The sequence below is a fragment of the Paraburkholderia sp. genome (genome assembly GCF_028283785.1).
GTDB lineage: Bacteria > Pseudomonadota > Gammaproteobacteria > Burkholderiales > Burkholderiaceae > Paraburkholderia.
In genome coordinates this window covers 345,861-403,531 of record NZ_JAPWKB010000018.1, presented here as the reverse complement: position 1 = coordinate 403,531, position 57,671 = coordinate 345,861, and the positions used below count along the sequence as shown (strand labels likewise).

The window sequence follows — 57,671 nt, the reverse complement described above, 5'->3', positions numbered from 1 at the left end:
CGCCGTATTACCCGGAATGGCGGATCGCGCCGGGTTTTTCGGCGTGGCGTTACCGGCACGACACGTTGCAGGGCGTACGCGTGTGGCGCGCGCCGCTGTGGGTGCCGGCGTTTCCGGGCGGCATCAAGCGGATGCTGCATCTGGCGAGCTTCGCGCTGTCGTCGTTGCCGCTGCTGATGCGTCAGCTGTTCTGGCGTCCCGACGTGGTGCTGACGATCGCGCCGACCATGCTGTGCGCGCCGGCCGCGTTGACGCTCGCCCGCTGCACACGTGCCAAGGCGTGGCTGCATATCCAGGACTACGAGATCGATGCTGCGTTCGACCTCGGCCTGCTGAAAAGCCCGCGCGTCTCGCGATTCGCGCACTGGCTCGAACGTGGCTTGCTGTCGCGGTTCGACGTGGTGTCGTCGATTTCCGACCGGATGGTCGAGCGTGCGATCAGCAAGGGCGTCGATAAGGCGCAGACGGTCTGCGTGCCGAACTGGGTCGATCTGCACGCAATCTACCCGCTGACGCAACCGAGCATCTATCGCAGTCTGCTCGGCATCCCGAAAGACCATACCGTGGTGCTGTATTCCGGCAACATGGGCGCGAAGCAGGGCATCGAAACGCTGGCCGCCGCAGCGGCCGCGCTCGCCGAACGAACCGACATCAGCTTCGTGTTCTGTGGCGCGGGCGTTGCCAAAGCCGATCTCGCCGCGCGCTGCGCCGGTCTGTCGAACTGCCATATGCTGCCGCTGCAACCGGTCGCGTTGCTCAACGAACTGCTCAACGTCGCGGACATTCACGTCTTGCCGCAACGCGGCGATGTCGCGGATCTGGTGATGCCGTCGAAGCTGACCGGCATGCTCGCCAGTGGCCGCGCGGTAATCGCGATGGCGCAGCCCGGCACGAGCCTGTACGAAGTCACGTCGGACACCGGTGTCGCGGTGCCGCCGGACGATGTCGATGCGCTGGTCGCCGCGATCGCCGCGCTATCGGCCGACGAAGCGCGCCGGGCAATTCTCGGCCGCGCGGCGCGGCGCTATGCCGAACAGCGGCTGTCGCCCGCGATGGCGATCGGCGTGCTGGACGCGCGGCTGTCGGTGCTGGTTCACGGCGAGGCAGCCGTGCGGCCCGCCGACGCCGACGCGAACGGTGCGCGTCGCACGCCCGGCGAAGCGACCAAGGCGCAGGTCGCGCAATCCGCGACGGAGTGAACCGATCCACGGCCGATGCCGCGTATCTGGTGCGCGGCGGCCGGTAACTGTCGGCTATCGCGCCTCGTTCAGGCGCGCGCCATCAATACGGCGACTTGTAGACCTGCGTGTCCGGCGTGCCCGAACGCTTGTAGGGATCGCGAAACACCGCAGTCGCGGCGCTATCCGGGTCGCTGGCGGTGAGCGTCGACGGACGGCGTGTGGTTGTCCCCGGACGCTTCTTCGGACGGATCGGGCCCGGATCGCTCGACGCATCCGACGCGCTCGACCCGGTATCGGCGGAATCGCCCGCTGCGCCGAGGCTCGATCCGTACGGATCCGGCGCGCCGAGCAACTGCTGCTCGACGATGCCGTTGTTGCGCCGCGTCGCGGCGGCTTTGTCCTTCGCGTTGGTGCTCTTCGAACCGCCTGGGCTCGCATACGGCACGGCTGAATAAGACGGCGCGGTCGAACTTTCCGTCGGCGTGTCGTCCTGCTGCGCGAGCGCGATCTGCGCGCAGGCAAGGCCGCCGAGCCCGCCGAGCAACAGCCACGCCGATCGCACGATCGGACGTATCGAAATCGTCATTCCGGTCTCCCGTCAGGCTCACGCCCGTGTTGCGAAAGCGCGCGCGCCATCACGCGCGACGCCACACCTTGCATGGTCGTACAGGCGCTTCGCATCCAGACGCCAAAAGTCTTTCCGACGCGGCCATGCACGGTTCGCGACGCGCGCGGCGCGAAGCGCGGCCAGATAATCGGACGATGCGCGCCGCCGCGTGCGAGCGCGGTGCAACAGCATGCAACGGAGAATTCATGGGCAATGCAATCGATGACGTGGCGCTCGGCGAGCCGGCCGGACAGGCGTGCGCGCAGGCCACGCCGTCCGTCGAGCCGGGCCACGCGAGCCACGCTGCTCACGCCGCTCATGCCGCTCATGCCACCCGCGACAGCGGCCGCGTGATCGACCTCAGCCGCGCGGGCAAGGGCAATTACGTGTCGACGCGCGGCGTCGCGATCCGCGCGCTGTGGTTCGTCGTCGAGACCTGCGTGATGAACAACAGCCTGATGCCGGTCTCCGCGATCCGCGTCGGCCTGCTGCGGCTGTTCGGCGCGAAGATCGGCGTGGGCTGCCGCTTCGTGCATCCGGTGCGCGTCAAATATCCGTGGCATCTGGAGGTCGGCGATCACTGCTGGTTCGGCGTCGATGCGTGGATCTACAACCAGGCGCCGGTGCGGATCGGTTCGCACGTATGCATCTCGCAAGGCACGTTTATCAGCGCCGGTTCGCACGATATGGCCACGAACATGGATCTGCGCGTCGCGCCGGTCGTGATCGAGGACGGCGTGTGGATTTCATCGAAATGCGTGGTGCAGATGGGCGTGACGATCGGCCGCTCGGCGGTGGTGACGCCGCTGTCGGTGGTGCATCGGTCGCTGGATGCGGAAGGCGTGTACGGCGGCAATCCGTGCCGCTTTATCAGGAAGCGTTTCGACCCGAGCCGGGAGCCATCGCCGTCTCCGTCGATACCGCCGGGATGAGCGGCTTGTCGGTCGGTCCGTTGACGTGCCGCGCCTGCAATAGCGCCGTCAGCGACTCGACCATGCCCATGATGCCGAAGCGCGCGTCGAACGTGCGTCGCGCCTGCCGACGCATCTGAAGCCGGGATTCGTCGTCGAGCGAGCGCCAGCCTTCCAGCAGTTGCAGCGTGCCCGCGACGCTGTCGTCGGCGACGAAACCCGCACCGTCCTGCGAGACTTCCCGCCACACGTTGACCTTGTCCGAGATCAACACCGGCAAGCCGCAACCGAGCGCTTCGGCCACCGCGACGCCGAAATTCTCCTGATGCGACGGCAGCGCGAACACGTCGGCCGCGTAGAAGGCGCCCCATTTCAGCTCGCCCTCGAGCATGCCCGGCCAGCTCACCTGATGGCCGACGCCGCACGCCTGCGCGAGCGTCATCAACGACGCCTGCCAGCCGACCGAGTCCGGACCAGCGATCATCAGATGCGCGTCCGGACACCGCGTCGCGTAATCGGCGAATGCGCGGATCAGCAGATCGCAGCCTTTCTTTTTGTGAATCCGGCCGAGAAACAGCACGATCCGCTTGCCGCGCAGCGCGGGCCATTCGGCAAAGAACGCGTCGCGCATCGCGTCGGCGTTCGGCGGCGGCGGACGCGCGCCGAACGGCACCACGCGTTCTTCGACGCGATACAGCCAGAACGACTGGCGCGCGAGCAGACGTTCCTCTTCTGTCGTGAAGATCACGGCGGCGGCGTCGCGCAGCACGCGATATTCGGCCCACGGCCAGTACAGCCACTTTTTCAGATGCTTGAGCGGCGCGCTCTGCTTGAACCACGGATCGAGCATGCCGTGCGTGTACACGTAATACGGCACGTCCGCGCGACGCAGCGCGCGCCACGCGCCGAAGCCGTGGTATTGCCACAGACCGTGCACGATCACCGCATCGAAGCGCGCGCTTTCGGCGCGCAGCCACGGTACGTAGCGGTCCGAATAACCGTAGTAGTTGCGCGACGGACCGAGCGCGTGGACCGTCAACGGAAACTCGCCGATAAACGGCGCGTCGGGCGCGTCGAGGCACGCCACTTCGATCTGATGGCCGAGCGCGGCCATCGCGACGCCCGACTGGCGCACGCCTTCGATCGGTCCGCCCGCGCGCGGGTCCAGCGTCGACAGCAGATGCAGGATCTTCATGGATTCATGCGGTGAAACGCGCCCGCGTTGACATGCAACGAGTGCGGCGTGCGGATATCGGCGGACGCGGGACGCCCGGCGGTGGCGGCAACCGGAATCTGGACCGCGGGTGCTGGCGAGACCGACGGGATCGGCGCGATGGTGTCGGCTGTGGCCGCGCCGTTAGCGGCGGCTGCGGTTGTCGCGGCTGCGGTTGCCGCCGGGGAAACCGGCGCATGGAGCGTCGATGCAGCCGATGCACCCGCACGCGCAGCGGCCTCGGTGGCGGCGACCGCTGCGGCCGCAGCCGGCGCGGTGTAAGCGGGCAGCACCGACGCAACCTTCGACGGCGCGTCGTCGGCGGCCATCGCGGAGGGGAACGCGGTCGATGCGAACGGCGGACGCGCAAACGGCGATGCGCCGAACGACGGCGTGCTGAACGATGGCTCCATGCCCGGCGGCGTGCCGCGCGGAACCGGCCGTGGCGCGCGGGCGCGGCGGCGTCGGCCGCCGAGTTCGCGTTGCAGACGCGTGTAGGTCGCCACCGTCAAGCCAAGCCCGATGCCGAACATCAGCCCGGAAAAACGCGGCCCGAGCGGATTACCGCCGATCGACACCGCCGGCAACGCGGCCAGCAGCAGGATCGAGCGGCCCAGCACGGGCAGCAGCAATGCATCGGACGCGGTCGCGCGCCATCGTCGGTACGCAAGACCGGCGACGATCAACGTCATGACCACGGCGGCCGGTAACGCGATCCCGAACAGGAGACCGCCCGCGAACAGTTGATAGACCCAGAAGTTGTGCCCGGCCACCCAGTCGCGGATCGAATAGAAATCTTTTTCGGAGATCTGCCCGGCGAGGTCCGGCAGATAAAGCGGCGAATAGCGATACCAGTGGCCATAGCCTTCGCCGAACAGCAGCGTCGAGGTCGACGACGTGACCTGGTCGAACTGGTCGCGCAATTCCGCGAGCCGCGTGATGGTGGTCGGATCGAGCCCGGATTCGGTCTGTTTCGCAACGAACACGCGGCTGGTCCAGTGTTCGGCGACGGTAGGCGCGAGCCACGCCGCGCTCGCCGCGATGGCCGCGAGCACGATGCAGGCCGCCGTCACCCGCAATGCCGCGCGCACCACGTGTTGAATCGACGGCGCGCTCATCCACGCCGCCAGCAGGAACAGCAGGATCGTGCCGAGCAGCAGGCTGCGCGTGACGCTCAGCAGTTCGGCAACGGCCGTGAACAGGAACACCACGATCATGCTGAACTTGAAGCGCTTGGCGATCACGAACTCGTGCAGGATCACGCCTTGCAAACCGAGGAGCGTGACGGAGATGATCCGGAAGCGAACCTGATCGATCGGACCGGCGGTCGCGAGGCCGAAGCAGAACGTGAACACCAGACTGACGACGTTCGCGTAGTACATGGTCTTTTCGAACTGCGCGATCCGCTCGGTGCGCCACGGCTGGCACGCAATCAGGTAACCCATCGCGAACAGCAGGAACGGCAGCAGCACGCGCAGATAATTGCCAAGTTCGTTGTGACGCACCAGCTGCACGGCCACGCTACCGCCGAGGCTCAGCAACAGCGCGCCCGTCACCCAGCTGCGCAATTTCGACGTGTAGTGGAAGCGCGGCGCGATCAGCGCGAGCGCGATGCCGCCGCAGACGGCCGGCAGCACCAGCACCACCTGCGCGAGGTGGCCGGTGTCGGCATCCGGTGATTTGTAGTCGAACGCCAGTGGCAGCAGGCAGAGCCAGATCCACAGCGCTGCGTACTTGTTTCGCATTGCCGGCTTCTCCAGGGGAGACGACGCGCAGACCGGCTTGCAGCCGGGCTGTCGATACGGCGTGCCGTTTCGCGACACGCGCCGTCGTTCAGTCCGACTATAAAGCGATGCGTCGCGCGGAATTGCTGCGCGGCGTCATCTGCCTGGATTCTGGCGGCGTCAGACGGCACACGCGAACGATTCGCGGCGTGTGGATGAAGTGGTCCGGAAAAGCCGTGAAGTTGGCGCGCAATGGCGCGTGCAACGCACCAAGATAACGTGGCGCCGACCTTGCGCCCGGCACCGGATCGAGGGGACCCCGATGAAGCCAAACAATGGACCCAGTGGCCGCCCGGCATCGCGCGGCCGGTCGATCGAACTCGATTTCGTGCGCGGTATCGCCGCGATCGCGGTGATGGGCTTTCACTTCTACGCCGTCAATACCGGCAACTTCGCGATCGGTCTGATCGAGTATCCGCTGAAGAATTTCGGCCGCGAGGGCGTGAACCTGTTCTTCACGCTGAGCGGCTTTCTGGTGGGCGGTCTGCTGTTGCAGCAATACGCGCAGACCGGTCACATCGAGGCGCGCAGCTTCATCATCCGGCGTCTGTTCAAGATCTGGCCCGCGTATTACGCGCTGATCCTGTTTCACGCGCTGGTGGGCCGTCATCCGCTCGATACGTTTCTGTGGCAGAACCTGACGCACTTGCAGAACTACTTCGGCACGTCGATCACGCAGACATGGAGTCTCGCGGTCGAAGAGCATTTCTACCTGGTATTGCCCGCGTTGCTGCTGCTGCTCGCGCGCTGGAAGCTGCATGTGAATGCGATCCTCGGCGTGCTGGCGGGCATCTGTGTGCTGGTGCTGACGGCACGCTGCATCGTGGTCGCAAATGGCGATCTGAACGCGGCTTTCATGTACACGCAATACCGGATCGACAGTCTGCTGTTCGGCGTGATGCTGGCGGCGATTTACTGGATGAAGCCGGACGTATATCGCAAGCTCGCGCGGCGGGTCGATCTGCTGATGGCGGTGGTCGCGTTGCTGGTTGCGTGGCTGTGCTTTGCGACGCCGCATATCGCGCTCGACGAGAGTATCGGCTTTACGTTGCAGGCGGCCGGATACTGCGCGTTCATCGTGCTGGTACTCGAATATTCCGGACGGCTACGCAATGTGTGGATTTATCGCGCGACGGCGTGGATCGGCGGATATTCGTACGGCATCTACCTGTGGCATTCGATCGCGCTCGCGCCGGGCAAATGGCTGAGCCTGAAGTGCGTCGCGATGGGCTTGCCGTTGCCGCTCGTGTGGTTTATCGGTTTGGGCGCGCAGTTCTTTATCGCGATTTCGGTCGGCTACGTGACCACGCGCCTGATCGAAGCGCCGTTTCTGCGTCTGCGTAACCGCCTGTTCCCGACCCAACGTCGTGTGCCGGTTCCCGAGCATATGAAGCCGGTGGAGGCGGGTGCGGTGGGCGGTACTGGCGGCGTGGGCGGCCCCGGCGCGGCGATCACGGTAAGCGCCGCGCCGCCTATCTCGCCCGATCCGATCGTGCCGACAGGTGGCCGTTAGCACGCGCGCGCAGGCGGCGCGTGCTCGTGTGAAGCGCTTGAGTTTGCTCGCGTTAGATACGGGCGTCAGATACGGGCGTTAAATACGCGCGTTAGATCGGCGGCAACGCGCACAGCGCGGAGCGTGGCGATTCCGGCTGCGCAGCGCGGATCGCCTGCACGAACGTCTGCTTGAAATCCGCCAGCGTATTGCGTGCCAGCAGGCTTTCCAGCGCATGACGGGTCGGCGGGAGGATATCGCCGTCGGCGTTGCGGGTCGGCAGCCAGTGCTCGCCGAGTTCGTCGAGCGCGTTGCGAATCGTTTCCGGCGACAGATCGTTCAGCAACGGCCCGAGATTGCCGTCGCGGCAGAACCAGCCGATCAATCCGTCGGCGGTTGCGATCACCGGCTTGCCGAAGCGGTACGCTTGCACCAGCACGCCGCTCATGCCGTAGTGTCCACGATAGCCGAGCCAGACCGCGTCGCACGCGGCGAACAGGTCGCGCTCGACGTCGTTCGGAATAAACGTATCCAGGATCACCGGACGCGGCGACAGATGCGGCAGGAACGCGCGCATGAAGCCGCGCGTTTCCTTGTCCTGCTCACCGGCGATCAGCACCGTGGTCGGGCCGCCCTTGATGCCCGCGATCGCCTCGATGAGTTCGCAGATGCCCTTGCGGTCGCTGATCGCGCCGTACACCAGCAGATAGCGCGCGTCGGGATCGAGCCCGAGCCGCTCGCGCGCGTCGGCCATGTCTTGCGGCGGCACGTCGGGGAACGGATCGGGCACATAGCCGATGTTCGCGCTATACGCAGGCTTCGCGCGCGCCGACCATTCGGACAAGGTCGGATCGATCGACAGCATCGCGCGCAAACCGCGCGTGCGCAGCGCGGCGCGGAAAATCAGGTTCTTCGCGAAGTTCTTGAGCGGCTGCGACGGCGCGCGCACACCGACGCTCGCGTGATGGAACGCCACGCGCATGGTGATGGTGAGCCACGGCGCGCGGCCGAACGGCGAGCCGAGAAACGGCAGCGCGTGCAGGAAATAATCGGCGTAGGGAATGACGACGAGCGCGATCGGCTGCGCGCTGTTGATCATCTTGTACGCGCGCTGGAAATAGCGGTGAAAGCGCACCGGACCGAAGCGGTTCAGGCCGCGCCGGCGACGCGTGCTGCCTTCCTCGATGAAGGCGATCTGCAGATCCGACCGGTTTGCCGCGACGACCTGACGCGCGAGCGGGTGGTCTTCGTTGGCGAGTTCCGTCACGATCAGACAAGGCGAACCCGCCTCGATGCACGCTTCGGCGATCCACTCGACATAGCGCCACCGGTGGCCGGTGAAATTCGGCTCGAAGATCGCAACCACCGGGTCGGTCTCGTCGACGCGGAGGGATGGTCGGCACAGAGGTTGAAGCGCTCGTTCCATCGCACGTTCCATTGGGCTGGCTTCGTCACGCAAGAAAAAGTACCTTACCATCGCGCCCCGCGCGCCAACCGACAATATCGTGATGTGAGATGGCGGCAAATGACAGTGGCTCGCGTCTCGCGTGCCAGGTGGGCCGAAACTGCCTGGCTGATGGCGGTTGCGTGCGATCCGCCTAAGGTAAGTTGATAAAGACTACCCGGGGAGAGCCAGATTGCGGACGATGCGGCTGTTGGCGGCACCGATGAGAGCGGGCTTCGGCCCGAGTGCGGCAACGTGGGTGTTGCTGCAACAGGTGCTGGTGCGAGGACTCGTCGCGCTGAAATTCCTCGCCGTCGGGCGGATGCTGGGACCGTCGGCGATCGGCAGTGTCAGCGTCGCGTTGCTGGCCGTCGCGATTGCCGAAGCGCTGTCCGACACCGGTCTGTCGCAGGCCGTCGTGCAAGGCAACGCCGCGCCGACCCGCAGCCAACTCGGCGCGGTCTGGACCACGCTCGCGATTCGCGGCGTGCTGATCGGTCTCGCGCTGTTCGCATTCGCGCCGTTCATGGCGCATCAATTCCATCTCGACGGCGCCGACGGGCTGATCCAGTTATGCGCGATCTTGCCGTTGCTGCGCGGAATCGCGTCGCCCGCGTATTTCATCGCGCAACGCGACCGCCAGTTCCAGCAGATCGCGGGCATCGAGGTGTCGGCGGCGTTCGTCGATTGCGGATTGGGGCTGAGCCTCGCGTATGCGGGCGTCGGCGCCTATTCGGTGCTGATCGGGCTGATCGGTGCGGAAATCCTGAAGAGCGCGCTCACGTGGATGCTGATGACGCCGCGTCCGCCGATCCGTCTGAGTTGCGCGGGCATCGGTCATTACATCGGTTTCAGCCGCTGGATCTGGGCGGGCAGCATCGTCAACCTGGTGCTGAACCAGTTCGACAAGGTGGTGGTCGGCAAACTGCTCGGCCCTGCGCAACTCGGCGCGTATCAGGTGTCGTCGCGGCTCGCGCAGATGTTGCTCGCCGACGCCGCGCTGGCGATGTCGCAATACCTGTTTCCGACCTTCGCCGCGCGTTTCCGTCACGATCCGCCGGGCGCGATCCGGATGTTCCGCTGGTATATCGCGGGGGCGTCGGTCGGACTGGTGTTCGTCGTGCTGCTGTTCCGCGCGATCGCCGAGCCGATGTTCGCGCTGATCCTCGGTCCGGCATGGCTGTCGGCGGTGCCGTTGTTCCGGATTTTCCTGATCAATATGGCGATCTGCGCGCTGATTGCCGTGCTGGTGTCGTATCTGCGCGCGGTCGGCGATGCGCGCGCGGTCACCCACGCGGCGTCGATCCAGGTGCTGGTGCTGCTGTGCTGCGTGCCGCCCGCGACGCATTACTTCGGCGTGACGGGGATCGCGTGGTCGATGACGGTCGGGTTGTCGGCGGCGGCGGGGTGGATGCTGTACCGGGCGTCGCGCGTGAAGCCGGCGCTGGAAGCCGATGCGTGACGGCGGTGCGTGCCTGAAGCCTGCCTGGCGTGCCTGAAGCGCGCCGCGCTTACACCGCCGTTTCCGGTTCGAGCGTGGTCCTGACGATTTCCGCGAGACGGCGTCCGAGCGACGGCGTGTTCAACTGCTCGTACTTCGAATATGCAGCGGCGGCGGTCGCGCGCATCTGTGCGGGCGACACGGCCCACACGTCGCGCAACGACGCGGCCAGCGCATCGACGCCGCCGTCGAGCGAATACACGAAGCCGGTCCGGCCGCGTTCCACATACGCCGGTTCCGGGCCCATATGCGCGGACATCCGGTCGTGAATCAGCGGCGGCAGGCTCAGGCCGAACATATGCACGACGCTCAGTCCGGCTGCGCCCGGATAGCAGCCGATCCGGCATTGACGGCTGATCGACGCGATCTTGCGGTCGTCGAACACCGCGCCGTACCAGACGATGTAATCGCAACCGGCGTAGCGCTGCCGCAAGCGTTCGCCGTGTTCGCCGTCACCGACCACATGCAGCAGGATGTCGCGTCCTTCGCCGCCTTCACGCCGCAACACGCCGATTGCGTCGATCAGCATATCGACGTCGGAGTCGTCGCGTAGACGGCCGAGAAACAGCACGCCGTTTTCAGTGCCGGTTTTCTCGGACGCGGTCACCGGCCGCAACACCGTCAGCGAATTGTCCGCGACCACCAGCTTGCGGTCCGGGCAGCCGATCGCTTCCAGCGAATGCCGCGACGCGTCCGTATAGCAGACATAGCGGCTCGCCAGCGACACCGCGAGCCGGTAGCACAGCGTGCGCAGCCAGCCTGCGTGTTGATGGCGGTACAGCCCCTGGCCGTGGATCAGCACCGGCACGTGCATCACCCGTCCGGCGATCAGCGTCAGCCACAACGACAGAAAGCGGATGTCGGCGAAGATCAGCACGGCGTCGGGCCGTTCGCGCACCAGATGCGCGACCACCTTGCTCTGGATCTTGATGCCCGGCGAACCGATCTGCGCGATGCTGGTTTCGACGAATTCGTCGCACGGCGGACGCTCGCTCGAAAAACCGCGCGCTTCGACGCCTTGCGTACACGCGAATATTTTCAGATTGAACAGTTGATTGAGCGCCTCCACCACTTCAACGCGATAACCGGCAATCAATGGCTGCACATAAAACACCGTGCGCCGCGCTCCGGGCTTTCCGCGTCGATTCAAGGGAATAGTCGGCAGTTCCGAAACGAGATTATCTGTCACGTCGATTCGCTTGAATGAATGAAACGTTAAGAGTGTGCTGTTTAAGCAGTGAATAGTAATTGACGATCTGAAAGCTAAATCAGGAAATCCTAGTGATATATCGCCAATCTGAATGGCTGAAAAATGCTGTTGCGATGGCGGAGCCTTTTATCTAGCGGCCTGCACGGCACGCAAAATGCTAATGTGAGTGCGGTTTGCGTTTTGCTAAATCAGCTGTTTTAAAAGCTAAATCGTTGAAAACGTCCTGCATAATCCGGGCCAAAAAATCTGTTATGTGAATAAGGTGGCCGGTATTAATTTCGTTGATTGAATCAGCGTGCGGGAAAAATTTCTAATCTGACGGCGTGAAATCGGTATTCGCCGTGTATCGGAAAAATACCGGCCGTGGTGGATCGATCCGGTTTTCCGCGCGGTCCGGGGACGACGCGTAGCCGATCCATAACCCGCTTCATCCGACGATGTGTCCGCCATTTCGGACAAATCCGCGTCGCGTCCGGCGCGCGCGCGGCGAGGGTCCAGATGCCGTGCTACTTTGCTGCGGGTAAACCGCGAGCCGTTCCGACGTACCGTACCGGAGGAATCATGACGACCAGTATCGACAGCGCGGCGCCTGCCGCGTCCATTGGCGCACGTTCCGACGCGTCGCCCGATACGTCCGCCGAGCGTTTCGCCGACGTCAGGCCGATGCGCGTGGCCGTGGTCATCGCGACCAAAGGCCGGCCGACGGCGATTCCGAAGGCGCTCGAATTTCTCGCGCGCCAGACGGTGCGGCCCGATCTGGTGGTGCTGTCGGCGACCTGCGAGGCCGATATCGCGCCGTGGACCTGCGACGAACTCGACGTGCGCAGCATTTACGGCTCGGCGGGATCGTCGGCGCAACGCAATCGCGGGCTCGACACACTCGACCGGCTCGACTCGCTGGGGCAGGGCTTCGATGTCGTCATTTTCTTCGACGACGATTTCGCGCCGTGCCGCGACTGGGTGGCCCGCTGCGCGCAGGCATTCGAGCGCAATCCATCGCTGCTCGGCATGTCGGGACGCACGCTGCGCGACGGCGCAGCCACCGAGCCGGTCAGCTGGGACGAGGCGCTGAACATCACGTCCGAAGCCGATACCGGCACGGCGCCTGCCGCCGCGTTGACGCCGTGCTCGTCGTTGTATGGCTGCAACATGGCGGTTCGCCTGAGCGCGATCGGCAGCGCGCGCTTCGACGAGCGGCTGGTGCTGTACGGCTGGCTCGAAGACAAGGATTTCTCGCGACGCGTCGCGGCCGGTGGCGCGTTGGCGATTTGCGATGCGCTGCGCGGCGTGCATCTCGGACTGGTCGGCGGTCGCGTGTCGGGCAAGAAGTTCGGCTATTCGCAAGTCGTCAATGCCGATTACCTGCGCCGCAAGGGCGTGATGTCGCGCAAGGAAGCGGCGAGCAATATCGCTCGCGCGCTGATCATGAACAGCCTCAAATCGATTCGCCCCGAAGCGCATCTCGACCGGCGCGGCCGCCTGATCGGCAACGTGATCGGCGTCGCGGCGATCTGCTTCGGCTCGGGCAATCCGGAACGGGCGGCGCGTCTGTAGGCATCGTTTCAGCCACTCCAGCTTTTCCATCAGCGCCGCCGCGCCGCGTCACACCGCGGCTTTCGGTTCCGCGAGCGGCGTCTGCACGACCACGCCGAACCAGCCTAATCCCTTGTAGCTCTCGTAGCCCGGCGTCGCCGCGAACGACACGGTCCGGCCGTCGGGCAAATGATAGAAACCGGCCGGCTTGCCGTGGGTGACGAGATGAAACGGCTCGTCGAGCACGCCTTTATCGTCCGACGCCGCAATCACGCGATGCCGCGCGTTGACGATCAGACAGCGCGTGCGCTTCCATTCGTCGGCGGACAGCCGCACGCCCTTGACGACCGCCGACGCTTGCGGTGCCCAGTCGAAAAAGATGATCAGCGCGCCGAGCGGCTTGCCGTCGGCCGCGCCGTTCTGGCGGATCGCGGTGGCGTAGGTCGCGACCTGCGCGTGCCTGAGCGCGGGCAACGCCTCGATATCGCCGGCGACGAATTCGGCGCCGGTCGGCGTCTTCATCGCGTCGCGAAACCAGCTTGCGTGGCTGACGTCCTGACCGCGCACCGCGTACTGCTCCGGCCTGCCGTTCGCGACCACGCGTCCCGACGCATCGACGATCCAGAGATCGCGGTACACCGTATAGCTGTCGAGAATCACCGACAGACGGCTCGACGCGAACGCGGCGGTGTGCGGCGTGGCGTCGGCGAGACATTCGACGACGGCCGAGTCGGTTGCCCACCAGCGCACATCGCACGAGCGCTCGTACAGATTGCGGTCGATCACATCGATCATGTTCAGTGCGAGGTCGGCGCCGCGCTGGCCTTCGCTGGCACGCAGGCGCTCGATCATGCTGTCGCCGAGGTCGGTCAGACGCGCGAGGGAACCCGCGAGTTCGCGATTCAGTCCGGTGGTGATTTCACCGATCCGCGCCGATACATGCTTGACCTGATTCGCGACCACCGCGAAACCGCGTCCGGCATGACCCGCGCGCGCCGCTTCGATCAACGCGTTGAGCGCAAGAAAAGTGGCCTCCCGGTTGATGTCGTTGATATCGGAAATCTTGCCGGTGGCCAGCTTCTTCACGTGATGCGTGAGTTCGACGATTTCATGCGGATTCGACACGGTGATCCCCCTTTGGCATTGCGGTCTGGTTTGTTATGCGGCGCACGCTTAAAAGCAAACACCGGGCCGGGCATGGTAGCGGCGACAGCCGTTTTCGTATGCACTCAGCAAACGTTTAACCGGTCAGCAAACTGGTGCGGACCGTTACGGTGTCTTACGGGCTGCACCTTTCGCGTGCGCGCAATAGAAGGTTGCTAAAAATGTGTCATCGGCGGCGGCCTCTCACGCGTTAGACGATCATGGACGACCGGCCAGGCGGTGCCGTGGCTTTCCGTTGTCTTTCAGTCGCATCCTCCACGAGGTTTTTTCGCGCTTTTCCCGCGCTTTTTTCCGCACCGCACGTTCTCAATGCCAATTTCTATCGTTTCGATTACACGGGCCGGCGCAGTGGCCGCATCGCTTTGCGGGCTGTTCGCCGTTTCGCCAGTCGCGCATGCCGCCGACAACGTGATCGTGCTCGACTCCGCCGAAGCGCAATTGACGCTGGTCGATCCGGTGAGCCGTCAGGTCATCGGCAAGGAGCCGACCGGCAAGGAACCGCATCACCTGATGATCACGCCGGACGGCCGTTCGCTGATCGTCGCGGATTCGGTGTCGAACGACCTGATGTTCCTCGACCCGCATACGGGTAAGGTCCAGCATCGTGTCGAAGGAATCGAGGACCCGTATCAACTCGGTTTCTCGCCCGATCACAAATGGTTCGTCACGGCGGCGCTGCGCCTGGATCGCGTCGATGTCTACAAGTACGACGGCCAGAATCTGGTGCTCGCGCAGCGCATTCCGCTCGCGAAGACGCCGAGCCATATGACGTTCTCGTCGGACAGCAAGATCGTCTACGTGACCTTGCAGGACACCGGCGAAGTCGCCGCGATCGATCTCGCATCGCAAAGCGTGCTGTGGAAACTGCACGTGGGCAACACGCCCGCCGGTCTGTGGATGACGCCGGGCGACAAATACCTGTTGATCGGCATGACAGGCGAGGACGACGTCGCGGTGGTCGATCCGCATACGAAGCAGGTCGTCAAGCGGATTCAGACCGGTCGCGGCGCGCACAACTTCCGCAATCTCGACGACGGCCAGCACATTGCGGTGACTAACCGCGTCGAAAGCACGATCAGCATTCTCGATTACACGACGCTGACGAAAGTCGCCGACATCACGGGTTTGATGCCGGGACCGGACGATATGGAACTGTCGGCGGACAAACGGTATCTATGGGTGACGTTCCGTTTCGCGAAACATGTCGGCATCATCGATCTCACGACGCATAAACTGATAGATACGATCGCGGTCGGACGTTCGCCGCACGGGATCTACTTCGCGAACCGTGCGCCGGTGTACGCGCCGAATCCGGACTGAGCGTCCGGTTACGCCGTGCGGTTCGATTCGGTTCGGACGGCGCGGCGCGCCGCCGGTGTTTCGCGTCATCTGTCATTGAAGGGGTTTTTCGTTGATTCACGCCATCCTCGCACTGCTCGATAACGGCATCTCGACACTTCAGACGCTGCTGTTCGTCGATGTCGTGCAACCGGTTTTTTTCCGCGTCGGGCTGATGGGCTACGACGAAGACACGTATGACGCGCTGTACTGGGTGATCGTCGGCGTGCTGGAAATCGTCGTGATGTACGCGGCGCTGCGTCCGCTCGAAGCCTTGCGTCCGATCGAAACCTGGTCCGATCGCAAGGCGCTTCGCGCGGACGTGATCTACACGTGGATCGCCAAACTCGGCATCATCAATATCGCGTTCTTCTTCATGCTCCAGCCGCTGTTCAATCACTGGCAGAGTCTGATGGCGATCCACGACATTCCGAATATCGATCTCGACAATCTGTGGCCGGGCGTCACCGACCAGCCGGTGGTTGCGTTCGTGATCTATCTGGTGGTGCTCGATTTCGCCGGCTACTGGTATCACCGCTGGCAGCACCGGTTCGGCGTGTGGTGGGAGTTGCACGCGGTCCATCATAGCCAGCAGCAGATGTCGCTGTGGGCCGACGACCGCAATCACTTCCTCGACGACATCATTCAGGCCGGATTCTTCGCGGTAATCTCGCTGTTTATCGGCGTCGAGCCGAGTCAGTTCGTCGTGCTGGTCGCGGTCAGCAACTTCATGCAGAGCGTGCAGCACGTGAACGCGCATCTGCCGTATGGCGGTTTGCTCGAACGGCTGATCGTCAGCCCGATCTTTCACCGTCGTCATCATGCGATCGGTTATGGTCACGAAGGCACGCACTACGGCTGCAATTTCGGCGTGCTGTTTCCGTGGTGGGACATGATGTTCAAAACCGCGTCGTGGAACCGCACGCTGGAGCCGACCGGCATTCGCGATCAACTGCCGGGGCCGGACGGCGCCGGGCGCTCGTACGGAAACGGCCTGCTCGCGCAGCAGTGGCTGACGTTCGGGCGGATCGTCCGGCGTCTGGGTTTGTTCTGACGCGCGCGGAACAGACGCACAATACGAGGTGCGGCGCCGTTATGGCGCCAGTTCCGACGTCGGGCCGGTTGCGCAGATCAGCCGGCACGCGCTCGTCGAATCATGAATGTCGCCTGGTTGGAGAATCGAATGAGAAATGGTGACAAGTCCCGCAATGCGCGACAGGCGTTGGAAAACCTGTTTTCCGATTTGCCGCCGAGTTCGGCCCAGTCGAAGCCGGGCAAGCAGAATCCGTTTGAAGACGCCGAACGCGCAGCGCGCGTGGACGCCCGCCCGTCGGGTGACGGCACGATCTGGAAAGAAAGCGTCGTGTCGTTTCCGGTCGCGGTCGAAGTGCCGCGCGGCTACGAGTCGGCCGCGCATGTCCACGAGGCGATGGAACGGGCGTGGAAGCTTCGCTGGCATCGCAAGACGAAGGACGAGCTCGTCACCGAGCTTGCGCCCGGCTGGGGCGCGGTGAAGCTGCCCGACGGCAGCACGGAAGTGCGTGATTCGAACGGCCTGCCACGCGCGGTCTTCGGCTGGTCGGAGCACGCCGAACTGCGCCTGCTGACGCGTTATACGATCACGTCGAGAGAGGGCGCGGATGGCCGGTATCAGGTCGTCGCGTATGACCGGCAGCGCAATAGCGTTCTCGAGCGATCGCTGTTTTCCGCGCAAAGCGGCACGAGTCACCCCGAGTGGGCGCGCCTGATGGGTTGGCTCGCCAAGCTGTTCCCGCAGCACCAGGACCCGCTTCGGTACTGGGACGACTGCGAGGCGGCGCGCAGTTGAGCTGGTGTCGAGCCTCGTTCGGGGCGCGCATTCCGATTCCCGTCGCGTAGATCAGGATTTCCCCTGGTGCGGGAAGAATTCGGTGCGGGGCCTTCCAGAAAGGCATCGACCGTCGCGCTGAAGGGTATCCGAAAGGTGCCGCAGCGTTGCTCTGGCAAATCCAACACATTGATTTCGCTCGGAAGTTTCCGCCGGACGCCGCTCGGCGCGGCGGCCCCGCGACTCAGGCCGTGCGATCGCGTTCCCGCTCCGCGAATCCGGGCATTTCTGCCGACCTTCCCCGCAGCGTCTTGAATTTGTCACCACCCGTCCATATAATTAGCACTCGCTGCACGAGAGTGCTAACAACATCGCCGGTTGGCTCAGCCAGCCGGGTTTTCTCAGCGTTCTTCAGTCTCAATCAAGAGAGGAGTATGTATGAACCTTCGTCCTTTGCATGATCGCGTGATCGTCAAACGTCTGGATCAAGAAACCAAGACTGCGTCGGGCATCGTGATCCCCGAAGCCGCAGCGGAAAAGCCGGATCAAGGCGAAATCCTGGCAGTCGGCCCGGGCAAGCGTGACGATAAGGGCGCACAGATCGCGCTCGACGTGAAGATCGGTGACCGCGTCCTGTTCGGCAAGTACGCAGGCCAGACCGTCAAGGTCGACGGCAACGAACTGCTGGTGATGCGCGAAGAAGACATCATGGCCGTGGTGCAGAAGTAAGCGCTGGTCGCTACTTCCCCGGTTCATATCCAAAGAATTCAAGGAGTTAGAAGATGGCAGCTAAAGACGTCGTATTCGGTGATTCCGCACGTGCCAAGATGGTCGAAGGCGTGAACATTCTCGCGAACGCTGTGAAGGTCACGCTGGGTCCGAAGGGCCGCAACGTTGTCCTGGAACGCAGCTTCGGCGGCCCGACGGTCACCAAGGACGGTGTGTCGGTCGCGAAAGAGATCGAACTGAAAGACAAGCTCCAGAACATGGGCGCGCAAATGGTCAAGGAAGTCGCTTCCAAGACCAGCGACAACGCAGGTGACGGCACCACGACCGCTACGGTCCTGGCTCAGTCGATCGTCCGCGAAGGCATGAAGTACGTTGCATCGGGCATGAACCCGATGGATCTGAAGCGCGGTATCGACAAGGCTGTTGCAGCTGCAATCGAAGAACTGCGCAAGATCAGCAAGCCGTGCACGACGAACAAGGAAATCGCGCAAGTTGGCTCGATCTCGGCAAACAGCGACTCGTCGATCGGCGATCGTATCGCTGAAGCCATGGACAAGGTCGGCAAGGAAGGCGTGATCACCGTCGAAGACGGCAAGTCGCTGCAAGACGAGCTGGACGTTGTCGAAGGTATGCAATTCGACCGCGGCTACCTGTCGCCGTACTTCATCAACAACCCGGACAAGCAGGTTGCTGTTCTGGACAACCCGTTCGTGCTGCTGCACGACAAGAAGGTCTCGAACATTCGTGACCTCCTCCCGGTCCTGGAACAAGTCGCCAAGGCTGGCCGTCCGCTGCTGATCATCGCAGAAGACGTCGAAGGCGAAGCACTGGCAACGCTGGTTGTGAACAACATCCGCGGCATCCTGAAGACTGTTGCCGTCAAGGCTCCGGGCTTCGGCGACCGTCGTAAGGCCATGCTGGAAGACATCGCGATCCTGACCGGTGGTCAAGTCATCGCTGAAGAAACCGGCCTGACGCTCGAAAAGGCAACGCTGGCCGAACTGGGTCAAGCGAAGCGTATCGAAGTGGGCAAGGAAAACACGACGATCATCGACGGCGCTGGCGAAGCTGCAAACATCGAAGCACGTGTGAAGCAGGTTCGCACGCAAATCGAAGAAGCAACGTCGGACTACGACCGTGAAAAGCTGCAAGAACGCGTTGCCAAGCTGGCAGGCGGCGTTGCAGTGATTAAGGTCGGTGCTGCGACCGAAGTCGAAATGAAGGAAAAGAAGGCACGTGTCGAAGACGCACTGCACGCAACGCGCGCAGCTGTGGAAGAAGGCATCGTTGCTGGTGGCGGCGTCGCGCTGATCCGCGCTCGCACGGCTATCACGAGCCTGAAGGGCGCTAACGCCGATCAGGACGCAGGTATCAAGATCGTGCTGCGCGCGATGGAAGAGCCGCTGCGTCAGATCGTCACGAACGGTGGCGAAGAAGCCAGCGTCGTGGTGGCAGCTGTTGCCGCTGGTACGGGCAACTACGGCTACAACGCAGCAACCGGCGAGTACGTCGACCTGGTCGACGCAGGTGTTGTCGACCCGACGAAGGTGACGCGCACGGCGCTGCAAAACGCAGCTTCGGTTGCGGGTCTCCTGCTGACGACCGACGCAGCTGTTTGCGAACTGCCGAAGGAAGATGCACCGATGGGCGGCGGTATGCCCGGCGGCATGGGCGGCATGGGCATGGACATGTAATTTCGCGGGACGCTCTCCGGAGCGTCCACGTCGAAAGACATGCGGCGCGCGCTTCGAAAGAAGTGCGCGCCAAAAGAAAAAACCCGCAGCGATGCGGGTTTTTTTATGGCCGGACGGTGTGCGCACCGTCCGGCTTTTTTATTGAGGCCGCGCGTGAAGCGATGACGCGCGGCCTGGGTGTTGCTAGTGACGCGCTTCGCCCGGTGCGGCATCTTCCTTGCCCGCGGCCGGCGGCGTTTCTTCGTCGTTGGTGCGCGCCCAGAAGAAACGGTCGGGAATATACGCGCCCATGCCGGGACGGAACGCGCTGCGCGTGGCCTGGTACAGATACTCCTGCGCTTCGCGGACCGCTTCGGCCGGTTCCTGGCCGTTCGCGAGCAACGCGGCGATGGCCGAGCCGAGCGTGTCGGTCATGCCCATGATGCGGTTGCTGCCGCGATCCCACGTGTCCTGACGCAACTGGCCGTCGTCGCTATACAGCGTATTGACGAGACGATGCGTGCCGGTTTCCGTGCACAGGATGTATTCGCACCCTTGCGACAGCAGATGCGCGATCGCGGCGTCGAGCGTGGGCGCTTCGGCGTCGGCGTCGGGTTGGGCCAGCGCGAGCAGCGTGGCTTGGTCGGCGACCAGCAACGTGGTTTGCGGCGCGAGCAGATCGGCGATCGCTTCGCGTAGTTCGTCGGCGGCGAGCACGTGTTCGTCGTCGAGCGTGAAGTCGGGGGCGAGGATCAGCGGCACGTCGTCGTAATCGGCGACTACTTCCGCGATGGCGCTCACGACTTCGGCGCGCGTACACGCACCGACCTTGAACGCGGCGATCGGCATGTCTTCGAGCAGCATCCGCGCCTGGGTCGCGACCGCTTCAGGGTCGAGACCCGTGACTTCGTCGCAACTGGCTGAATCCCGGATCGTATAGCCGGTCAACGCGCTGACACCGTGGCAGCCCATGCTGGCCAGCGTCATCAGGTCGGCCTGAAGGCCGGAGCCGCCCGTCGGGTCGGAGAGGCCGAAGGTGAGAACGATCGGAGGCGTGTCGCTGGGCATGTAGGGCTGGCAGGAAATGAGCGTGGGAAAAAGGGCGTTGCACGGCTGGCGTGCGGTCGGCTCAATTATGCTGCTTTATCCGTGGAGAGGGCGGTTTTTCGCACGTTCGAACGCCTGTTCACGCGTGTTTTGCAAATCGGCACCGTGCCGGTTTTCCGCTTGCGCACGCGCATGGTTCATCGTGTTGTTGCACAACGGGTGCAACGTATGCCCGTCGCGTTTAGCGAAGCGTTTCACGGCAGCGTTCGTGTGCGCTGCGGAACGTCGCGGATTTTTCGATTGCTAGGCATTGGGGCGGCAACACGGTACCATCATGGCTCCCGTTTCATGCACTTTTCGACCCGACACAAGAATGGAATATAGAAGCTGGATGTGCCTGATCTGCGGCTGGATTTACGATGAAGAAGCCGGTCTGCCAGATGAAGGAATCGCGCCGGGTACGCGCTGGGAAGACGTGCCGATCAACTGGACGTGCCCGGAATGCGGCGCGCGTAAAGAAGACTTCGAGATGGTGCAGATCTGACCGCTGAATCGGGCGGGCGGTGTCGGCTTTACCGGCCGTTGCCTGTCCGCACGATTCGCTGACCGGATCGCCGTTTGGCCCGATGCACGGCGCATGCGCCGTCGTTGTGCTTTAGCGGCGGAACGTCCGGCTACGTGCCGTGTCGCAGGGGGTGTCGGTCATCGTCCTGCCGTCGGTGGACGTGCTGAAGGCTGCGCGTCGCCGTGTGCAGGTCCGTCAGTGTTCGTGCCGCGTGCCCATGACTACTCCACTCGCTTCGTCGTCCGCTTCATTCTCCTCGCTGTCCGAGCCGCCCGCATCGTCCGATGCGACGGCGTCGTCAACGGCCGCACCTGCCGCGTGGCCCGCGGCACATACCGATCCTTTCGATGCGTTGCCCAATCCGCGTGGCGGCTCAGTGCCCGCTGCGGAGCGCGCGCTCGCGGATGCGCAAAGTGCGTTCGAGCATCGCGGCGAGGCCGGCGTGCCGTTGCTGCGGGCGGCCCAGGCGCTTCGTGACGCAGGCTGGACCGGCGCACAACGTTTCGCCGACGCGCTCGCGCTGGTATCGCCGATGGCCGCCGCCGATCCCGCCAGCGAACCCGGCGCACGCGCGCTGTTCGGCATCGCGCTGGACGATTTCCGCGCGGCGCTGTCGCGTCGCAACCTGCGGGAACTGTCGTGTTCGCCGTCGCTGTTTGCGCATTATCAGGCGTTGTGCGCACACATTGCGCGGCATGCGCCCGGCCTCACGACCGCTTACGAAGATCACGCGCTGGCCGCACGGCCGATCCCGCCCGCCACGTTGCGCGGACAGGCGCCCGAGCGGCTCGCCTATCTGCGCGCGAGTTACGAGCGGGCGTTGTTGCCGGTGTTGCGCGCGCATTCGGCGGCCGGTGCTAGCGGAGCCAAAGGGGCCAAAGACGCCCAACGCGCAAACGGCATGAATGGCACCAACGGTGCCACGGCAAGCGCCGACGCCATCACGAATGCGGAAACGAATGCAGCCACGAGCGCCGCCACTCACCGTGCCTACGACGCGCTCGACGCGTGCCTCGCGGAACTGGCGTCCGACGATCCCTACGACTACTGGCGGCTCGCCGCGACCTGCGCGCGTTCGCTGCGCGCGAGCGGCCATCTGTCCGGCGAAGCGGACGTGCGCCGTTTCTACGCGCGCTGCAATCTGGTGCTGGCCGATCACGCGCGCGGACTGGCGCTTGCGCCGCGCTCGCTGGTTCGCGCGACGCTCGCGTTGCTCTGGCGCGATTACGCTCTTTACGGCGCGTCCGCCGAAGACGTCGACGCGGCCGACGTGCTGCGCGATTACGGCTTGACGGTCGACTGGCACGTCGCCGCCACCCAAGACTCCGAAGCGCTGTGGGAAGCGGGCATGCAGGACGCGCGCGCCCGCAGCGAGACGTCGCGCAGCGTGTTCACGCGCGAGATCGGCGGTCTGTTCGTCAATTCGGGCGCTTACGAAGATTTCCTGCAAACCGCGGATGCGTCGATCGTCGCGCTGGCCGTGCATGCGCAAGCCGCCAACTCGCCCGAAAAAGCCGATCCCAGCGAAGCCTTGCTCGCAGGCGAGGCCGCTTACCGGCTGGGCGCGGCGGCATGGGCGCTCGGGCTCGGCCGGGTCGCGCTGCTCGCGGACGCGCTCGGTCTGGCCTGGCGTCGCCGGGCGCACGCGGAAGTCGCGACGCTGGCGGTGCGTGCGCATGTCGTCGTCGAGGCGCCGGATCCGGCTGCGCTCGAGCAGGCCGCCGAAGCGTTGCGCGCGATGCTGCACACCGTGGCGGCCGGCGTTGCGCCGGCGGACGGCAGCGTCGCAATGGCCACGTTGACGCGCGCGATCCAGCAAGGCGGCGCATAGCGGCGGGCGTGTATCGCGCCGGACCGATCCGTATCGGTCTGCTGGCCGAAACCCCGTCGTAGGCGCGCCGGATACGCGTGATAGAGTGCAGCATGATCCGCCGTTCATGGCACGCGGCAAAACCGTAGCAAATCACGCTCGACGCCCGCCAATCTGTACCGTCTTTGCTAAAATCCGAACTATGTCCAAGAGTACCGATCGCATCAATCTGACCAATCAGTTCCTGATCGCCATGCCTAACATGGCCGATCCCACGTTTTCCGGAACGGTGGTCTACCTTTGCGATCACAGTGAGCGCGGTGCGCTCGGTCTCGTGATCAACCGTCCCACGGATATCGATCTTCAGGCGCTGTTCAGCCGCATCGACCTCAAGCTCGAAATCGAACCCCTTCTGCATGTTCCCGTCTATTTCGGCGGCCCGGTGCAAACCGAGCGCGGCTTCGTGCTGCACGATCCGAAAGACGGCACGCCTTATACGTCGTCGATGTCGGTGCCGGGCGGGCTGGAAATGACCACGTCCAAAGACGTGCTCGAAGCGGTCGCCAGCGGCAACGGTCCGGAGCGCTTTCTGCTGACGCTCGGCCATGCCGGTTGGGGCGCGGGCCAACTCGAGGAAGAGATCTCGAAGAACGGCTGGCTGACGGTCGAGGCCGACCCGAAGATCGTCTTCGACGTGCCCGCCGAAGAGCGTCTCGAAGGGGCGCTCGCGCTGCTCGGCATCAACCTGTCGATGCTGTCCGGCGAAGCAGGTCACGCATGAGCGGTGGTGCAGGCGAACCCGGCGCATCGGGTGTGTTCAAGCGCGACACCACGCTGCTCGGCTTCGATTACGGCGAAAAACGAATCGGCGTCGCGGTCGGCAATTCTCTGACCCGCAGCGCGCGACCGCTGGTCGTCGTGCCCAACCGCAATCGCGAGTATCGCTTCGAGGCAGTCGGCAAGCTGATCGACGAATGGAAGCCCGATGCACTCGTGGTCGGTCTGCCGATGCATCCGGACGGCACGCCGCACGAACGCACGCAACTCGCCAAACGCTTTGGCAACCAGTTGAACGGGCGCTTCAATCTGCCGGTGACGTTCGTCGACGAACGCTATTCGTCGGTCGAGGCGGAAGCCGGCATTCGCGCCGGTCGCGGCCGCGCCGAGATGCTCGACGCCGAAGCCGCGAGCATCATCCTTCAGCAATATCTTGACGGACTTTCCGACAACCATGAGTTCCATTGACGCCGAAGCGCTGTATCGCGCCGTGCTCGAACAGATCCGCGCCGCTTACGGCGACGCGCTGGGTGGCCAGAACGGTCCCGTGCTCGCCGGTATTTACAGCGGCGGCGTATGGCTCGCGGAACGTCTCGCGCGCGACCTGAACGTGCCGAGCTTCGGCGTGGTCAATGTCTCGCTGCATCGCGACGACTACGCGAAAAAGGGTCTGCATTCGCAGGCAAGCCCGACGTCGCTGCCGTTCGATGTCAACGATAGCCGCATCATCCTCGTGGACGACGTGCTGTCCACCGGTCGCACCGTGCGCGCCGCGTTGAACGAGCTGTACGACTACGGCCGTCCTGCGTCGGTCGATCTCGCCGTGCTGGCGGATCGCGGCGGCCGTGAGTTGCCGTTCGCGGCGCGCTTTCGCGGCGGCGAGGTCGATGTGCCGGCGGGCGCCACGCTCGTGCTCGCGCGCGACGACGACGGCCGTCTGTCGTTCCACACCGAAGCCAGCACCCATTGAGCGCCATCCGCGTTTGAAGCCGGGCTGATCGGCGCGACGCGCGTGACCGCGCTGTCGTGCACATCCAGCCACGCCGCGCGCCGCGCGTACTCGTGCGCGCAAACAGAAAACCAGGCATCATCCACAGCATTTCGCCGCGGCCGGGTTCGCCCCCACGCGGCAAGGCCGGAAGGGCGCGCACGCAAATGCGCCCCGAATACCGCACACGTTTGACAGGTACATCATGAACACCTCCACTCCGGCCCCGGCATCCCAGGGCTCCTCCGAGACCGACGCATCGAGCGCGCGTTTCCGTTATGGCTTCCTGAAGGGCAATCCGCAACTGACGAAGAACGGTGAGCTCAAGCATCTGCTGACCATCGAAGGCTTGCCCAAACGCATCCTGACGCACATTCTCGATACCGCCGAGCAGTTCGTCAGCGTGACCGATCGCGAAGTGAAGAAGGTGCCGCTGCTGCGCGGCAAGTCGGTGTTCAATCTGTTCTTCGAGAACTCGACGCGGACCCGCACCACGTTCGAAATCGCCGCGAAGCGTCTGTCGGCCGACGTGCTGAACCTGAACATCAACGCATCGTCGACCAGCAAGGGCGAGTCGCTGCTCGACACGATCAACAACCTGTCCGCGATGCACGCCGATATGTTCGTCGTGCGTCACGCATCGAGCGGCGCGCCGTACCTGATCGCCGAGCATTGCGCGCCGCACGTCAGCGTGATCAACGCGGGCGACGGCCGTCACGCACACCCGACCCAGGGTCTGCTCGACATGTACACGATCCGCCACTACAAGAAAGATTTCACCAATCTGCGCGTGGCGATCGTCGGCGACATCCTGCATTCGCGCGTCGCGCGCTCGGACATTCACGCGCTGACCACGCTCGGCGTGCCGGAAGTGCGCGCCATCGGTCCGCGCACGCTGTTGCCGGGCGGTCTCGAACAGATGGGCGTGCGGGTGTTCCACAATCTCGACGAAGGTCTGAAAGACGTCGACGTGATCATCATGTTGCGTCTGCAAAACGAACGGATGAGCGGCGCGTTGCTGCCGTCGGCGCAGGAGTATTTCAAGAGCTGGGGCCTGACGCCCGAGCGCCTCGCGCTCGCGAAACCCGATGCGATCGTGATGCATCCGGGCCCGATGAATCGCGGCGTCGAAATCGATTCGCAAGTGGCCGACGGTCCGCAATCGGTGATCCTGAATCAGGTGACTTTCGGCATCGCGGTGCGGATGGCGGTGATGGGAATCGTCGCGGGCAATCACGACTGATCCGCCCGATCGAACCGTCTTCCGTCGTCACGCGCGACTCACACAGAACAGAACACAGCACATGAAGATTCACATCCAGCACGGCACGCTGCTCGATCCGGCAGCCGGCACCGAACAGCAGCAGGACGTTTTCATCGCGGACGGCAAGATCGTCGCGTCCACCGACTTCACCGCGGACCGCACGATCGACGCGACCGGCCTGCATATCGCGCCGGGTTTCGTCGATCTGTCGGCGCGTTTGCGCGAGCCGGGTTTCGAACACAAGGCGACGCTGAAATCGGAAATGGCCGCGGCGCTCGCAGGCGGCGTGACCAGCCTTGTCTGTCCGCCCGACACCGATCCGATTCTCGACGAACCGGGTCTGGTCGAAATGCTGCGCTTTCGCGCGCGCAGCCTGAATCAGGCGAACGTCTATCCGCTCGGCGCGCTGACGGTCGGGCTGAAAGGCGAAATCATCACCGAAATGGTCGGGCTGACGGAATCCGGGTGTATCGGGTTTTCGCAGGCGGATACGCCGATCGTCGATACCAAGGTAATGCTGCGCGCGCTGCAATACGCGAACACGTACGGCTACACCACGTGGCTGCGTCCGCTCGACGCGTATCTCGCGAAGGGCGGCGTCGCGGCGAGCGGTGCGCTGGCTTCGCGGCTCGGTTTGTCGGGTGTGCCGGTGTCGGCCGAGACGATCGCGCTGCATACGATCTTCGAACTGGTCCGCGTGACGGGCGCGCGGGTGCATATCTCGCATCTATCGTCGGCTGCGGGCGTCGCGCTGATGCGCGAGGCGAAGGCCGAAGGCCTGCCGGTCACGTGCGACGTCACGGCGAACCACGTGCATCTGATCGATCTCGACATCGGCTATTTCGATTCGCAATACCGGCTCGATCCGCCGTTGCGCGGTCAGCGCGATCGCGAAGCGATCCGCGCCGGTCTGGTGGACGGCACCATCGACGCGATCTGTTCGGATCACACGCCGGTCGACGACGACGAGAAACTGTTGCCGTTCGACGAAGCGACGCCGGGCTCGACCGGGCTCGAACTGTTCCTGTCGTTGACGGTAAAGTGGGCCGATGAAGCGAACGTGCCGCTCGCGAAGGCGCTGACGCGCATCACGGCGGCGCCGGCCAGCGTGCTGAAGCTGCCCGCGGGCGGTGTCGGCGTGGGCGCGGCGGCGGATCTCTGCGTGTTCGACCGTCACGCGCATTGGCGCGTCGAACCGCGCGCGCTGAAAAGCCAGGGGCACAACACGCCGTTCCTCGGCTACGAATTGCCGGCGCGCGTGCGCACGACGATCGTCGGCGGCAACGTCGCCTTCGAACAGGCCTGAGCATCACACGCTAGAACGGAACCCCGACGATGACTCTCGCGTTTCGCAAGTTTCGGCTGGTCGCCCATCTGCTGCACGGCATGTGGACGGTCGCGACACGTTTCCCGAACGCCACGGCCGAACAGCGGCTCACGCTGAATCGCGCGTGGTCTCTGAAGATGCTGCGGTTGTGCGGCATGCGGCTGGTGGTTCACAACGACAGCGCGCGGCTCGATGCGGGCGCGCTGGTGGTGTCGAATCACGTGTCGTGGATCGATATCTACGTGATCAATGCATGGCGGCCGACGCCGTTCGTGTCGAAAGCGGAAATCCGGCGCTGGCCGGTGGTCGGCTGGCTCGCGCAGCAACTGGGCACCGTGTTTATCCAGCGCGAGAAGCGCAGCGATGCGAAGCGGATCATGCACGAACTCGCGCAACGGCTGAGCGCCGGCGAGCTGATGTGCGTGTTTCCGGAAGGCACGACGTCGAACGGGCTGACGCTGTTGCCGTTCCACGCGAACATGTATCAGGCGGCGGTGTCGGCGGCGCGTCCGGTGCAACCGTTGTGTCTGATGTATGAGGATGCGCGCGGCCGTCAATCGACCGCACCCGCGTATATCGACGATCTGTCGTTGGGGCAATCGCTGGAGCTGGTGTTGCGCGGCGGCCCGCTGACCGCGCACGTGTATGTCGGCGAGCCGATTGCACCGGGCGACGATCGCCGCTCGCTGGCCGCGCAGTCGCAAGAGGCGATCGATACGGCGCTGCGGAACATGCAGCGCGCGCGGGTGGCGTCGCCGTCACCCAGCCATGCACTCGACGACGATCCGGTTGCCGGTCACGGCGACGTCGCGCCACAGTGAGTCGTTGCCGGTCAGCGGCTTAAAACCGGTTATCAGCCGTATGCGGGGAACGCGTCAATTCCCGCCACCCGTGCTGCGGCACGACGTGCATTGCACCTGCGTCAGCGTGCGTTCCGCCGGGTTCGCCGTCAGCCGCACCGCCGACAGTTTCTCGCCCCACACGCATCCCGAATCCAGCCCGATCAGGTTGTCGCGCAAGGTAATGCCGAGCGCGGCCCAGTGACCGAACACGACCGTCACGTCGGCGGTGCGCCGGGCTGGCACATCGAACCACGGCATCGCGCCGCGCGGCGCGGCATCGAGTCCGCCGCTCGACGAGAAATCCATCGTGCCGTCGGCGTCGCAGAAGCGGATGCGCGTCAGCGCGCTGCACGTCAGCCGTAACCGGTCGATTCCCTTCACCGACGGCGACCACCGGTTCGGCTCGTTGCCGTACAGACCCGCCAGCGTTTCCTTCCAGTCCGGTGCCCGCAGCGCGCGCTGCAATTCGTCGGCCAGTTCCATCGTCAACGCGGCGTCCCATTGCGGCAACACGCCCGCATGAACCATCAGCATGCCGTGCTCGAAATGCGCGAGCGGCCGATGGCGCACCCAGTCGAGCAGATCGGCGGCGTCGGGCGCGGCGAGGATCTCGTCGATCGTGTCGCCTTTCTTCGACTTGCGGATGCCGGCCGACACCGACAGCAGATGCAGGTCGTGATTGCCCAGCACCGGCACCGCGCGCTCGCCGAGCGCAATGATGTCGCGCAGCGTTTCAAGCGACTCCGCGCCACGGTTGATCAGATCGCCGGCGAACCACAGCGGCGTATCGGCCGACGGCGCGGCTTTTTTCAGCAGTTGCTGGAACGGCGTGCGGCAGCCTTGAAGGTCACCGAAGGCGAGCGGGATGGAAGTCGGTTGGGCGTTGGATGTCATCGGGGCGGAGTGGCGCCACACGGCGCGTGTTCATTGCAAAAACGATGCAATAACGGTGCAAAAAACGGCTGCGAACAGACCGTAAAACGCGGCTTCCGCAATGCGAAAGCGCACGCAAAACGGCCTCGAAAAATCATACGATAGCAGCGAAACCGCCGCAAAACGAAACCCCCGCCGATGCCCTGGATGCCGGAGCAGCGGGGCGCTGCGGCCTGTGCGGCGGTGCAGCAGACGAGCGTGACATAATAGCCCGTTTGACGCGACGACAAGATGGCCACGCTTCGCAGGGAGGGCCGCACGACTCGTGCCGGATCGGTACGGGCGCGCCGCGACGTCTGGAACCGCTTGATCCTTGATACCCACAGGGAGTGAAAAAACGATGTCCGCAAACGCAAAAACGGAACGGCTGGCCGCCAGCGAGACGGCGAACAGCGCAGCAGGCACCGCCCACACGCTCGTCACCGGCGCGAACGGCTTTACCGGCCAGTGGCTGATGTCGCAATTGCGCGCGAGCGGCCAGCGCGTGACGGAAACCGTCACCGGCAACAGCGCGGACGAAACCCCGACGCGCCGCAAGCTCGACATCACGTCGCTCGAAGACTGCCGCCGCGTGATCGATGAAACGCGGCCGGACTATCTCGTGCATCTGGCCGCGATCAGCTTCGTCGGACACGGCGATGCGCTCGACTTCTATCGCGTCAACGTGCTCGGCGCGCTGAATCTGTTGCAGGCGTGTGTCGATGTAGGCCATGTGCCGCGCAAGATCCTGATGGTGAGCAGCGCGAACGTGTACGGCAACGTCGCCAGCGACGCGATCGACGAGAATTTCCCGCTCGCGCCCGTCAATCACTATGCGGCCAGCAAGGCGGCGATGGAATCGATGGTTCGCACATGGATGGACAAGCTGCCCATTCTGATCGTGCGGCCGTTCAACTACACCGGACGCGGCCAGGCGGCCAACTTCCTCGTGCCGAAGATCGTCTATCACTTCGCGCGGCGCGAAAAGAGCATTTCGCTGGGCAATCTCGATATTGCGCGAGACTTCTCGGACGTGCGATATGTCGCGCGCGTCTACGAAGCGCTGCTGGGTTGCGACGTGGCGGGCGAAACCGTCAACGTGTGCACCGGTAAACCGTTCACGCTGAAGCAGATCGTCGATATGGCGACCGAGTACACCGGGCATCGGCTGGAGGTGAAAGTCGCGCCGGAATTCGTCCGCGCAACCGACGTCGCAGTGCTCGCCGGTTCACCGGTGAAACTGCGCAAACTGGTTCCGCAAATCGAACCAGTGCCATTTCCAGACACACTTCGCTGGATGCTTCAATCGGCGAATTCTTAAGAAATTCTTAAGACGGATAACGGCGGACTCACTGTTGTAAATGCGTCCGCTTTTCAGAAAAAGTACGGAAATTCTTACTTCTTCTAATTTCGTCGCCTTACCGCTCCGACCCCCTTCCGTAATGAGCGAACGCCCGCGCCGTGGGCGTTTGTGGGTATCTGTCGCTTAAAAGCTGTTTCAAGTTGTTAGGGTTCTGGTTTCAGTGCTCACCGGCCTTATAATCGCTGTCTACAAATAGAATGCTGGCGTGCGTCTTTGTCACGAGCATCGCGCACAGAGCGACAACAACAATCGCGATCGTCATATCAGACCCCACGGTTGTAGGCCGATCGCAAGAACCACGAACATCTTGAAAGGAACTCCATGATCCTGGTAACGGGCGGCGCCGGCTTTATCGGTGCTAACTTCGTGCTCGACTGGTTGGCCACGTCGGACGAGCCGGTTCTGAATCTCGACAAGCTGACCTACGCCGGCAACCTGCGCACGCTCGAATCGCTGCAAGGCGACGCGCGTCACGTGTTTGCCCGCGCTGACATCTGCGATCGCGCCGCGCTCGACGCGCTGCTGGCCGAGCACAAGCCGCGCGCCATTCTGCATTTCGCCGCTGAAAGTCACGTCGATCGCTCGATCCACGGTCCTGCCGATTTCGTCCAGACCAACGTCGTGGGCACCTTCACGCTGCTCGAAGCGACGCGCACTTACTGGAACACGTTGAGCGACGCCGACAAGGCCGCGTTCCGTTTCCTGCACGTGTCCACCGACGAAGTCTTCGGCTCGCTGTCCGCCACCGACCCGCAGTTCTCCGAGACCACGCCGTACGCGCCGAACAGCCCGTACTCGGCCACCAAGGCCGGTTCCGACCACCTCGTGCGCGCATATCACCACACGTACGGCTTGCCGGTGCTGACCACGAACTGCTCGAACAACTACGGTCCGTACCAGTTCCCCGAAAAGCTGATTCCGCTGATCATCGCCAACGCGCTCGGCGGCAAGCCGCTGCCGGTGTACGGCGACGGTCAGAACGTGCGCGACTGGCTGTATGTCGGCGACCATTGCGCGGCGATCCGCGAAGTGCTCGGGCGCGGCGCGCTCGGCGAGACGTACAACGTCGGCGGCTGGAACGAAAAGAAGAACCTCGACGTCGTGCATACGCTGTGCGACCTGCTCGACGAACTGCGTCCGAAAGCGGCCGGTTCGTATCGCGACCAGATCACCTACGTGACGGATCGCCCGGGCCACGACCGTCGCTATGCGATCGACGCGCGCAAGCTCGAACGCGAACTCGGCTGGAAGCCGGCGGAAACGTTCGAAACCGGTTTGCGCAAGACGGTCCAGTGGTATCTCGACAACCAGAAGTGGGCCGATGAAGTCGCTTCGGGCGAGTATCGCAAGTGGGTCGAGACCAACTACGCGCAACGCGCGTAAGGGCAACGTCATGGCGCGCAAAGGCATTATTCTCGCTGGCGGATCGGGCACGCGCCTGTATCCGATCACGCACGTCGTCTCGAAGCAGCTGCTGCCCGTGTACGACAAGCCGATGATCTACTACCCGCTGTCCACGCTGATGGTGGCGGGCATTCGCGATGTGCTGATCATCTCCACACCGCAGGACACGCCGCGTTTCGAGGCGATGCTCGGCGACGGCAGCCAGTGGGGCATGAACATCCAGTACGCGGTGCAACCGTCGCCGGACGGGCTCGCGCAGGCGTTCATCATCGGACGTGAGTTCGTCGGCAACGATCCGTCCGCGCTGATTCTCGGCGACAACATCTTCTACGGCCACGATCTCGCGAAGCAGCTCGAACGGGCCAACGACAAGCAGGACGGCGCAACCGTCTTCGCGTATCACGTGCACGATCCGGAGCGTTACGGCGTGGTCGAATTCGACCGTGATTTCCGCGCGTTGTCGATCGAGGAAAAGCCGGCGCAGCCGCGCTCGAACTACGCGGTCACCGGCCTGTATTTCTACGACAACACGGTCTGCGATGTCGCGGCTGATATCAAGCCGTCGCCGCGCGGCGAGCTCGAAATCACCGACGTCAATTCGCGTTATCTGTCGAGTGGCGCGCTGAACGTCGAGATCATGGGTCGCGGTTATGCGTGGCTCGATACCGGCACGCACGACTCGCTGATCGAAGCGGCCACGTTCATCGCCACGCTGCAAAAGCGGCAAGGTCTGGTGGTCGCGTGTCCGGAAGAGATCGCGTACCGCCAGCAGTGGATCGACGGCGAGCAGTTGCTGGCGCTGGCCCGGCCGCTCGCGAAAAACGCCTATGGGCAATATCTGCAGAATCTACTGAAGGACCAAGTGGCATGGCCATCCAGGTAACCGCAACCGCGCTGCCCGAAGTCAAGATTATCGAGCCCAAGGTATTCGGCGACGCACGCGGCTTCTTCTTCGAAAGCTTCAATGGCCGTGAGTTCGCCGAGCTGGTCGAGCCGGGCGTCGAGTTCGTGCAGGACAACCATTCGCGTTCGGCGAAAGGCGTGCTGCGCGGGCTGCACTATCAGGTCGAGCACGCGCAGGGCAAGCTGGTGCGCGTGGTAGAAGGCGAAGTGTTCGACGTCGCCGTGGACATCCGCCGCAGCTCGCCGAATTTCGGCAAGTGGGTCGGCGCGACGCTGTCGGTGGAAAACCATCGGCAGATGTGGGTGCCGCCGGGTTTCGCGCACGGCTTCGTCGTGCTGTCGGAATCCGCGCAGTTCCTCTACAAGACGACGGATTACTGGTATCCGGAGCACGAGCGCAGCATCGTCTGGAACGACCCGGCCATCGGTATCGAATGGCCGATCGACTTCGAGCCGCTGCTCGCTGCGAAAGACGCGGCGGGCAAGCGCCTCGCCGACGCCGACGTGTTCGCCTGAGAGGCTTTGGCATGACTGCACACGATGCTGGGCACACCATCCTCGTCACCGGCGTAAGCGGCCAGGTCGGCTATGAGCTGGCGCGCACGCTGCAAGGCCTCGGGCGCGTCGTCGCCGTCGATCGCGCCACGCTCGACCTGTCGAATCCCGATCAGGTGCGCGCGGTGGTGCGCGACGTGCGGCCTACGCTGATCGTCAATCCGGCGGCTTACACGGCGGTGGATAAAGCCGAACAGGAAGTCGAACTGGCGATGCGCATCAACGGCGAAGCACCGGGCGTGCTGGCCGAGGAGGCGAAGAAGCTGGGCGCTGCGCTGATTCACTATTCGACGGATTACGTGTTCGACGGCACCAAAGACGGCGCGTATGTCGAAGACGACCCGACCTGTCCGCAAAACGTTTATGGCCGCAGCAAGCTGGCCGGCGAGCAGGCAATCGCCGCGACCGGCGTGAACCACCTGATCTTTCGCACGAGCTGGGTGTACGGCACGCGCGGCAAGAACTTCCTGCTGACCATGCTGCGTCTCGGCGCCGACCGTCCGGAGCTGAAGGTGGTCGCCGATCAGTTCGGCGCGCCGACCTGGAGCAACACGATCGCCACGTTGACCGCGCATGTCGCGGCGCAGGCGCTGAGCGCGAGCGACCCGGCGGCATGGTGGAGCGAGCGGAGCGGCGTGTATCACCTGTGCGCGGGCGACGCGACGTCGTGGCACGGTTTCGCGTCGGCGATCTTCGAGCTGGCCGGGTTGGCCGGCGTGTCGTCGCGGCCCAGCGTGCTGCCGATCCCCGCGTCGAGCTATCCGACGCCGGCCGCGCGCCCGTCGAACTCGCGGATGTCGAACGCGAAGCTTGCGCAGGTTTTCGGGCTCGCCGCGCCGCATTGGCGCGACGCGTTGCAACTGTGTCTGACCGACGCTTTTCCGACATCGCCTGGCGGCCATTCTTAAACGCCTGGAACAGACCCCGCTTCCAACGTCGTGCTGTTGCCTGGTTGTAATGGGACGGCGTGAAAGTTGCTGGGGATCGCATATCGAGCGGTCGAGAGACCCGGCCGCCGCAGTCGCGGCAGGCATGGCGCCGTACGGCACCGAGAGGATCCTGTGAGTTTGTTACCAATCATCCTGTGTGGCGGAGCGGGTTCGAGACTCTGGCCGGTCTCGCGCGAACTGCATCCGAAGCCATTCATTCGTCTCGCCGACGGCGAAAGCCTGCTGCAAAAGGCTTTTCTGCGCGCGGTGGGACTAACCGGCGTGAAGGAAGTCCTGACGGTCACGAACCGCGAACTGTTCTTCAAGACCGACGACGATTTCCGCGAGGTCAACGCGAGCGGTTGCGTGACGTCGTTCATCCTCGAACCGTTCGGCCGTAACACGGCTGCGGCGGTCGCGACGGCGGCACTGCATACGGCCGCCGTGCACGGCGAACAGACTGTGATGCTGGTGCTCGCCGCCGATCACCTGATCGCCGACCAGAACGCGTTCGGCGCGGCTGTCGAAGCCGCGCAAAAGCTCGCGCTCGCAGGCAAGGTCGTGACGTTCGGGATGCAGCCGGACCGTCCCGAAACCGGCTACGGTTATATCGAAGCAGACGGCGACAAGGTCGTGCGTTTCGTCGAGAAGCCGCAACTCGACACAGCGCGCGAATATCTCGCGTCGGGCAAGTTCCTGTGGAACTCCGGGATGTTCTGCTTCACCGCGCGCACCATCATCGACGAGATGAAACTGCATTGCCCGGAGATTCTCGACACCGCTGCGGCGAGCCTCGCCGTGTCGCCGTCGGCCGAGGGCAAGGAAGGCATCCAGGTGCGTCTCGATCCGGCTACGTTCGGCGCTGTGCCCGACGTGTCGATCGACTACGCGGTGATGGAAAAGACCCGGCAGGCCGCGGTTGTCCCCGCCGACATCGGCTGGACCGACGTCGGCTCGTGGACCGCGCTGAGCGACCTGTCCACGCCGGACGGCGAGGGCAACCGGGTCGAAGGCGAAGCGCTGCTGATCGACGTGAAGAACTGCTATCTGCGCGGCGGCGACCGCCTGATCGGCGCGGTCGGGGTCGACAACCTGATCGTGATCGACACGCCCGACGCGCTGCTGATCGCCGACAAAGACCGTGCGCAGGATGTGAAGCAGATCTTCACCGAACTCAAGACGCGCGGTCACGAAACCTACAAGGTGCATCGCACGGTGCATCGGCCGTGGGGCACGTATTCTGTGCTCGAAGAAGGACCGCGCTTCAAGATCAAGCGGATCGAAGTCAAGCCGGGCGAAAGCCTGAGCCTGCAGATGCATCATCACCGTAACGAACATTGGGTGGTGGTCAGCGGCATGGCGAAGGTGGTCAACGGAGAGCGCGAGTTCTTCGTATCGACCAACGAATCGACCTACATTCCGGCAGGTCACAAACACCGGCTGGAAAACCCCGGCGTCGTCGAACTGGTGATGATCGAGGTGCAAAGCGGCGAATATCTGGGCGAAGATGACATCGTCCGGTTCGAAGACATTTATGGACGTGCGTGAGATGGATATAACTTATGTAAACGACGCCGAAGACCTGACGCGCCACGACGAGCGCAACGACATCCTGATCGGGATGAAGTCGGTTCGGGTCTGGGGCACGCTCGGCTGGCACGACATCCGGCAGCGCTATCGGCGCTCGGTGATCGGGCCGTTCTGGTTCACGCTGAGCACGATCATCATGGTGGTCGTGCTGGGCGCGCTGTACGCGACGCTGCTGCATCAGGAGTATCGCAACTACCTGCCGTACCTCGCGGTCGGTCTGGTGGTGTGGCAATACCTCGGCGCGGTTGCGAACGAGGGCTGTATCGCGTTTATCGGCTCGGCGGGTCTGATCAAGCAGGTGCGTCTACCGCTGACAATCCACGTCTGCCGGATCGCATGGCGCAATTTCGTGATCCTGCTGCACAGCCTGCCGGTGGTGGTGGTGATGCTGATCGGGTTCAATCGCTGGCCGGGCTGGGAAATCCTGCTGGTGCCGTTCGGGCTCGCGTTGCTGCTGCTGCACGGCGTCTGGCTCGGCGTGGTGCTCGGCGTGCTGTGCGCGCGTTTTCGCGACATTCCGCCGATCGTCGCCAACCTGATTCAGGTGGTGTTCTTTTTCACGCCGGTGATGTGGTCGCCGGACATTCTGAAAGAGCGTGCGTGGGTCGCCGAATACAACCCGCTGTATCACATCATCGAGACGATCCGCGCGCCGCTGATCGGCCGTCCGATCCTGTGGGAATCGTGGGCATGGTCGGTCGGTCTGCTGGTGGTCGGCTTCGTGTTCTCGCAGCTTCTCATGCGTCGCTTCCGTAACCGCGTTCCTTATTGGCTTTGATATTGTGAGTTCCTCATCAATCGTTGCTCAGAAAATTTCCGTCGAATTTCCGATCTATGACAACTCGCATCGATCGTTGAAGAAGGCGGTACTGAACCTGACGACTGGCGGACGCATCGGTCAGGACGCGGGCCGGCACGCGGTCGTCAAGGCGCTGGACACGCTGAGCTTCAACTTCCAGCACGGCGAGCGTATCGGGCTGCTGGGCCACAACGGTTCCGGCAAGACCACGTTGTTGCGCACGCTGTCGGGCGTATATGCGCCGGTTCGCGGCGAACTGCACGTGCACGGCAAGATCGCATCGCTGCTCGACGTGTCGATGGGTCTCGACCCCGATGCGACCGGCTTCGAGAACATCTACCTGCGCGGCATTCTCGACGGCCTGAAGCCTGCGAAGATCCGCTCGAAGATCGAGGAAATTGCCGACTTCAGCGAACTCGGCGACTACCTGAACCTGCCGGTGCGCACGTATTCGAGCGGGATGATGCTGCGTCTCGCCTTCGCGATCTCGACCACCGTCGAAGCCGACATCCTGATCATGGACGAATGGCTGAGCGTCGGCGACGCGGCGTTTGCCGCGAAGGCCGCGCTGCGTCTCGAAAGCCTCGTCGGTCAATCGTCGATTCTCGTAGTCGCGTCGCACGATCCGGGACTGATCGCGCGGGTCTGCACCCGCAAGCTGTCGATGGAGCACGGCAAGATCGTCAGCGACGAAGCCGTGATCGCGCCCGAGCCGGTCGCCGGTCCCTGAGCGGCATCGAGCGATCCGGACGCGGGCGGCGCGCGTCCGTGCCGCTGCCGCGTCGCCGGGTCCAACAACTCAATCACGACGTGTTCCATTTTCATGCGAGCTGACCATCCTTTCCTGCGCTACGGCGAAATCCTCTTTGCGAGACAGCCGCTTCGGGCGCTCAAGGGAGTCGCGGGCGGCTACGTCGCGTATCCGATCGCGGAGCGCCGCGAGACGCGCATCGTGCGTCCGAAAGTGGATGAGTTGCGCCAGTACTACCGGCTGCCGCTCGCGGAGCGCCGGCGTATCGCGCAGGATCGCCTCGCCACGATCGTGGAGTTTGCCGGCGCGAACGTGCCGTATTACCGCGACCTGTTCGCGTCGCTGAATTTCGAACCGGCCAAACTACGGCGCGACACGCGTTATCTCGACGATCTGCCGTATCTGACCAAGGACATCATCCGCGATCACGCGCCGCGTCTGGTGTCGCGATCGCTCGACAATATTCGCGTGCACGCGTGCAAGACGGGCGGCTCGACCGGGCTCGCCACCACGATCTATTACGATCAGTCGGCGGCGGATTATTCGTCGGCAGTGACGGTCTATGCACGCGAGCGGATCGGCAAGTCGCGGCATCGGTCGGAACTGCATTTCGCCTGCCGTTTCCCCGGCGATCCGGTGCCGAACTGGCCGTCGCGCGAAGACTTCAAATGCTTCGCGATGAATCGCAGCAACATCTTCTTCGACCGCATCGACGATGCCGGTCTCGAAGAAATGTGGCGCACGCTCAAGCGCCGCAAGCCGTATCTCGCGCATTCGCATCCGTCCACCATGTACGCGCTCGCCTGCTACGTGCAGCGCAAATATGGCGGCGGCAAGGCCTTCGAAATCTTCGAATCGAGCGGCGAACTGCTCGAACAGCATCAGCGCGAGATGATCGCGTCGGCGCTGAACTGCCGCGTGATCAACCGCTACGGCCTCGCCGAACTCGGCGTGATGGCGTACGAGATGGACGGTGCGGAAGGCGGTTTCCAGATCCTCGATTCCGAAGGCTGGCCCGAAAGCCGGATTGCACCAGATAACGCCGACGCGCACGAACTGGTGTTCACCGGTTTCCGCAATACGCTGATGCCGCTGATCCGTTATGCAACCGGCGACCTCGCGCGCGTCGAGGAAACCGCCACCGGCTTTTGCCTGACCGACGTGGTCGGGCGGATTCACGACGTCGTGCCGATCAACGGCGTCGATCATCCGACGCATCACATCCAGGACATCCTGGATCATCGCGTCGGCGGCATTCAGGAATTTCAGATCGACTTGCGGACCTCGCCGCCTACGCTGCGCGTCGTGCTCGAACCGTGGGGCAACGCCGACGAGATCGCGGGCAAGTTGAAGGCGTTCTGGCCGGATGCGTTCGAGGTCGCGTTCGTCAGCCATGACGATCTCGTGCGCGTGGGTCGTCGCGCGAAATTCCGTCACGTGGTGACTTCATGATCGGTGTTCTGTTTCTCAACGATTCGGCCGAAGCGGGCCGCTATGTCGCGGCCGCGATCCAGCGCTCGGTCAGCGCGGCGCAGGTGCGTCACATTTCGGGCGGCGCGCTCGACGTCGCCACCGACGCGATCGTCGCGGTCGACGTCCCGGACTCGCTCGGCGAGCCGCTGCTCGCGTGGTTGCGCGAGCGTCCGCGCAAGCTGATCGTGTTGGGCCGGATGCCGCAGGCGCTGGCCGGCTTCGTGAATCTCCAGGCGGGCGAACTGCCGGCCGGACTTCACGCGGCGAGCCGCAGCGAATCCGCGCCCGCGTATGCGTGGCGCGAAAGCGGCGCGGCGGTCCAGTACACACCGCTGGCGCAACGGCTGGGCGGTCGCGAATGGCATCGCGCGTTCGAGCGCTTCGACTTCGCCGACGAGTGGAACAATCTCGGCTTCGGCGCGATCCGCGCCGACGGCTCGATCTGGAGCGTCGCGGGCGGCGCGCAGGTCGCACCCGAAGCCGAACTTGCCGCCGTGCGGATCGACGGTGAACGGTCTTTCTCGTATGCGGCGCTGTGGGATGCCGGGCCGAGCGGCGTGCTGTGGTTCAACCGCGCGGTCGGACCGTGCGACTCGTTCGAATGGCGGACCGTCGAGAACTTCCTGTCCGCGTACCGGGCGAGCGACTTGCCGTGTCATCCGGTGCTGAGCGAAATTCCGTGGGGCGTCGATGCCGCCATCACGTCGCGTCTCGATTGCGACGAAGACGTCGAATCGGCGCGCTCGCTGTTGCAGGCGTATCAGCGGATGCGGGTTCCGTTCTCGCTGGCGGTCCACACACAAAATCTGTCCGAACCGGGGCATTTTCCGATTCTCCGCGAAGTGCTCGCCGAAGGCGGCGCGGTGCTGTCGCACACGGCCACGCACGCGCCCAACTGGGGCGGCAGCTACGAAGCCGCGCTTCGCGAAGGCATCGAATCCGCCGCGCTGATCGAACATGCGACCGGACGGCGTCCGCGCTATGCGGTTTCGCCGTTCCACCAGACGCCGCCGTACGCATTGCAGGCGCTCGCGGACGCGGGCTACGCAGGTTGCATCGGCGGCATTATCCGCAACGATCCGGAATTCGTGCTCGCACGCGGCGGCGCGCTGGCGGACCTGCCGGCGGGCTTCGTCGGACACAGCCAGCAATCGATGCTGCACGGCGAGTGCATGCTCGCGCAGGGCGATCCGCTGGCGGTCTTCAAGCAGGCTTTCGACTTCGCGCTGGAAACCCGCACGCTGTTCGGCTATCTCGATCATCCGTTCTCGCGTCGCTACGCGTACGGCTGGTCCGATGAAGTGTCGCGCGCCGTGGCGCACGAACAGTTGATCGCGTACATCCGGAGCCGCGTCGCCAATCCGCTCTTCGTCGACGAAGAGACGGCAATGGACTTCCTGCGTGCGCGTTCGTTGACGCAAATCGTGCTGGAAGGCGGCGCGGTGCGCGCATGGAATCCCACTGGCGTCACGTCACCCTTGACGCTCGGCGTCGAACTCGCAGGCGAACGCATGCCTGTGGAACTGAGGACAGCAACACGATGAAAGTCATGGTCGTCATGGGCACGCGCCCCGAGGTCATCAAGCTGGCGCCGCTCGTCAAAGCGTTGCGCGCCGAGATGCAGACGGTCGTGTGTTCGACCGGCCAGCATCGTGAAATGCTCGATCAGGCGCTGGCGTTTTTCGACATCACGCCCGACCTCGAACTCGATACGATGCGCCCCGGTCAGACGCTGAATTCGCTGTCGGCGCGGTTGTTGAGCGCGCTCGACGACGTGCTGGTCAGCGAGCAGCCCGACTGGGTGATCGTGCAAGGCGACACGACCACGGCATTTTGCGCGGCGCTGGCCGCGTTTCATCGCGGCATTCGCGTCGGTCACGTCGAAGCGGGTCTGCGCACCGGCGATCTGACGAGTCCGTTTCCCGAAGAAGCGAACCGCAGCCTGCTGAGCCGGATTGCGACGCTGCACTTCGCGCCCACGAGCCTCGCACGCGACAACCTGATCCGCGAAGGCGTCGCGGCCGCGCAGATCGTCGTGACCGGCAACACCGTGGTCGATTCGATCCTCGCGGTGCGCGATAGCTGGACGCATACGCCGACGCAGAGCCCGCTGCCCGCCTGGAACGGCGCACAGCAGTCGCATGTGCTGGTGACGTGCCATCGGCGCGAGAATTTCGGCGACGTGCTGAGCGGCATCTGCAAGGTGCTGCGCGATCTCAGTCAGCGCTACGCGGATTACCGCTGGGTGTTTCCGGTTCACCTGAATCCGGCGGTGCGCGGTCCGGTGCTGCGCGAACTCGACGGCATTCCGAATCTCGCAATGATCGAACCGGTCGATTATCCGACCAGCCTGTATCTGATCAGCCGCAGCGCGCTGGTCGTCAGCGATTCCGGCGGCATTCAGGAAGAGGCGCCGACTTTCGGCGTGCCGGTCGTCGTGATGCGCAATCACACCGAGCGCCGCGAAGGCGTCGATGCGGGTTTCGCGACGCTCGCAGGACAATCGGTCGAAGGGATCGAGCGCGCGGTGACGTCGTGGCTCGACGATCCGGCGCGGCGCGACACGCTGCGCAACCGGCCGAATCCGTATGGCGACGGTGATGCGTCGAAGCGCATCGTCGCGGGTTTGTCCGGGCGTCCGGTCGAGGTGTTTAGTGGCTGAAACGAACGATGCGGTGCATAAACCGCGCGATTGCATTCTGTTTTCGACGGCCGACTGGAGCGAACCCTACTGGACCAACAAGCAGCACACCGCGCGGATTCTGGCGCAGCGCGGCTGGCGCGTGCTGTACATCGAAAGCGTCGGTTTGCGCTCGCCCAAACTGGGCAGCGCGCGCGACTGGAAACGCATCTGGCGTCGTCTGTGGAGCGGTTTGCGCTCGTTTGTGGTCGGGCCGCCGCAACGCGAGCATGGCGTGTGGGTGCTGTCGCCGCTGATGTTCCCGTCGAAGCATCATCTGCCGATCGTGCGCAAGTTCAATCAGGCGATGCTGCGCTGGACCCTCTCGCGATTCGCGGGCGCGCACCGGTTTTCCGAGCCGCTGGTGTGGACGTATCACCCGTTTATGCTCGAAGGCATTGCCGCGCTCGACCGTGGACCGCTCGTCTACCATTGCGTCGACGATCTGGCGGCGATTCCCGGCGTCGATGTCGCCGCGTTCGAGCGTGCCGAGCATGAATTGCTCGCGCGCAGCGAGGCCGTGTTCACGACCGCGGCGGCATTGGAAGCGCGCTGTTCGCAGCACAACGGCAACACGCATTTCTTCGCGAACGTGGCCGACGCCGCGCATTTCGGACGCGCGATGCAACCCGGCGTCGTTCCCGCCGATCTGGCCGCGATTCCGGAACCGCGCATCATCTATCACGGCGTCCTGTCCGACTTCAAGGTCGATTTCCAGTTGATCCTCGATGCAGCGAAAGCGCGTCCCGACTGGCACTGGATTTTTATCGGCGAAGAACGGGAAGGGCAGCGCAGCGCGTTCGTGCCGCTTCTGTCGCAATTGCCGAATGTGCATTTTCTCGGCTATCGCAGCTACGAGCAGCTTCCGGACTATCTGCGCGGAATGAACGTCGGGTTGCTGCCGACCTTGCTGAACGACTACACGCGCTCGATGTTCCCGATGAAGTTTTACGAGTATCTGGCCGCGGGTTTGCCGGTCGTCTCGACGCCGCTCGATTTCGCGCGCGAGCCGCTCGCGGGATTGAAGGTCGGTGGCGATCTCGACGCGTTTCTGCACGGCGTGTCGGTGCAACTCGAACGCGGCCGTCTGAACGCCGACGAAGTGCGCGCGGCGGTCGGCGACAACACGTGGGAGCGCCGCCTGGAAAAAATGCTGGCGATTATTTTTCATGTCGAAGAGGCGGACGTCGAACGTGCGTAACGAGGTGTCCTTGAAGCGGTTTCCGAATCTTCCGGCACGCGTGTCGAGCCATCCGGCCGCGCGTATGCGTGTGCGTGTGCGTGTCGCGGGCAACGCGTTGCGACGTCGGCGTGAGGTCCACGCGTGAAGGTTCTGCACATCTATCGCACGTATTTCCCCGATCCGCCGGGCGGACTTCAGGAAGCCATCCGGCAGATCTGTCTCGCGACTCAGGCGCGCGGTGTCGAGTCGCGCGTGTTCACGCTGTCGCCGACGCCGGAGCCCAGAGACGTGGCGTTTCCGGAAGCGCGGGTGACGCGCTCGCGTTCGTGGGCCGCGCCCGCGTCGTGCGATCTGGGCGGACTCGACGCGCTGCTGCAGTTTCGTGCGCTGGCCCGTTGGGCCGACGTGCTGCATTTCCACTTTCCGTGGCCGTTCGCCGATGTGTTGCAACTGCTCGGCATGACCGGCAAACCGGCCGTGATGACGTATCACTCGGATATCGTGCGGCAGCAGGCGCTCGGCGCCGTGTACGCGCCGCTGATGCGCTTTATGCTGCGCTCGATGACGGCGGTGGTCGCGACTTCGCCTGCGTATGCGCAAACCAGCCCGCAACTGACGCGCATCGTCGATCCCGCGCGTCTGAAGACGATCCCGCTCGGCATCCTCGACTATCGCGACGAAGCGACGGCCGCGCGTTCGTCGACTTCGATCGTCGAGCGCCTGGGCTTGAGCGGCGAACCGTATTTTCTGGCGCTCGGCGTGTTGCGCTACTACAAGGGTTTGCACACGCTGATCGAAGCCGCGAGCCTCACGGGCGCGAAAATCGTGATCGCGGGTTCGGGACCGGAACGGGATGCGCTTCAGGCGCAAGCTAAGCGGCTGGGTGCGTCGAACGTGGTGTTTGCGGGGCAGGTTTCGCACGACGAGAAAGTCGCGCTGCTCGATGGTTGCCGGGCGATGGTGCTGGCCTCGCATCTGCGCTCGGAGGCGTTCGGAATGGTGCTGGTCGAAGCGTCGATGTTCAGCAAACCGATGATCTGCTGCGAGGTGGGATCGGGCACGTCGTACGTCAACGAAGATGGCGTGACGGGTTACGTGGTGCCGCCGGAAGACCCGCCGCGTTTTGCGGCGGCGATCGACGCGCTACTGGACGACGCCGCGCTCGCTGCGCGCATGGGCGACGAAGCGCGTCGGCGTTACGAGCGGCTTTTCTCCGCGGATGCGTTGGGGACGGCGTACGACGGGTTGTATCGCGAGGTGACGGGTCGCCGATAGGTGGCTCCCGCCACCGCGGTCAGGACACGCCTGCCAGGTGCAGGTGGAAGCCATCCTTGTGCTCGTTGCGCCGGAACATCGTCAGCGATGCGTTGGGCACCAGCACACTCGGAAACAGCGACAACGGGATGCTCAGAAGATACTGGGAGATCACCGAAACCGGCCCGGCGTGACAGACCGCGACCATCAGGCCGGGCGTATCGGCGTGGGGCAGGAATGCTTCTTCCAGCCAGTTGATCGATCGCGCCGCCAGCTCGAGGTGCGACTCGCCACCTTCATAGCGATCCGACAGATGCTTGCCGAATTCCGGGTAGGCGACGCGGAACTCTTCCGCTTTCCACGACGCGAACTTGCCGGGGTTCGTTTCACCGAGGCGCCGGTCGAGCGTCCACTCGCATCGGTCGCGAAACAGGACTTCGGTGGTCTGCAATGCGCGTCGCCACGGACTCGAGTAGACCCGATCCGGCTTCAGGCCGAGACGGTCGATCGTGGCGCGGAGATTGGCGGCTTGTTGCAGACCGTGTTCCGTCAGTTCGTCCTGTTCGGTCGAATTCAGCAAGCCGGCGACGTTGCCGTGCGACTGCCCATGGCGAATTAAAAGCAGATCCATAAAACCTCTAGCTATTGGACGATGTCGGCTTCGGCAGTGCCTTCTGCAGCGTCGCGCAGATATGTTGTGCGCTGAAGCGGTCAAGCACGTCGGCATACGCGTTGGCGCGGATTTCGTGTCGAAGCGCGGGGTCGTGCAGCATGGTGTCGAACGCGGCTCTCCAACGAGGTTTTTCATTCGAAGCCAGATACCCCGTCACCCCATGCTGGACCGTCTGACGATACGTCGGGCAATCCGAATAGATGCCGGGGATGCCGAGACTGCCATAATCGACGTATTTGATCGGCGATTTGCACGAGTTGAAAAACAGGGTGTCCGGATCTTCTTCCGCACCGAGTGGAACGATCGCGAAGAGATACCCTTCGTCGCGGATGGTTCGCTTGTATTCGATATTCTCGCGATTACCGCGATGCGTGATCTTCGGAATGCTGTGGAGTTCCGGAAACGGATCGCCCCAGAAATCGATCGAGAGCCCTTCGTTGTCAGTGAGGAATTCGGACAGCGCCGCAAAGAAGGGCTTCCTGAACTTGACCAGTTTGATGCCGTCGAGGTTCGAGAACATCACCTTCTGCGGTTTCTTTTCCGCCCACAACGACGGCGATAGATCGAACGCTTCCTCGTCGAAACCGTTTGGGATGATCAACACCTCCGAATGCCGCACGCGTTGCATTCTCTCTTGCAACAACGAATTCGATGCCGTCGCAACGCTCGCCTCGCGGATCATCGCGAGTACGTTGTAGAGCACGTCTTCGTTCATTTCGAGCACGCTCCACGAGGGCAGGTCGAGCAGCCAGTCGTCGAGGTCGTAAATGGTGTGAACCTTCAACTCGTTCGCCATCCGCATGACTTTCAGCGATTGGCTGGAAACGTGTTTGTTGAATAGAACAGCATCGAAGCGACGCAGATGACTGATGCCGATATCTTCTTCGGATATCAGTTCCCATTCGATCAAACCATGCCGTTGCATGTACGAGAGTAGCGGCGCGAATCTCGCGCCGATCGTACGCGACGTCATTCGCCCGTCGGTCATGGACCGTCGCTGAACTACAAGCAGACGGGGGATGTCATTCATTTTCAAGTCCAGCATCGATCAGGTGTCGGATTAGCTCGGTAGAAACCGTAGTCGCGGAATGTCGCGCGTAGACGTTCGCATAATTGCGCTCGATCTTCTCTTCCTGTGCGGTGTCGTCGAACGCCGACTGGATGGCTGCAGCGATATCGTCCGCCTGGGTCGATGCGGTGTACCAGACGTTGTCTTCGAAATGCTCGCGCTGCCACCGGCCGTCGACCATAACCAACGGTTTCCTCATCAACGCGCCTTCCAGACACGACCGTCCCGGTGGATCGAAACTCGGCTCGGCGACGAGCACGGCATTGGCCACCGCGGAGCGCAACAACGCACTGCAAGGCTGGAGGAACGGCAGAAAATGGATGCCTGGATGCGCTTCGTCGACGCACTCGCGGTAATACGCTTCGTCGCGGAATCCGCCGGCCATGAGCCCGTTGAGCCCGAGCCGGTTGAGTGCGCGGATGAGTTCGAGCTGGTTCTTGACCGGTTCGATCAGGCCGAGGCAAAGCACATAACCCGCGACGTCGCAGACCGTGGGGAGCAGATCCTTATCGGCGGGCAGCAGAAATCTGTCGGAGACGCCGGACGCGACCACCGCACATTTGCGCAGGTCAACAGGGATGTGCGCGAGAAAATGCGCCAGCTCGGTTTGCGATTTGAAGAGCAGCCGATGCGCCTGTCGCGCGAGCCCCTGAATACGTGCGATCTCCGCGGCGTCCGGCGGCGACAGCCACCATACGTTCGGCCACAGAAATACCTTCTTGCCGTATTGGGTCGTCTCCCGAAGCACTGCTTCGCCGTCTGCGTGGATCGAGAAATGCATCACTGCATCGTAAAAACGAAGCGGTCTGCTACGGATGCCGTAGATATCTGCCTGCACGCCGCCGTTGTTCAGCAGTTCGGCGACCTGGACAAGCTCGGACTCGCCCCCGCCGCTGGTCAGAAACGCCGTGCTGTGCGTGGTCAGGAGAAGCTTGAAAGCTGTCAAAAGAGGGCTCCTTCTTTCGTCGGGTATCGCGACGATTGGCCTATGCGTGGATCAGGCGGAGCGCACGTCCGGCGCTCGACGACGAGATCGGTTTCGATGTGTGGCGGCCGTGAGATTAATTTTACGCCATAACCCCGTGCAAAATTACGGTCACCCGGCATGGCGGCACTGAATGATCCGGCCGTTTTCCTAGTGAGCGAACGGCGCGTCGAACACGTCTTTCCATGCGGTATCGGCGGCGCTTTGCAGAATCATGGAAGCACGTTTCGATCCCGCATCGACGAGGTCGTCGAGCCGTTTCCGGTCGCTCAGATAACCCAGAATTCGCCGCGCCGCCAGCGCGTTATCGAGCGGCAAGCGGGCATCCGGCACACAGACTTCGGCGCCTGCGGTGCCCTCGCGCGCGAAGCAGGCGAGGCCCATGTTCATCGCTTCGAGGATCGGCACGCAGAAGCCTTCGTGCGCGCTGACCGAGATCAGCGCCGACGCTTCGTGGAAGCAGCGGATCAGCGTGTCGTTGTCGACCATGCCGAGATGACGGATGTGCGCCGATACGCCGAGCTTGTCCGCATGCGCGGCCAGAAACTGCATGTACGGCAGGTTGGTCGAACTGCCGACCACCGATAGCGACGCATCGATACCGGCGCCACGCAATGCCGCGACGATATCGATCGCGTCTTCGATGCGTTTGTGCGGCACGACACGTCCTACCGTGAGGATGTCGTGCGCGTTGCCGGTCTGGCCGGACGCGGCGCGGCGCGCGATGGCCGGCGCCTGGAATGCCGCCATGTCCGGAAACACCGGCGGAATCACGCGCAACGTCGGCGTATTCACGTCGGCGGGCAAACTCGACGCGGTGAACGCGGAGTTCGCGACGATCGGCTCGAACGACTTCAACGCGCCGAATTGCTGCACCGACGCAGCGCAGAGATCGGCGGTGACCGGCTCGAATTCGCGCAGCAGTTCGGCCGGCGTGACGCCGTGGAAATAGCAGATTTTTTTGCAGGGCAGCGCACGCAACCGGTCCAGATACGGATCGACGATCGAATAGCTGACCAGCAGAAGGTCGTCGGCGTTGATCCGCTCGAACAGACGGTCGAGATCGACGACGCCGGTGAAGTCGTCGAAGCGCTGCGCATACACCTCGACCTCGAACCCGAGCCGCTCCGCGACGCGTGCCAACCCGAGACAATGATTGCCAACCGCATCGCCGGTGAATATGTCAGGTGCGCAAATCATCAATCTCATAGCAGCGGGTTCCAGTACGAACGGTTTTTACCGCTCTTGTTCGACAGGACGGCGGGGATGCCGTCCGGTATTTCTGCGTGTGGGGAACGCGGAGTCAGCCCGGACCCTTCAGCCAATGCCAGTACATCCGGCAGCCGTCGCGCAGTTCCACCGTCGGGTTCCAGTCGAACGTCTGCGAGAACTTCGACACGTCGAGCACCACGCGTTTGACGTCGAACGGGCGGTCGGGCAGATGTTCGATCTGCGGTTCGATACCGGAGACGTCGGTGACGATCTCGATGATTTCCTTGATGGAAATACCGGTCCCGCTGCCGACGTTGTACACGCCCGGCTTGTCCTGTTCGATCGATTTGAGGATCGCGCTGGACAGGTCGGAGATGTAAATGTAGTCGCGGATATTGTCGCCGGTGCCCCAGATGCGGATCGGCTGCTTGTCGATCAGACGGCTGAAGAACGTCGGGATGATGCCTTGCAAACCGATATGCCGCGAATTCGGGCCGTACGGGTTCGACACGCGCAGCACCGTCGCGCGAATGCCGTACTGGCTCGCGTAGACGCCCAGATATTTCTCGACGGCCAGCTTGACCGTGCCGTACGACGAGATCGGATCGGTGGGGCTGTCTTCGCGCAGACTTTGCGCGTCGGTATTGCCGTACACCGTGCCGCCCGACGACAGATACACGATCCGGCGCACGCCGCTCGAACGCATCTGTTCGAGGAACTTCACCGAGCCGATCAGGTTGCCGGAGATATCGGCGATCGGATCGGCGCTGGCGCTGCCGGGCACGGTCGTGCTGACCAGATGGGCGACGACGTCGACATCGATCAGCGCTTCCGACACGATGCTCGGATCGGAAAAGTCGCCGAACAGGTAATCCACGCCGCTGATCTCTTCACCGCGCAGGCTGCCCGGCCGGTCGAGTATCCGCACGCGCGCGCCCGACAGCAGCAACGCGCGCACGAGGTGCGATCCAATAAAGCCATTCCCGCCCAGAACCAGGCATCTCATGTGTAACTCCAGTCAGCGTGCCGTGTCACGGCGCGGGCGCGCGGTTCGACATGTTGGCGAGGACCGCGTCGAAGCGGCGCGCCTCGTCGATCCACGACGTGCGTTGCGCGAATTCGAGACCGCGCAACACATGCCGCTCGCGAAGTTCGTCGTCGCCGAGCAGCTTGACGATGGCATCCGCGAGGCCCTGGATGGTCGGCTCGGACAGACTCGCGTTGTCGTGATCGAGCAGCCATTCGACCCACGGACCGTCATTGCTGACGACCGGCACGCCGGACGCCATCAACTCCAGCGGCAACAGCGACAGGTTGCTGAACGACAGCACCAGCGCCGCATCGCAGGTCGCGTACAGCGCCGGGAGATCGTCGAGCGCCATGATGCCGTGATCGATCACGGTGAACGGAAACTCGTATGCGCTCAGATCCCAGCCGGCCATCACCACTTCGACGTGCGGCAGACGCTTCGTGACCGCGTCCAGCACCAGCACGCCGAGGTCGAACGCGCGGCGCGGGGTAGGCGGGCGCGCGTAGAAGAACACGCGCTGCTTCTTCGGTGCTTCGGCATCGACGGGCGCGCGTTCCTGACGGTGATACAGATGCTTGTCGTACGAAAAACCGACGGCGTGCGCTTCCATGCCGTACTCGTCGCGCATCTTGTTTTCCAGCCAGTGACCGGCCGTGATCGCGGACAAGCCGAGCTTGTAGGTGTTTTCAGCGAGGAAGTAATCGGTGCCGCGCGAGTAGAACCACGGCTCGTAATCCTGGATGAAATAGCACTTGTGGCAGGTGTCCTGAAGCGCCGCGACGTAGTACGCGGTTTGCCAACCGGTCGCCATTGCGTATTCGGCAGGCGGAAGACCTTCGGTGCCACGGAAGCATTCGGCCTTCAGCGGCATGAACCATTCGTGGATCTTTTCCTTGATCTCGACAGCGCTCAACCGGTTCTGTTCCGGCACGAGCGTCTCCGCGACCACCACGAAGCGGTTCACGTAACCGAGATCTTCGAGATTCTTCGCAAACCGGAAAATGTTCAGGTGACCGCCCGAGCCTTTGCCCAGCGGCGGAATAAACCAGTTGATGGTTTTCGGTTCGGGCTTGGCGTTGGCGGGCGTGGTCGAAAACGGCGCCGGCGTCACATATTCAAAATGCTTAATTACGTCCATTGCTGCTCCCCTTAAACAGTCTTGTATCGCGCGACAGGAAATGTCGCCATGCGGCATTGATCGAATCGCCGTGATTTCCGAGGAATTGCCCGAGAAGCCGTGCGAAGTTATCGAACGGTTGAATCACGCAGTTCAAGGGAGCCCGCTTCCACACCCGGTCTTTGAAGCAGTAATCCATGTCGCGAGCGGTCAGGTATTTCCAGTCGCGCCACAGTTTGTCTTTGGTCGCGCACAGGTCGTAGTCGAAATAACGCTTGAAAGCGTAGCTCTCGTCGAAGCTGCGGCGCAGGCGTTCCATCACCTTGTAATGGTGCGAATGGTAAACCACGCCGTCGTGCGAATAACCCTTTTTCCAGCCGTTCTCGATGATGGTTTTCGCCCACTGCTGATCCTCGGCAAAGTTGACGTCCGGGAACGGATGCACTTGCCAGACGCTGCGGCGCAACAACGAATTGTTGTCCGAGAAGAAGTGCAGGAACTGGCGATAGCCGAGGTCTTTCTCGTAACGATCCTTGTCGTCCATCCATGTAATCGGATTGGGTACAAAGCCGGAGAAATGCAGTTTCAGTTCATGCTCGACGAAGACGTTTTCGCCTGCGTATGCAATATGACGGCCGAACACGCCGGCGATCTGCGGGTCTTGATCCGCGACGCGAACCATTTCCGTGAGCCAGCTTTCCTCGACGGGCAATGCGTCGTGCGTCAGGAACACGATGTATTCGCCGTCGGTCGATGCGGCGCCCAGATTACGCGTCTTGCCATGACCGAAATCGGCCGGGGGAATTTCGATAAAGCGGAAGTTCGGCGCCGCGATGCTCTTCAGATAATCGACCGTGCCGTCTGTCGAGCCGGAATCGATCACCAGCACGTCATACGGGAAGTCTGTCTTCTGGGACAGGACGACCGGCAACACCCGCTTGATGATGTTGCCCGGATTCTTGGTCGGGATAACGACCGAAGCCTTGTTGTTAGATGTCACTTTTGATCTCCGGCACCTGAAATTTCTTTAAACCGCGCGCTGACGAATTTAGCGCAGGCCTGAGGCGAATAGTCCGCCCGGATGCTGATGCGACCTGCCGCCGCCTTGGCTTGCCGCTCGTCGGGATTTTTCCGGACGTCGCGCATCACGTCGGCCGCCTGTTGAATGTCCGGCTGGAACCATCGATTGCCTTTCCAGAACGGATAGTCGTCGGGTTTGATATCGACCAGGTCGCCGTCCACCAGATAGGCGGTGTCGTCGGTGACGAAGTCGAGCGGGCCCGAATACCGCGATGTAATCACGGGCTTGCCCATATACAGCGCTTCGGCCATCACCCGGCCGAAACCTTCCGCGCGGTGCAGCGACACGATGCAGTCGCACGCATTCAGCAGCCCGTTCGCTTCGCCGCGCGACAGCACTTCGTCCACCACCACGATGCGCGGGTCGGTATCGGCGCGATACAGGCATTCTTTCCAGATGCTCTCGTTTTGCGAGTTCATCGCCTTGATCAGCAGGCAGACGCTGGTGTCCGATTTCGGAAACGCGCGCTGGAATGCTTCGACCAGCGCGAGCGGATTCTTGCGCGCGATAAACGATGCGCCGTCGAACGCAAAGCCGAACAGGAACGCGTCTTCCGGAATGCCGAACGTCGAGCGCGCGACCGGCGTGATCAGGTCGGACGCGACCGGCAGCGGAATCACGTGAACCGGCTTGTCGGTCTTTTTGCGGAACGAAAGGGCCGCGTGTTCCGAGATGGTCCAGATTTCATCGACGAGGCTGAAGGCCGCCATCGCTTCGTCCGGAAACTCCTGCAATTCCCATTGCCACAAACCGATCCGGTAGCCGGTGGTGAACGGATAGGGCCCGAAGTCATGCAGCAGCGCCAGCGTATCGAACGCGGGCATGCAAAAAATCGTGACGTCGGAGCCGGCGTATTGCGTGACCGGCGGGAATTTTTCGAACTCGGGCGATGCAGAAATGATTTTCCGCGCCGACATATACGTTTCGCTCTTCAGCCCGGCGATTTCCAGCGCCTTGCCGACGAGCCGCGCGTCTTCGCCGATACCGAACGCACCGTGCGGATAACCGATCATCGACACGCTCGGACCGTCGCCGCGTGCGCGGCTGATGTCGCGCTGCTCGTTCAGGTAAATGTCGAGCGGCAGCGTTGCGGCGCGGAACGCGATCAGTGCCTGCACCAGTCCGCTGAACCGCGCGCGGCCAGTGTCGTCCCACCATGCATTCACGTCGATATCGTCGGCGGGCTTCGTCCACATCCAGAAGTCGAAGCAGTAACGCTTGAATTCGGCGGTGTCGAAATCGCGGAAATCGGCGGTCAGACGCGACAGCGTGTGGATTGCGGCGGTGTTGAACGTCAGGAACAGGTCGTCCGGGCCGTGGGTCAGGTCGAGCACGACATGGCGCAGCAGACTGGTCACGCCCGAGAGCAGGTTGAAGTCGTACACACGACGCCAGGCTTCGACGGTCGCATACAGATGACGCGTGATGCCGGTAAACGTGTCGCCGTAACCGAACGAGCCGGCGGCGTCGTCCTTGTGCCACGCCGCGGCCCACTCGGGCGGCAGCGACGCGGAAGGACCGGGTTCCGTCACCGCACGATCCGGCGACAGGTACGCGGCCTTCGCCGCATCGATCAGTTGCCTGACCGCGCCATGCCTGCCCGGATGTTGCCGGTCCACGAAGCCGCTGATGCCGCGCGTCTGGCCTTTCAGCGCGGCGATGAAGCCGCGGCATTGCTGCTGGCCCGTCGCAGTCCACCACGCATCGGCGTCCGGCGAGACGTCTTGCTGTCCCCACGTGCAGAAGGCGAAGCAGTATTTCCGGAAGCCGTCGTTGTCGAACTCGGTGAAGTCGTTGGTCAGTTCCGCGAGGCTGTCGAGCGCGCGCGTCGTGAAGAACACCCGCAATTCGTCCGGCGTTTCGACGAGTTCGGTGACAATGTGCTGGATCAGCCCGGTCGTGCCGACGACATCGTAGATATCGTATTCCTGACGCCACGCGCCGATGTACTGGAACAGGTAGCGCGGGGCTCGCGTGAACTGCTCGCCGTAGCCGAAATCGCCGTAGCCGTCGACCTCGGACAAGACTGACATCAGGTCGAGCGACAGGCCGAAATTGGGAATCCGGTATTCACGGAAGCCGAACGTGTACCACCATTCGAGCAGCGAATCGACTTGCGGCTTGCCGTCGACCGAGTAGATGATTTTCAGGTCGTCGCGCTTGCGATACAGCAGGTCGATCAACGGCGACACGCCTTGCTTCAGCGTTTCGCCGTGCATCGCGAGATGCGCATCGGCATGCAGCGCATCGACCAGGTAACGGTTGATATGCGCGCCGAAGCCCGGGTGCTCTTTATGCCCCCAGTGCAACCACCAGAACGTGAAGTCGTCGACCGAAGCCATGTCGTTCAGCGGATACATCTTCTGGTATCCGTAGCCGAGCGATGCCCACAAGCCGAGCAGCGCTTCCGGAAGCCGCGCGCCGGCGTCGTTGATCGTTTTGTCCGACGGCTTCAAAAGCTGGTCGACGATCTCTTGTTGCAAACGCGCATTGGCGTGCGGATTGGGCATCTTCATTTCCCCGGCAATAGTGTTGAATACGCGTCGGCGAGACTACGCGTGATATTTCGCCAGGACAGGTCGTGCCGATCGTTCGATGCGGGCATTGCGGCGCTGCGTTGACCGATGCGGGCGCGGTCGATCGCTTCGACGATCGACGGCACGCTATCGGGATTCAGGAATTCGACGTTCGGCGCCTGCCCGAAATATTCGCGGGTCGAGCCGACTTCGGTGATCGCAATACTTGCGCCCGTGGCAAACGCTTCGAGTCCGGCGAGTCCGGGTGTTTCGAGCGTGCTGGGCAGGCAGAACACGTCGCATGCCGCGTAGGCGGAGCGCAGCAGCGGGTCGCTGTGTCCGATCGGACCGAGGAAGCGCACCTGATCGCCGCCTTCTTCACGGCACGCGTTCGCGTAAGCGGGATCGCGTTCATGGCCGATCAGCACGAGTTGCATATCGGGAATCTGTTTCATCGCGCGAATCAGCGACAACTGATTTTTACGCGGCTCGATATTGCCGACATTTAGCACGAAGCTGCCGGCGATATTAAATGTTTCCCGAAACAGTTTTTCGGCGACCGGCTCGAAGAAAATATCGTCGACGCCATTGAGCACCGAGACGAATTTGTCGCGCGGCAAATCGAACACGCGCGCCAGCGTTTCGCATTCGACGATCGAGTTGGCGATCACGCGGTCGGCCAGCATGAACTGATGCCGGATCTCTTCGCACGGATACAGGTGCCGGGTCTCTTCCGTCACCCACAGGCTCGACGACACGACCAGCGGCAAGCCGAGCTGTTTAACGAAATGACACAAATGCACCGACCCGCCGACGCACGAGAAAAAGTGGACGAGGTCGTGTTCGAGGAAGCGCGGCTTCCACGGGTCGAGCAGGGTGACACCCACGTCATGCAAGGGCAGATGTTTTTCGTAGGCGAGCAACTGGATTTCCCCACCGCCCGGGGTGTGGAAGGCCATGGGATAGGTGGCGAACAGAACTTTCATTGTGGCAACCCTGAATGCTTGGCTCATGCGTAAACGGTTCGTGACTTTTCGGCCGCTAAGGGCGTCTTCGAAGTGAAGCCTGCTGCGACTCTATCTGTGTAGAGAAACGCGGCCAGACTGACAGCCCTGTGCCGGGGCGCGGCGGGACAACGCGCGCGGACGATCGGCAGACTGTCGTTTACGGGTGCAAGGACTCATGTGCGCTCGGATCTGAATTATGGGTAAGCGTGCCTTGCAGAAGCAGGCCGGCGCCGATAGCGCAGATGCTACGGGATGGTACGTGCTTAGGGAACAGGTGGAAAGGACGGTTTCCCTTTGTTTCCAATTTGCGCGGCGCACCAAAATTCGCAATTTTAGCTTAAAACACGTCACAATCTGCGGGTTCCGAGTGATCACGCATACAATACGCCGCCCTGTCGACAGGGCCTGTCAAACCCTTACTTACGAATTCCCTGCCGATCTCTATGCCGCTATCAGTCCTCGTTACGGGCGCAAATGGTTTCGTTGGACGCGCGGTGTCGCGCGCGTTGCTGGAACGCGGCGACACGGTGTTCGGTCTGGTGCGCCAACCGCGCAGCACGATGCCGGGCGTGCGGGAATGGCTGCACACGAGTGCCGACTTCGACGCGATCGACGCCGACTGGCCGGCCGGTTTCCGGTGCGACGCGGTGATCCATCTCGCGGCCCGCGTGCACATGATGAACGAAACGGCAGCGGACCCGCTGGCGGTCTATCGCGCCACCAACGTCGAAGGCGCATTGCGCGTCGCGCGGGCGGCCCGGCGCGCGGGCGCGAGTCGCTTCGTGTTCGTCAGCAGCATCAAGGCGGTGGCGGAAAGCAGCACGACACGCGCGATCGCCGAGCAGGATCCGGCCGCGCCGTCCGATCCGTACGGCATCTCCAAGCGCGAGGCCGAACTCGCGCTGATCGCGTTCGGTCGCGAGTCGGGGATGGAGATCGTGATCGTGCGTCCGCCGCTGGTCTACGGCCCTGGCGTGCGCGCCAACTTCCTGCAACTGATGCGCGCCGTTGCCAATGGCGTGCCGTTGCCACTCGGCGCGATTGCCGCGCGACGCAGTCTGGTATTCGTCGATAACCTCGCCGATGCGCTGGTCCATTGCATCGCCCATCCGCGCGCGGCCGGGCAAACGTTCCACGTCACCGACGGCCGCGATCTGAGCGTCGCGGAACTGGCGCGCGCGCTCGCCACACCGCTTCATGTGCCGGCCCGGCTCTGGCCGGTTCCGGTATCGTTGCTTCGTCTGGCCGGCCGTCTGACCGGCCGCTCGCCGCAGATCGACCGGCTGATCGGCGAATTGCGCGTCGACAGTACCCATATTTGCGAAGTACTCGGCTGGTATCCGCCGCATACCGTCGAACACGGATTGCTGGAAACGGCTGCCTGGTACCGCTCGACCCATTGACCCGAACCTATGTCGTTTGATCCGTTATTTGCCGGTCCCGTCGTCAGCCTGCTGATCTGGGCGCTGGTCGCGCTCGGCGCGTGCGCGGCGATTCTCTGGGCGCTGTTGCGCACCGGTCTCGCATGGCGCCTCGCCACCGATATCCCCAACGACCGCTCGCTGCATACCCGCCCGACGCCGCGCGTCGGCGGCTGGGGCATCGTGCCGGTGGTCGTCGTGCTGACGGTGGTGATTGCGCCGTCGTTGTGGCTGCCCGCGCTCGCGGCCGGGCTGCTCGCGCTGCTGTCGCAGATCGACGACCGGCGCGGCCTGCCCGCGCGCGTGCGGTTCGGCGGCCACGTCGCGGCGGTGGCGGCGCTGGTTGCGCTCTATCCGGCCGATGTGCCGTGGTGGATGCTGGTCGGCCTGGCGTTCCTGCTCGTGTGGCTGGTGAATTTATACAATTTCATGGACGGCGCCGACGGCCTCGCGGGCGGCATGGCGCTGTTCGGCTTCGGCGGCTATGCGCTGGCCGCGGCGAGCGCCGCGCCACCGGCCTGGCCGCTCGCGCTGGCCGCCACGGTCGTCGCGGCGGCGGCGGCTGGCTTTCTGCTGTTCAACTTCCATCCCGCGCGTATTTTTCTGGGCGACGCCGGATCGATTCCACTCGGATTTCTCGCCGGTGCGCTCGGTTACTGGGGATGGCGAAACGGCGTCTGGCCGCTCTGGTTTCCGGCAATGTGTTTCGCACCTTTTATTGGCGATGCGTCGGTTACGTTATTGAAACGTCTGTTACGTGGCGAAAAGTTCTGGCAGGCACATCGCGAGCATTATTATCAACGCATGGTGCAGTCCGGCTTGGGACACGCGTCCACGGCGCGGATTTGGTATTTGCTGATGCTGGCGGGCATAATGCTTGCTATCTGGGCAATGGGCTTTGCTCCCGTCTATCAATGGCTGGTCGTCGTTGCATGGGCTTTTGTACTTGTGTTCGCCGGTGTGTGCGTAGACGTGCGCTGGCGTCGTCACTTGTCTCGTTCTGAGCAACCCTGAGGTTCTACGCAAATGAAAACATTCAAAGCCCGGTGGCTTTCGTTCAGTGCGTTTGCGTTCGATTTGTGTGCGGTAGCGCTTGCCTGGCTGCTGGCTTACGTCATTCGCTTCAATGGTCCGGTGCCCACGCTGTTCTGGGAAAGCGGCCTGCATGCGCTGATGTGGGTGCTGCTGGTGTATGCGGTGATGTTTCGCGGTTACGGTTTGTATCGCGGTATGTGGGTGTTCGCGAGTCTGCCCGACCTGGTGCGTATCGCGAAGGCCGTGTCGGTCGGCGCGGTCGCGGTGGTGATCGGCTCGGTGCTGGTTCAGCCGCATCCGGTCGTGCCGCGCTCGGTGCTGATCGTGTCGCCCATGTTGCTGTTTCTCGCGATGGGCGGCTCGCGCGCACTGTATCGCGCAGCCAAGGAATTTTATCGATACGGCGGTCTGGTCGGACAGGGCAAGCCGGTGCTCGTGCTGGGCGCGGGCACGGCGGGCGCGAGTCTCGTGCGTGAGCTGAAGCGCTCCGGCGAATGGCGCCTCGCTGGCCTGCTCGACGAC

At 63.4% G+C, this 57,671-nt stretch carries 50 protein-coding genes and 1 pseudogene (2 of these 51 cut by a window edge); 34 read left to right on the top strand and 17 right to left on the bottom strand.

The window, feature by feature from the left end:
- On the top strand, positions 1 to 1,199 hold the 3' portion of the coding sequence (locus PW947_RS21600; protein ID WP_299634439.1) for a glycosyltransferase WbuB. Its footprint begins 121 nt before the window's first position; the window shows 1,199 of its 1,320 coding nt (coding positions 122-1,320); its start codon lies beyond the left edge, outside the window; its stop codon occupies positions 1,197 to 1,199.
- Between the two features lie 82 nt (positions 1,200 to 1,281).
- On the opposite strand, the gene PW947_RS21595 is transcribed toward PW947_RS21600, so the two are convergent.
- Entirely contained in the window at positions 1,282 to 1,767 is a 486-nt protein-coding gene (locus PW947_RS21595) for a hypothetical protein (RefSeq protein ID WP_299634438.1), read from the bottom strand.
- Positions 1,768 to 1,994: 227 nt separating this feature from the next.
- On the opposite strand from PW947_RS21595, the gene PW947_RS21590 reads away from it, so the two are divergent.
- Entirely contained in the window at positions 1,995 to 2,720 is a 726-nt protein-coding gene (locus PW947_RS21590) for a DapH/DapD/GlmU-related protein (RefSeq protein ID WP_299634437.1), read from the top strand.
- Here PW947_RS21590 and PW947_RS21585 read toward each other — a convergent pair.
- Positions 2,659 to 3,894, bottom strand: a complete 1,236-nt coding sequence (locus PW947_RS21585; protein ID WP_299634436.1) for a glycosyltransferase — start codon at positions 3,892 to 3,894, stop codon at positions 2,659 to 2,661. The two genes, PW947_RS21590 and PW947_RS21585, sit on opposite strands and share 62 nt — an antisense overlap.
- A gap of 497 nt (positions 3,895 to 4,391) precedes the next feature.
- Positions 4,392 to 5,657: pseudogene (locus PW947_RS21580) on the bottom strand (hypothetical protein); the annotation flags it as partial.
- 301 nt (positions 5,658 to 5,958) lie between these two features.
- On the opposite strand from PW947_RS21580, the gene PW947_RS21575 reads away from it, so the two are divergent.
- Positions 5,959 to 7,209: an acyltransferase gene (locus PW947_RS21575; protein ID WP_299634434.1), complete on the top strand. Its 1,251-nt coding sequence runs from the start codon at positions 5,959 to 5,961 to the stop codon at positions 7,207 to 7,209.
- A gap of 91 nt (positions 7,210 to 7,300) precedes the next feature.
- Here the strand turns inward: PW947_RS21575 and PW947_RS21570 are convergent, their stop codons facing one another.
- On the bottom strand, positions 7,301 to 8,614 hold the full coding sequence (locus tag PW947_RS21570; RefSeq protein WP_299634432.1) for a glycosyltransferase: 1,314 nt from the start codon (positions 8,612 to 8,614) through the stop codon (positions 7,301 to 7,303).
- A 211-nt stretch (positions 8,615 to 8,825) separates the two neighbouring features.
- Here PW947_RS21570 and PW947_RS21565 point away from each other — a divergent pair, with 211 nt between their 5' ends.
- Complete coding sequence (locus PW947_RS21565; protein ID WP_299634431.1) at positions 8,826 to 10,094, top strand: oligosaccharide flippase family protein; 1,269 nt, start codon at positions 8,826 to 8,828, stop codon at positions 10,092 to 10,094.
- A 49-nt stretch (positions 10,095 to 10,143) separates the two neighbouring features.
- Here PW947_RS21565 and PW947_RS21560 read toward each other — a convergent pair whose 3' ends face one another.
- Positions 10,144 to 11,238: a glycosyltransferase gene (locus tag PW947_RS21560; RefSeq protein ID WP_299634430.1), complete on the bottom strand. Its 1,095-nt coding sequence runs from the start codon at positions 11,236 to 11,238 to the stop codon at positions 10,144 to 10,146.
- Between the two features lie 666 nt (positions 11,239 to 11,904).
- Here PW947_RS21560 and PW947_RS21555 point away from each other — a divergent pair.
- The gene (locus tag PW947_RS21555; RefSeq protein ID WP_299634429.1) at positions 11,905 to 12,897 is read left to right on the top strand and encodes a glycosyltransferase family 2 protein; all 993 of its coding nucleotides are present in this window, start codon (positions 11,905 to 11,907) and stop codon (positions 12,895 to 12,897) included.
- Positions 12,898 to 12,945: 48 nt separating this feature from the next.
- On the opposite strand, the gene PW947_RS21550 is transcribed toward PW947_RS21555, so the two are convergent.
- A complete protein-coding gene (locus tag PW947_RS21550; protein ID WP_299634428.1) occupies positions 12,946 to 14,001 on the bottom strand; it encodes a methyl-accepting chemotaxis protein in 1,056 nt (351 codons plus the stop codon).
- 348 nt (positions 14,002 to 14,349) lie between these two features.
- Here PW947_RS21550 and PW947_RS21545 point away from each other — a divergent pair, with 348 nt between their 5' ends.
- From PW947_RS21545 to groL, 5 genes are all read left to right on the top strand, one after another.
- Positions 14,350 to 15,360 (top strand): beta-propeller fold lactonase family protein, encoded by a 1,011-nt coding sequence (locus tag PW947_RS21545; protein ID WP_299634426.1) that lies wholly within the window; start codon positions 14,350 to 14,352, stop codon positions 15,358 to 15,360.
- A gap of 91 nt (positions 15,361 to 15,451) precedes the next feature.
- The gene (locus tag PW947_RS21540) at positions 15,452 to 16,432 is read left to right on the top strand and encodes a sterol desaturase family protein (RefSeq protein WP_299634425.1); all 981 of its coding nucleotides are present in this window, start codon (positions 15,452 to 15,454) and stop codon (positions 16,430 to 16,432) included.
- Positions 16,433 to 16,561: 129 nt separating this feature from the next.
- Positions 16,562 to 17,206: a hypothetical protein gene (locus PW947_RS21535; RefSeq protein WP_299634424.1), complete on the top strand. Its 645-nt coding sequence runs from the start codon at positions 16,562 to 16,564 to the stop codon at positions 17,204 to 17,206.
- A 417-nt stretch (positions 17,207 to 17,623) separates the two neighbouring features.
- Complete coding sequence (gene groES / locus PW947_RS21530) at positions 17,624 to 17,914, top strand: co-chaperone GroES (RefSeq protein WP_122152238.1); 291 nt, start codon at positions 17,624 to 17,626, stop codon at positions 17,912 to 17,914.
- A 53-nt stretch (positions 17,915 to 17,967) separates the two neighbouring features.
- Positions 17,968 to 19,608 (top strand): chaperonin GroEL, encoded by a 1,641-nt coding sequence (gene groL / locus PW947_RS21525; protein WP_299634422.1) that lies wholly within the window; start codon positions 17,968 to 17,970, stop codon positions 19,606 to 19,608.
- A 183-nt stretch (positions 19,609 to 19,791) separates the two neighbouring features.
- Here the strand turns inward: groL and PW947_RS21520 are convergent, their stop codons facing one another.
- A complete protein-coding gene (locus tag PW947_RS21520) occupies positions 19,792 to 20,655 on the bottom strand; it encodes a hydroxymethylpyrimidine/phosphomethylpyrimidine kinase (RefSeq protein ID WP_299634421.1) in 864 nt (287 codons plus the stop codon).
- 352 nt (positions 20,656 to 21,007) lie between these two features.
- On the opposite strand from PW947_RS21520, the gene PW947_RS21515 reads away from it, so the two are divergent.
- The 8 genes from PW947_RS21515 (at position 21,008) to PW947_RS21480 (ending at position 28,186) form a co-directional block, all read left to right on the top strand.
- Entirely contained in the window at positions 21,008 to 21,178 is a 171-nt protein-coding gene (locus PW947_RS21515; RefSeq protein ID WP_008342674.1) for a rubredoxin, read from the top strand.
- Positions 21,179 to 21,416: 238 nt separating this feature from the next.
- Positions 21,417 to 23,030 carry a hypothetical protein gene (locus PW947_RS21510; RefSeq protein ID WP_299634419.1) on the top strand — a complete coding sequence of 538 codons (1,614 nt, stop codon included), beginning with the start codon at positions 21,417 to 21,419 and terminating at the stop codon, positions 23,028 to 23,030.
- A 181-nt stretch (positions 23,031 to 23,211) separates the two neighbouring features.
- Positions 23,212 to 23,790, top strand: a complete 579-nt coding sequence (locus tag PW947_RS21505; RefSeq protein ID WP_299634418.1) for a YqgE/AlgH family protein — start codon at positions 23,212 to 23,214, stop codon at positions 23,788 to 23,790.
- A complete protein-coding gene (gene ruvX, locus PW947_RS21500; protein ID WP_299634417.1) occupies positions 23,787 to 24,254 on the top strand; it encodes a Holliday junction resolvase RuvX in 468 nt (155 codons plus the stop codon). The genes PW947_RS21505 and ruvX overlap by 4 nt, the downstream gene beginning before the upstream one ends.
- Positions 24,241 to 24,756 carry a bifunctional pyr operon transcriptional regulator/uracil phosphoribosyltransferase PyrR gene (gene pyrR / locus PW947_RS21495; RefSeq protein ID WP_299634416.1) on the top strand — a complete coding sequence of 172 codons (516 nt, stop codon included), beginning with the start codon at positions 24,241 to 24,243 and terminating at the stop codon, positions 24,754 to 24,756. Before ruvX ends, pyrR begins: the two co-directional genes overlap by 14 nt.
- Before the next feature lie 223 nt (positions 24,757 to 24,979).
- A complete protein-coding gene (locus tag PW947_RS21490; RefSeq protein ID WP_299634415.1) occupies positions 24,980 to 26,017 on the top strand; it encodes an aspartate carbamoyltransferase catalytic subunit in 1,038 nt (345 codons plus the stop codon).
- 61 nt (positions 26,018 to 26,078) lie between these two features.
- Positions 26,079 to 27,344: a dihydroorotase gene (locus PW947_RS21485; protein WP_299634414.1), complete on the top strand. Its 1,266-nt coding sequence runs from the start codon at positions 26,079 to 26,081 to the stop codon at positions 27,342 to 27,344.
- Between the two features lie 29 nt (positions 27,345 to 27,373).
- A complete protein-coding gene (locus PW947_RS21480; RefSeq protein ID WP_299634413.1) occupies positions 27,374 to 28,186 on the top strand; it encodes a lysophospholipid acyltransferase family protein in 813 nt (270 codons plus the stop codon).
- 54 nt (positions 28,187 to 28,240) lie between these two features.
- Here the strand turns inward: PW947_RS21480 and PW947_RS21475 are convergent, their stop codons facing one another.
- Positions 28,241 to 29,101: a symmetrical bis(5'-nucleosyl)-tetraphosphatase gene (locus PW947_RS21475; RefSeq protein WP_299634412.1), complete on the bottom strand. Its 861-nt coding sequence runs from the start codon at positions 29,099 to 29,101 to the stop codon at positions 28,241 to 28,243.
- A gap of 379 nt (positions 29,102 to 29,480) precedes the next feature.
- Between PW947_RS21475 and PW947_RS21470 the strand changes: the two genes are divergently transcribed.
- The 13 genes from PW947_RS21470 (at position 29,481) to PW947_RS21410 (ending at position 44,024) form a co-directional block, all read left to right on the top strand.
- Complete coding sequence (locus PW947_RS21470; protein ID WP_299634411.1) at positions 29,481 to 30,440, top strand: GDP-mannose 4,6-dehydratase; 960 nt, start codon at positions 29,481 to 29,483, stop codon at positions 30,438 to 30,440.
- Between the two features lie 363 nt (positions 30,441 to 30,803).
- Positions 30,804 to 31,865: a dTDP-glucose 4,6-dehydratase gene (gene rfbB, locus PW947_RS21465; RefSeq protein WP_299634410.1), complete on the top strand. Its 1,062-nt coding sequence runs from the start codon at positions 30,804 to 30,806 to the stop codon at positions 31,863 to 31,865.
- A gap of 10 nt (positions 31,866 to 31,875) precedes the next feature.
- Positions 31,876 to 32,769, top strand: a complete 894-nt coding sequence (gene rfbA / locus PW947_RS21460) for a glucose-1-phosphate thymidylyltransferase RfbA (RefSeq protein ID WP_299634409.1) — start codon at positions 31,876 to 31,878, stop codon at positions 32,767 to 32,769.
- Entirely contained in the window at positions 32,754 to 33,305 is a 552-nt protein-coding gene (rfbC, locus tag PW947_RS21455) for a dTDP-4-dehydrorhamnose 3,5-epimerase (RefSeq protein ID WP_299634408.1), read from the top strand. The genes rfbA and rfbC overlap by 16 nt, the downstream gene beginning before the upstream one ends.
- A gap of 11 nt (positions 33,306 to 33,316) precedes the next feature.
- Positions 33,317 to 34,252 (top strand): dTDP-4-dehydrorhamnose reductase, encoded by a 936-nt coding sequence (gene rfbD / locus PW947_RS21450; protein WP_299634407.1) that lies wholly within the window; start codon positions 33,317 to 33,319, stop codon positions 34,250 to 34,252.
- Between the two features lie 153 nt (positions 34,253 to 34,405).
- Positions 34,406 to 35,821: a mannose-1-phosphate guanylyltransferase/mannose-6-phosphate isomerase gene (locus tag PW947_RS21445; RefSeq protein ID WP_299634405.1), complete on the top strand. Its 1,416-nt coding sequence runs from the start codon at positions 34,406 to 34,408 to the stop codon at positions 35,819 to 35,821.
- Position 35,822: 1 nt separating this feature from the next.
- A complete protein-coding gene (locus PW947_RS21440) occupies positions 35,823 to 36,641 on the top strand; it encodes an ABC transporter permease (protein ID WP_299634404.1) in 819 nt (272 codons plus the stop codon).
- Positions 36,642 to 36,645: 4 nt separating this feature from the next.
- Entirely contained in the window at positions 36,646 to 37,392 is a 747-nt protein-coding gene (locus tag PW947_RS21435; RefSeq protein WP_299634403.1) for an ABC transporter ATP-binding protein, read from the top strand.
- 93 nt (positions 37,393 to 37,485) lie between these two features.
- On the top strand, positions 37,486 to 38,865 hold the full coding sequence (locus PW947_RS21430) for a phenylacetate--CoA ligase family protein (RefSeq protein ID WP_299634402.1): 1,380 nt from the start codon (positions 37,486 to 37,488) through the stop codon (positions 38,863 to 38,865).
- The gene (locus tag PW947_RS21425; RefSeq protein WP_299634401.1) at positions 38,862 to 40,430 is read left to right on the top strand and encodes a polysaccharide deacetylase family protein; all 1,569 of its coding nucleotides are present in this window, start codon (positions 38,862 to 38,864) and stop codon (positions 40,428 to 40,430) included. The genes PW947_RS21430 and PW947_RS21425 overlap by 4 nt, the downstream gene beginning before the upstream one ends.
- The gene (gene wecB, locus PW947_RS21420) at positions 40,427 to 41,548 is read left to right on the top strand and encodes a UDP-N-acetylglucosamine 2-epimerase (non-hydrolyzing) (protein WP_299634400.1); all 1,122 of its coding nucleotides are present in this window, start codon (positions 40,427 to 40,429) and stop codon (positions 41,546 to 41,548) included. The genes PW947_RS21425 and wecB overlap by 4 nt, the downstream gene beginning before the upstream one ends.
- Positions 41,541 to 42,767: a glycosyltransferase gene (locus tag PW947_RS21415; RefSeq protein ID WP_299634399.1), complete on the top strand. Its 1,227-nt coding sequence runs from the start codon at positions 41,541 to 41,543 to the stop codon at positions 42,765 to 42,767. The genes wecB and PW947_RS21415 overlap by 8 nt, the downstream gene beginning before the upstream one ends.
- A gap of 123 nt (positions 42,768 to 42,890) precedes the next feature.
- Complete coding sequence (locus tag PW947_RS21410) at positions 42,891 to 44,024, top strand: glycosyltransferase (RefSeq protein ID WP_299634398.1); 1,134 nt, start codon at positions 42,891 to 42,893, stop codon at positions 44,022 to 44,024.
- 19 nt (positions 44,025 to 44,043) lie between these two features.
- Here PW947_RS21410 and PW947_RS21405 read toward each other — a convergent pair whose 3' ends face one another.
- The 9 genes from PW947_RS21405 to PW947_RS21365 all read right to left on the bottom strand — a co-directional run bounded on the left by PW947_RS21405 (position 44,044) and on the right by PW947_RS21365 (position 54,672).
- Positions 44,044 to 44,634, bottom strand: coding sequence for a histidine phosphatase family protein (locus PW947_RS21405; RefSeq protein WP_299634397.1), 591 nt, complete (start codon positions 44,632 to 44,634; stop codon positions 44,044 to 44,046).
- Between the two features lie 7 nt (positions 44,635 to 44,641).
- Entirely contained in the window at positions 44,642 to 45,649 is a 1,008-nt protein-coding gene (locus PW947_RS21400; protein ID WP_299634396.1) for a glycosyltransferase, read from the bottom strand.
- Positions 45,650 to 45,698: 49 nt separating this feature from the next.
- Positions 45,699 to 46,691 carry a glycosyl transferase family 1 gene (locus tag PW947_RS21395; protein WP_299634395.1) on the bottom strand — a complete coding sequence of 331 codons (993 nt, stop codon included), beginning with the start codon at positions 46,689 to 46,691 and terminating at the stop codon, positions 45,699 to 45,701.
- 189 nt (positions 46,692 to 46,880) lie between these two features.
- Positions 46,881 to 47,939 carry a glycosyltransferase family 4 protein gene (locus PW947_RS21390; protein ID WP_299634394.1) on the bottom strand — a complete coding sequence of 353 codons (1,059 nt, stop codon included), beginning with the start codon at positions 47,937 to 47,939 and terminating at the stop codon, positions 46,881 to 46,883.
- Positions 47,940 to 48,033: 94 nt separating this feature from the next.
- Positions 48,034 to 48,948 carry an NAD-dependent epimerase/dehydratase family protein gene (locus PW947_RS21385; protein ID WP_299634393.1) on the bottom strand — a complete coding sequence of 305 codons (915 nt, stop codon included), beginning with the start codon at positions 48,946 to 48,948 and terminating at the stop codon, positions 48,034 to 48,036.
- 25 nt (positions 48,949 to 48,973) lie between these two features.
- Complete coding sequence (locus PW947_RS21380; protein WP_299634392.1) at positions 48,974 to 50,110, bottom strand: glycosyltransferase family 4 protein; 1,137 nt, start codon at positions 50,108 to 50,110, stop codon at positions 48,974 to 48,976.
- Entirely contained in the window at positions 50,097 to 51,089 is a 993-nt protein-coding gene (locus PW947_RS21375; protein WP_299634390.1) for a glycosyltransferase family A protein, read from the bottom strand. The genes PW947_RS21380 and PW947_RS21375 overlap by 14 nt, the downstream gene beginning before the upstream one ends.
- The gene (locus PW947_RS21370; RefSeq protein ID WP_299634389.1) at positions 51,086 to 53,680 is read right to left on the bottom strand and encodes a glycosyltransferase family 4 protein; all 2,595 of its coding nucleotides are present in this window, start codon (positions 53,678 to 53,680) and stop codon (positions 51,086 to 51,088) included. The genes PW947_RS21375 and PW947_RS21370 overlap by 4 nt, the downstream gene beginning before the upstream one ends.
- Before the next feature lie 2 nt (positions 53,681 to 53,682).
- Positions 53,683 to 54,672 (bottom strand): glycosyltransferase family 4 protein, encoded by a 990-nt coding sequence (locus tag PW947_RS21365; protein WP_299634388.1) that lies wholly within the window; start codon positions 54,670 to 54,672, stop codon positions 53,683 to 53,685.
- Between the two features lie 464 nt (positions 54,673 to 55,136).
- Here PW947_RS21365 and PW947_RS21360 point away from each other — a divergent pair, with 464 nt between their 5' ends.
- The 3 genes in view from PW947_RS21360 to PW947_RS21350 are tightly spaced (at most 12 nt apart) and all read left to right on the top strand, a layout consistent with a single transcriptional unit that may run on beyond the window.
- Positions 55,137 to 56,096, top strand: coding sequence for an SDR family oxidoreductase (locus PW947_RS21360; protein WP_299634387.1), 960 nt, complete (start codon positions 55,137 to 55,139; stop codon positions 56,094 to 56,096).
- Positions 56,097 to 56,105: 9 nt separating this feature from the next.
- Entirely contained in the window at positions 56,106 to 57,128 is a 1,023-nt protein-coding gene (locus PW947_RS21355) for a glycosyltransferase family 4 protein (protein WP_299634386.1), read from the top strand.
- Positions 57,129 to 57,140: 12 nt separating this feature from the next.
- On the top strand, positions 57,141 to 57,671 hold the 5' portion of the coding sequence (locus tag PW947_RS21350) for a nucleoside-diphosphate sugar epimerase/dehydratase (RefSeq protein ID WP_299634385.1). It continues 1,347 nt past the right edge of the window; 531 of the gene's 1,878 nt are visible here — the first part of the coding sequence; it begins with the start codon at positions 57,141 to 57,143; the stop codon falls past the right edge of the window.

Excerpts from the sequence above, each read along its gene's own strand:
- PW947_RS21390 (WP_299634394.1), bottom strand. The coding sequence starts at position 47,939 with ATGAGATTGATGATTTGCGCACCTGACATATTCACCGGCGATGCGGTT.
- PW947_RS21440 (WP_299634404.1), top strand. The coding sequence starts at position 35,823 with ATGGATATAACTTATGTAAACGACGCCGAAGACCTGACGCGCCACGAC.
- PW947_RS21360 (WP_299634387.1), top strand. The coding sequence starts at position 55,137 with ATGCCGCTATCAGTCCTCGTTACGGGCGCAAATGGTTTCGTTGGACGC.
- PW947_RS21585 (WP_299634436.1), bottom strand. The coding sequence starts at position 3,894 with ATGAAGATCCTGCATCTGCTGTCGACGCTGGACCCGCGCGCGGGCGGA.
- wecB (WP_299634400.1), top strand. The coding sequence starts at position 40,427 with ATGAAAGTCATGGTCGTCATGGGCACGCGCCCCGAGGTCATCAAGCTG.
- PW947_RS21485 (WP_299634414.1), top strand. The coding sequence starts at position 26,079 with ATGAAGATTCACATCCAGCACGGCACGCTGCTCGATCCGGCAGCCGGC.
- rfbB (WP_299634410.1), top strand. The coding sequence starts at position 30,804 with ATGATCCTGGTAACGGGCGGCGCCGGCTTTATCGGTGCTAACTTCGTG.
- rfbC (WP_299634408.1), top strand. The coding sequence starts at position 32,754 with ATGGCCATCCAGGTAACCGCAACCGCGCTGCCCGAAGTCAAGATTATC.
- PW947_RS21405 (WP_299634397.1), bottom strand. The coding sequence starts at position 44,634 with ATGGATCTGCTTTTAATTCGCCATGGGCAGTCGCACGGCAACGTCGCC.
- PW947_RS21370 (WP_299634389.1), bottom strand. The coding sequence starts at position 53,680 with ATGCCCAATCCGCACGCCAATGCGCGTTTGCAACAAGAGATCGTCGAC.
- PW947_RS21590 (WP_299634437.1), top strand. The coding sequence starts at position 1,995 with ATGGGCAATGCAATCGATGACGTGGCGCTCGGCGAGCCGGCCGGACAG.
- PW947_RS21490 (WP_299634415.1), top strand. The coding sequence starts at position 24,980 with ATGAACACCTCCACTCCGGCCCCGGCATCCCAGGGCTCCTCCGAGACC.
- PW947_RS21475 (WP_299634412.1), bottom strand. The coding sequence starts at position 29,101 with ATGACATCCAACGCCCAACCGACTTCCATCCCGCTCGCCTTCGGTGAC.
- PW947_RS21430 (WP_299634402.1), top strand. The coding sequence starts at position 37,486 with ATGCGAGCTGACCATCCTTTCCTGCGCTACGGCGAAATCCTCTTTGCG.
- groES (WP_122152238.1), top strand. The coding sequence starts at position 17,624 with ATGAACCTTCGTCCTTTGCATGATCGCGTGATCGTCAAACGTCTGGAT.
- PW947_RS21365 (WP_299634388.1), bottom strand. The coding sequence starts at position 54,672 with ATGAAAGTTCTGTTCGCCACCTATCCCATGGCCTTCCACACCCCGGGC.
- PW947_RS21505 (WP_299634418.1), top strand. The coding sequence starts at position 23,212 with ATGTCCAAGAGTACCGATCGCATCAATCTGACCAATCAGTTCCTGATC.
- ruvX (WP_299634417.1), top strand. The coding sequence starts at position 23,787 with ATGAGCGGTGGTGCAGGCGAACCCGGCGCATCGGGTGTGTTCAAGCGC.
- PW947_RS21470 (WP_299634411.1), top strand. The coding sequence starts at position 29,481 with ATGTCCGCAAACGCAAAAACGGAACGGCTGGCCGCCAGCGAGACGGCG.
- PW947_RS21400 (WP_299634396.1), bottom strand. The coding sequence starts at position 45,649 with ATGACGTCGCGTACGATCGGCGCGAGATTCGCGCCGCTACTCTCGTAC.
- PW947_RS21545 (WP_299634426.1), top strand. The coding sequence starts at position 14,350 with ATGCCAATTTCTATCGTTTCGATTACACGGGCCGGCGCAGTGGCCGCA.
- PW947_RS21595 (WP_299634438.1), bottom strand. The coding sequence starts at position 1,767 with ATGACGATTTCGATACGTCCGATCGTGCGATCGGCGTGGCTGTTGCTC.
- PW947_RS21355 (WP_299634386.1), top strand. The coding sequence starts at position 56,106 with ATGTCGTTTGATCCGTTATTTGCCGGTCCCGTCGTCAGCCTGCTGATC.
- PW947_RS21480 (WP_299634413.1), top strand. The coding sequence starts at position 27,374 with ATGACTCTCGCGTTTCGCAAGTTTCGGCTGGTCGCCCATCTGCTGCAC.
- PW947_RS21510 (WP_299634419.1), top strand. The coding sequence starts at position 21,417 with ATGACTACTCCACTCGCTTCGTCGTCCGCTTCATTCTCCTCGCTGTCC.
- groL (WP_299634422.1), top strand. The coding sequence starts at position 17,968 with ATGGCAGCTAAAGACGTCGTATTCGGTGATTCCGCACGTGCCAAGATG.
- pyrR (WP_299634416.1), top strand. The coding sequence starts at position 24,241 with ATGAGTTCCATTGACGCCGAAGCGCTGTATCGCGCCGTGCTCGAACAG.
- PW947_RS21535 (WP_299634424.1), top strand. The coding sequence starts at position 16,562 with ATGAGAAATGGTGACAAGTCCCGCAATGCGCGACAGGCGTTGGAAAAC.
- PW947_RS21425 (WP_299634401.1), top strand. The coding sequence starts at position 38,862 with ATGATCGGTGTTCTGTTTCTCAACGATTCGGCCGAAGCGGGCCGCTAT.
- rfbD (WP_299634407.1), top strand. The coding sequence starts at position 33,317 with ATGACTGCACACGATGCTGGGCACACCATCCTCGTCACCGGCGTAAGC.
- PW947_RS21555 (WP_299634429.1), top strand. The coding sequence starts at position 11,905 with ATGACGACCAGTATCGACAGCGCGGCGCCTGCCGCGTCCATTGGCGCA.
- PW947_RS21575 (WP_299634434.1), top strand. The coding sequence starts at position 5,959 with ATGAAGCCAAACAATGGACCCAGTGGCCGCCCGGCATCGCGCGGCCGG.
- PW947_RS21520 (WP_299634421.1), bottom strand. The coding sequence starts at position 20,655 with ATGCCCAGCGACACGCCTCCGATCGTTCTCACCTTCGGCCTCTCCGAC.
- PW947_RS21380 (WP_299634392.1), bottom strand. The coding sequence starts at position 50,110 with ATGGACGTAATTAAGCATTTTGAATATGTGACGCCGGCGCCGTTTTCG.
- PW947_RS21515 (WP_008342674.1), top strand. The coding sequence starts at position 21,008 with ATGGAATATAGAAGCTGGATGTGCCTGATCTGCGGCTGGATTTACGAT.
- PW947_RS21385 (WP_299634393.1), bottom strand. The coding sequence starts at position 48,948 with ATGAGATGCCTGGTTCTGGGCGGGAATGGCTTTATTGGATCGCACCTC.
- PW947_RS21570 (WP_299634432.1), bottom strand. The coding sequence starts at position 8,614 with ATGGAACGAGCGCTTCAACCTCTGTGCCGACCATCCCTCCGCGTCGAC.
- rfbA (WP_299634409.1), top strand. The coding sequence starts at position 31,876 with ATGGCGCGCAAAGGCATTATTCTCGCTGGCGGATCGGGCACGCGCCTG.